At 67.5% G+C, this 49,134-nt stretch carries 57 protein-coding genes (1 of these 57 cut by a window edge); 22 read left to right on the top strand and 35 right to left on the bottom strand.

What is annotated here, in order from left to right; genetic code table 11:
* Positions 1-70: 70 nt before the first annotated feature.
* The 11 genes from VGR67_02745 to lepB all read left to right on the top strand — a co-directional run bounded on the left by VGR67_02745 (position 71) and on the right by lepB (position 7,459).
* Positions 71-505, top strand: a complete 435-nt coding sequence (locus VGR67_02745; GenBank protein ID HEV8335319.1) for a cytochrome c maturation protein CcmE — start codon at positions 71-73, stop codon at positions 503-505.
* 63 nt (positions 506-568) lie between these two features.
* Positions 569-2,557 (top strand): heme lyase CcmF/NrfE family subunit, encoded by a 1,989-nt coding sequence (locus tag VGR67_02740; protein ID HEV8335318.1) that lies wholly within the window; start codon positions 569-571, stop codon positions 2,555-2,557.
* Positions 2,550-3,050: a cytochrome c-type biogenesis protein CcmH gene (locus VGR67_02735; protein HEV8335317.1), complete on the top strand. Its 501-nt coding sequence runs from the start codon at positions 2,550-2,552 to the stop codon at positions 3,048-3,050. Before VGR67_02740 ends, VGR67_02735 begins: the two co-directional genes overlap by 8 nt.
* A 1-nt stretch (position 3,051) precedes the next feature.
* Positions 3,052-3,381 carry a hypothetical protein gene (locus VGR67_02730; protein HEV8335316.1) on the top strand — a complete coding sequence of 110 codons (330 nt, stop codon included), beginning with the start codon at positions 3,052-3,054 and terminating at the stop codon, positions 3,379-3,381.
* On the top strand, positions 3,378-4,109 hold the full coding sequence (ccmA, locus tag VGR67_02725) for a heme ABC exporter ATP-binding protein CcmA (GenBank protein HEV8335315.1): 732 nt from the start codon (positions 3,378-3,380) through the stop codon (positions 4,107-4,109). The genes VGR67_02730 and ccmA overlap by 4 nt, the downstream gene beginning before the upstream one ends.
* A 5-nt stretch (positions 4,110-4,114) precedes the next feature.
* Positions 4,115-4,795, top strand: coding sequence for a heme exporter protein CcmB (locus VGR67_02720; GenBank protein ID HEV8335314.1), 681 nt, complete (start codon positions 4,115-4,117; stop codon positions 4,793-4,795).
* Positions 4,796-4,818: 23 nt separating this feature from the next.
* Positions 4,819-5,514 (top strand): cytochrome c biogenesis protein CcsA, encoded by a 696-nt coding sequence (gene ccsA / locus VGR67_02715; protein ID HEV8335313.1) that lies wholly within the window; start codon positions 4,819-4,821, stop codon positions 5,512-5,514.
* Positions 5,515-5,517: 3 nt separating this feature from the next.
* Positions 5,518-5,661, top strand: a complete 144-nt coding sequence (locus VGR67_02710; protein ID HEV8335312.1) for a CcmD family protein — start codon at positions 5,518-5,520, stop codon at positions 5,659-5,661.
* An 80-nt stretch (positions 5,662-5,741) separates the two neighbouring features.
* Positions 5,742-6,086, top strand: coding sequence for a hypothetical protein (locus VGR67_02705; GenBank protein ID HEV8335311.1), 345 nt, complete (start codon positions 5,742-5,744; stop codon positions 6,084-6,086).
* A gap of 132 nt (positions 6,087-6,218) precedes the next feature.
* Positions 6,219-6,761 (top strand): LOG family protein, encoded by a 543-nt coding sequence (locus tag VGR67_02700; GenBank protein ID HEV8335310.1) that lies wholly within the window; start codon positions 6,219-6,221, stop codon positions 6,759-6,761.
* Complete coding sequence (gene lepB / locus VGR67_02695) at positions 6,758-7,459, top strand: signal peptidase I (GenBank protein ID HEV8335309.1); 702 nt, start codon at positions 6,758-6,760, stop codon at positions 7,457-7,459. Before VGR67_02700 ends, lepB begins: the two co-directional genes overlap by 4 nt.
* Here lepB and nadB read toward each other — a convergent pair.
* Positions 7,443-9,089: an L-aspartate oxidase gene (nadB, locus tag VGR67_02690; protein ID HEV8335308.1), complete on the bottom strand. Its 1,647-nt coding sequence runs from the start codon at positions 9,087-9,089 to the stop codon at positions 7,443-7,445. The genes lepB and nadB overlap by 17 nt on opposite strands.
* 157 nt (positions 9,090-9,246) lie before the next feature.
* On the opposite strand from nadB, the gene VGR67_02685 reads away from it, so the two are divergent.
* From VGR67_02685 to VGR67_02670, 4 genes are all read left to right on the top strand, one after another.
* Positions 9,247-11,013 (top strand): DUF4388 domain-containing protein, encoded by a 1,767-nt coding sequence (locus VGR67_02685; GenBank protein HEV8335307.1) that lies wholly within the window; start codon positions 9,247-9,249, stop codon positions 11,011-11,013.
* Between the two features lies 1 nt (position 11,014).
* The gene (locus tag VGR67_02680) at positions 11,015-12,487 is read left to right on the top strand and encodes a hypothetical protein (GenBank protein ID HEV8335306.1); all 1,473 of its coding nucleotides are present in this window, start codon (positions 11,015-11,017) and stop codon (positions 12,485-12,487) included.
* A gap of 1 nt (position 12,488) precedes the next feature.
* On the top strand, positions 12,489-14,012 hold the full coding sequence (locus tag VGR67_02675) for a DnaJ domain-containing protein (GenBank protein ID HEV8335305.1): 1,524 nt from the start codon (positions 12,489-12,491) through the stop codon (positions 14,010-14,012).
* A gap of 118 nt (positions 14,013-14,130) precedes the next feature.
* Positions 14,131-15,759, top strand: a complete 1,629-nt coding sequence (locus VGR67_02670) for a protein kinase (protein HEV8335304.1) — start codon at positions 14,131-14,133, stop codon at positions 15,757-15,759.
* A 44-nt stretch (positions 15,760-15,803) separates the two neighbouring features.
* On the opposite strand, the gene VGR67_02665 is transcribed toward VGR67_02670, so the two are convergent.
* The 6 genes from VGR67_02665 to VGR67_02640 are packed head-to-tail and all read right to left on the bottom strand — an operon-like array spanning position 15,804 to position 21,386.
* Positions 15,804-16,394, bottom strand: coding sequence for a CDP-alcohol phosphatidyltransferase family protein (locus tag VGR67_02665; protein ID HEV8335303.1), 591 nt, complete (start codon positions 16,392-16,394; stop codon positions 15,804-15,806).
* Positions 16,395-16,422: 28 nt separating this feature from the next.
* Positions 16,423-16,749 (bottom strand): RNA chaperone Hfq, encoded by a 327-nt coding sequence (hfq, locus tag VGR67_02660; protein HEV8335302.1) that lies wholly within the window; start codon positions 16,747-16,749, stop codon positions 16,423-16,425.
* 31 nt (positions 16,750-16,780) lie between these two features.
* Positions 16,781-17,749 carry a tRNA (adenosine(37)-N6)-dimethylallyltransferase MiaA gene (gene miaA, locus VGR67_02655; protein ID HEV8335301.1) on the bottom strand — a complete coding sequence of 323 codons (969 nt, stop codon included), beginning with the start codon at positions 17,747-17,749 and terminating at the stop codon, positions 16,781-16,783.
* Positions 17,746-18,054, bottom strand: a complete 309-nt coding sequence (locus tag VGR67_02650; protein HEV8335300.1) for a hypothetical protein — start codon at positions 18,052-18,054, stop codon at positions 17,746-17,748. Before VGR67_02650 ends, miaA begins: the two co-directional genes overlap by 4 nt.
* 7 nt (positions 18,055-18,061) lie before the next feature.
* The gene (locus VGR67_02645; GenBank protein HEV8335299.1) at positions 18,062-19,267 is read right to left on the bottom strand and encodes a DUF4388 domain-containing protein; all 1,206 of its coding nucleotides are present in this window, start codon (positions 19,265-19,267) and stop codon (positions 18,062-18,064) included.
* Between the two features lie 40 nt (positions 19,268-19,307).
* A complete protein-coding gene (locus tag VGR67_02640) occupies positions 19,308-21,386 on the bottom strand; it encodes a SpoIID/LytB domain-containing protein (protein HEV8335298.1) in 2,079 nt (692 codons plus the stop codon).
* A 206-nt stretch (positions 21,387-21,592) separates the two neighbouring features.
* Here VGR67_02640 and VGR67_02635 point away from each other — a divergent pair, with 206 nt between their 5' ends.
* The gene (locus VGR67_02635) at positions 21,593-22,267 is read left to right on the top strand and encodes an HAD family hydrolase (protein ID HEV8335297.1); all 675 of its coding nucleotides are present in this window, start codon (positions 21,593-21,595) and stop codon (positions 22,265-22,267) included.
* Here VGR67_02635 and folB read toward each other — a convergent pair.
* The 9 genes from folB to VGR67_02590 form a co-directional block, all read right to left on the bottom strand.
* Positions 22,264-22,629: a dihydroneopterin aldolase gene (gene folB, locus VGR67_02630; GenBank protein ID HEV8335296.1), complete on the bottom strand. Its 366-nt coding sequence runs from the start codon at positions 22,627-22,629 to the stop codon at positions 22,264-22,266. The two genes, VGR67_02635 and folB, sit on opposite strands and share 4 nt — an antisense overlap.
* A gap of 13 nt (positions 22,630-22,642) precedes the next feature.
* Positions 22,643-22,945, bottom strand: coding sequence for a hypothetical protein (locus VGR67_02625; GenBank protein ID HEV8335295.1), 303 nt, complete (start codon positions 22,943-22,945; stop codon positions 22,643-22,645).
* Between the two features lie 43 nt (positions 22,946-22,988).
* Positions 22,989-24,158, bottom strand: coding sequence for a threonine synthase (locus VGR67_02620; protein HEV8335294.1), 1,170 nt, complete (start codon positions 24,156-24,158; stop codon positions 22,989-22,991).
* A 22-nt stretch (positions 24,159-24,180) separates the two neighbouring features.
* A complete protein-coding gene (locus VGR67_02615; protein ID HEV8335293.1) occupies positions 24,181-25,263 on the bottom strand; it encodes a hypothetical protein in 1,083 nt (360 codons plus the stop codon).
* Positions 25,264-25,271: 8 nt separating this feature from the next.
* Positions 25,272-26,498, bottom strand: a complete 1,227-nt coding sequence (tyrS, locus tag VGR67_02610) for a tyrosine--tRNA ligase (protein HEV8335292.1) — start codon at positions 26,496-26,498, stop codon at positions 25,272-25,274.
* Positions 26,495-27,202 (bottom strand): DNA repair protein RadC, encoded by a 708-nt coding sequence (gene radC / locus VGR67_02605; protein ID HEV8335291.1) that lies wholly within the window; start codon positions 27,200-27,202, stop codon positions 26,495-26,497. The genes tyrS and radC overlap by 4 nt, the downstream gene beginning before the upstream one ends.
* Positions 27,203-27,339: 137 nt before the next feature.
* Positions 27,340-27,969 (bottom strand): phosphoribosylglycinamide formyltransferase, encoded by a 630-nt coding sequence (gene purN, locus VGR67_02600; GenBank protein ID HEV8335290.1) that lies wholly within the window; start codon positions 27,967-27,969, stop codon positions 27,340-27,342.
* Positions 27,966-29,060, bottom strand: coding sequence for a phosphoribosylformylglycinamidine cyclo-ligase (gene purM / locus VGR67_02595; protein HEV8335289.1), 1,095 nt, complete (start codon positions 29,058-29,060; stop codon positions 27,966-27,968). Before purM ends, purN begins: the two co-directional genes overlap by 4 nt.
* A 117-nt stretch (positions 29,061-29,177) precedes the next feature.
* A complete protein-coding gene (locus VGR67_02590) occupies positions 29,178-29,399 on the bottom strand; it encodes a hypothetical protein (protein HEV8335288.1) in 222 nt (73 codons plus the stop codon).
* 180 nt (positions 29,400-29,579) lie between these two features.
* Here VGR67_02590 and VGR67_02585 point away from each other — a divergent pair, with 180 nt between their 5' ends.
* Positions 29,580-30,704, top strand: coding sequence for a mechanosensitive ion channel family protein (locus tag VGR67_02585; protein ID HEV8335287.1), 1,125 nt, complete (start codon positions 29,580-29,582; stop codon positions 30,702-30,704).
* A 22-nt stretch (positions 30,705-30,726) separates the two neighbouring features.
* Here VGR67_02585 and VGR67_02580 read toward each other — a convergent pair whose 3' ends face one another.
* From VGR67_02580 to VGR67_02570, 3 genes are all read right to left on the bottom strand, one after another.
* Positions 30,727-31,908, bottom strand: a complete 1,182-nt coding sequence (locus VGR67_02580; GenBank protein ID HEV8335286.1) for an FAD-dependent oxidoreductase — start codon at positions 31,906-31,908, stop codon at positions 30,727-30,729.
* Positions 31,905-32,261 (bottom strand): hypothetical protein, encoded by a 357-nt coding sequence (locus VGR67_02575; protein HEV8335285.1) that lies wholly within the window; start codon positions 32,259-32,261, stop codon positions 31,905-31,907. Before VGR67_02575 ends, VGR67_02580 begins: the two co-directional genes overlap by 4 nt.
* A 99-nt stretch (positions 32,262-32,360) precedes the next feature.
* Complete coding sequence (locus VGR67_02570) at positions 32,361-33,230, bottom strand: fatty acid desaturase (protein HEV8335284.1); 870 nt, start codon at positions 33,228-33,230, stop codon at positions 32,361-32,363.
* Between the two features lie 199 nt (positions 33,231-33,429).
* Between VGR67_02570 and VGR67_02565 the strand changes: the two genes are divergently transcribed.
* From VGR67_02565 to VGR67_02555, 3 genes are read left to right on the top strand one after another with little or no spacing between them, the layout of a single operon-like run.
* Entirely contained in the window at positions 33,430-33,702 is a 273-nt protein-coding gene (locus VGR67_02565) for a hypothetical protein (protein ID HEV8335283.1), read from the top strand.
* 4 nt (positions 33,703-33,706) lie between these two features.
* A complete protein-coding gene (locus tag VGR67_02560; GenBank protein HEV8335282.1) occupies positions 33,707-34,126 on the top strand; it encodes a phage holin family protein in 420 nt (139 codons plus the stop codon).
* Complete coding sequence (locus VGR67_02555; GenBank protein HEV8335281.1) at positions 34,123-34,404, top strand: hypothetical protein; 282 nt, start codon at positions 34,123-34,125, stop codon at positions 34,402-34,404. Before VGR67_02560 ends, VGR67_02555 begins: the two co-directional genes overlap by 4 nt.
* Here the strand turns inward: VGR67_02555 and VGR67_02550 are convergent.
* From VGR67_02550 to VGR67_02495, 12 genes are all read right to left on the bottom strand, one after another.
* Positions 34,388-34,927, bottom strand: coding sequence for a TlpA disulfide reductase family protein (locus VGR67_02550; GenBank protein HEV8335280.1), 540 nt, complete (start codon positions 34,925-34,927; stop codon positions 34,388-34,390). The genes VGR67_02555 and VGR67_02550 overlap by 17 nt on opposite strands.
* Positions 34,928-34,935: 8 nt before the next feature.
* Entirely contained in the window at positions 34,936-35,931 is a 996-nt protein-coding gene (locus tag VGR67_02545) for a hypothetical protein (GenBank protein ID HEV8335279.1), read from the bottom strand.
* Positions 35,932-36,033: 102 nt separating this feature from the next.
* Positions 36,034-36,402 (bottom strand): hypothetical protein, encoded by a 369-nt coding sequence (locus VGR67_02540; protein ID HEV8335278.1) that lies wholly within the window; start codon positions 36,400-36,402, stop codon positions 36,034-36,036.
* An 8-nt stretch (positions 36,403-36,410) separates the two neighbouring features.
* The gene (gene purF, locus VGR67_02535; protein ID HEV8335277.1) at positions 36,411-37,835 is read right to left on the bottom strand and encodes an amidophosphoribosyltransferase; all 1,425 of its coding nucleotides are present in this window, start codon (positions 37,833-37,835) and stop codon (positions 36,411-36,413) included.
* An 8-nt stretch (positions 37,836-37,843) separates the two neighbouring features.
* The gene (purL, locus tag VGR67_02530) at positions 37,844-40,081 is read right to left on the bottom strand and encodes a phosphoribosylformylglycinamidine synthase subunit PurL (protein HEV8335276.1); all 2,238 of its coding nucleotides are present in this window, start codon (positions 40,079-40,081) and stop codon (positions 37,844-37,846) included.
* Complete coding sequence (locus VGR67_02525; GenBank protein ID HEV8335275.1) at positions 40,078-40,260, bottom strand: SEC-C metal-binding domain-containing protein; 183 nt, start codon at positions 40,258-40,260, stop codon at positions 40,078-40,080. The genes purL and VGR67_02525 overlap by 4 nt, the downstream gene beginning before the upstream one ends.
* Before the next feature lie 41 nt (positions 40,261-40,301).
* On the bottom strand, positions 40,302-41,000 hold the full coding sequence (gene purQ, locus VGR67_02520) for a phosphoribosylformylglycinamidine synthase subunit PurQ (GenBank protein HEV8335274.1): 699 nt from the start codon (positions 40,998-41,000) through the stop codon (positions 40,302-40,304).
* Between the two features lie 13 nt (positions 41,001-41,013).
* Positions 41,014-41,256, bottom strand: a complete 243-nt coding sequence (gene purS / locus VGR67_02515; GenBank protein HEV8335273.1) for a phosphoribosylformylglycinamidine synthase subunit PurS — start codon at positions 41,254-41,256, stop codon at positions 41,014-41,016.
* Positions 41,253-42,575: an adenylosuccinate lyase gene (gene purB / locus VGR67_02510; GenBank protein ID HEV8335272.1), complete on the bottom strand. Its 1,323-nt coding sequence runs from the start codon at positions 42,573-42,575 to the stop codon at positions 41,253-41,255. The genes purS and purB overlap by 4 nt, the downstream gene beginning before the upstream one ends.
* A 31-nt stretch (positions 42,576-42,606) precedes the next feature.
* Positions 42,607-43,374 (bottom strand): MBL fold metallo-hydrolase, encoded by a 768-nt coding sequence (locus VGR67_02505; GenBank protein HEV8335271.1) that lies wholly within the window; start codon positions 43,372-43,374, stop codon positions 42,607-42,609.
* A gap of 12 nt (positions 43,375-43,386) precedes the next feature.
* Complete coding sequence (gene dut, locus VGR67_02500; protein ID HEV8335270.1) at positions 43,387-43,863, bottom strand: dUTP diphosphatase; 477 nt, start codon at positions 43,861-43,863, stop codon at positions 43,387-43,389.
* Positions 43,864-43,914: 51 nt separating this feature from the next.
* Complete coding sequence (locus tag VGR67_02495) at positions 43,915-45,180, bottom strand: pitrilysin family protein (GenBank protein HEV8335269.1); 1,266 nt, start codon at positions 45,178-45,180, stop codon at positions 43,915-43,917.
* Positions 45,181-45,335: 155 nt separating this feature from the next.
* On the opposite strand from VGR67_02495, the gene VGR67_02490 reads away from it, so the two are divergent.
* Both VGR67_02490 and VGR67_02485 read left to right on the top strand, forming a co-directional pair.
* Entirely contained in the window at positions 45,336-45,473 is a 138-nt protein-coding gene (locus tag VGR67_02490) for a hypothetical protein (GenBank protein HEV8335268.1), read from the top strand.
* Between the two features lie 109 nt (positions 45,474-45,582).
* Positions 45,583-46,692 carry a hypothetical protein gene (locus VGR67_02485; GenBank protein ID HEV8335267.1) on the top strand — a complete coding sequence of 370 codons (1,110 nt, stop codon included), beginning with the start codon at positions 45,583-45,585 and terminating at the stop codon, positions 46,690-46,692.
* A 54-nt stretch (positions 46,693-46,746) separates the two neighbouring features.
* Here the strand turns inward: VGR67_02485 and VGR67_02480 are convergent, their stop codons facing one another.
* The 4 genes in view from VGR67_02480 to VGR67_02465 are tightly spaced (at most 31 nt apart) and all read right to left on the bottom strand, a layout consistent with a single transcriptional unit that may run on beyond the window.
* The gene (locus VGR67_02480; GenBank protein HEV8335266.1) at positions 46,747-47,613 is read right to left on the bottom strand and encodes a type II secretion system protein; all 867 of its coding nucleotides are present in this window, start codon (positions 47,611-47,613) and stop codon (positions 46,747-46,749) included.
* A gap of 14 nt (positions 47,614-47,627) precedes the next feature.
* Positions 47,628-48,458, bottom strand: a complete 831-nt coding sequence (locus VGR67_02475; GenBank protein HEV8335265.1) for a hypothetical protein — start codon at positions 48,456-48,458, stop codon at positions 47,628-47,630.
* 31 nt (positions 48,459-48,489) lie between these two features.
* Positions 48,490-48,921: a prepilin-type N-terminal cleavage/methylation domain-containing protein gene (locus VGR67_02470; GenBank protein ID HEV8335264.1), complete on the bottom strand. Its 432-nt coding sequence runs from the start codon at positions 48,919-48,921 to the stop codon at positions 48,490-48,492.
* A 4-nt stretch (positions 48,922-48,925) separates the two neighbouring features.
* Positions 48,926-49,134: the final stretch of a type II secretion system protein gene (locus tag VGR67_02465; protein ID HEV8335263.1), read on the bottom strand. It continues 259 nt past the right edge of the window; the window shows 209 of its 468 coding nt (coding positions 260-468); the start codon falls outside the window, past its right edge; the stop codon is at positions 48,926-48,928.

Below are 49,134 nucleotides of genomic sequence, written 5' to 3'. Positions count from 1 at the left end.
AAACGGTGCGGCATCAGGTATTTGACACGCGTCTATCTCGCGGGCTATCATGCTCTTCCATCAGGAATCCGTGAGGAAGCAAAACAGGATGCTCGCCCGGATCAACCCGAAAATCGCCCTCTGTGTCATCATTCTCCTGGTCGCCTTCTCGGTTCTCTTCGCCTTGAGCTTCCGCGGATCGATGGTTTACTACCTCACGGTGAGCGAGTATCTGGCTCACCCGCCGTCCGCCCTGGATGAGCACTTCCGTGTAAATGGAAAGGTGGCGGCCTCTTCCATCGTCAAACAGCCGGGAGTTCTCGGGGCCCGGTTCCTGGTGACCGACGGCAAAAGCTCGCTGCCGGTGATTTTCCGGAAGGAGCTCCCGGACACCTTCGTGGACAATGCGGAGGTGGTGGTGGAGGGAAGCATGAAGGATGGCCTCTTCGAGGCCCGGACGCTGTTCGCCAAATGCCCCTCCAAGTACGAGGGTGAGAAAAAGAGCGTCCGCGCCGGATCTTCGTAGGTTTCTTCCCCCAACATCCTCTTTCGGCGGTCTCGAGACGATCCGCCCCGCGAGGGGAGGTCGATGCCACAATTCGGCGATCTCTGTCTGATCCTGGCGGCCCTGGCGGCGGCCTGGGCGCTCGTCGCTTCCAGCCTCGGGGCGATGACCCGGTCGCGCTCCCTGATCGAGAGCGGGGAGCGCAGCGCCCTGTCCGTGACCGCCCTGCTCGGAATGGCTTCGTTCGCGCTCGCCTCGCTTTTCCTCAACGACCGTTTCGACGTGGAATACGTGGCGTCTTACTCCAGCCGCGCCATGCCGTGGCTCTACAAGCTGACCGCCTTCTGGGGGGGGCATTCCGGCTCGCTGCTCTTGTGGGTCATGGTCCTTTCGACCTTCTCCCTGCTCGTCATTCTCCAGAATCGCCGCCAGAATCGCGCCCTGATGCCCTACGTGGTCGCGACGCTCTCCGGGATCACCCTGTTCTTTCTTGGCCTCATGAATTTCACCAGCAATCCCTTCCAGCTCCTGGGATTCCTGCCCGCCGACGGAAAGGGGCTGAACCCTCAGCTCCAAACCCCGCTCATGGCGATCCATCCGCCGTGCCTCTACCTCGGATACGTCGGCGTCTCCGTTCCGTACGCTTTCGGGATGGCGGCCTTGATGTCCGGCCGGGTCGGAGACGTCTGGATTCGCACGACGCGTCGCTGGACGATCTTCGCCTGGCTGTTCCTCGGGATCGGGCTGCTTCTCGGCGGCTACTGGGCGTACATCGAGCTGGGGTGGGGAGGCTACTGGGCCTGGGACCCCGTCGAGAACGCCGCCTTGATGCCCTGGCTGACGGCCACCGCTTTTTTGCACTCCGTGATGATCCAGGAGAAGAAGAGGATGCTCAAGATCTGGAATATGAGCCTCATCCTCCTGACGTTTTGCCTGTCGATCTTCGGAACGTTCCTGACGCGCAGCGGCGTCATCTCGTCGGTCCACGCCTTCGCGAGATCAGGCGTGGGCCCCGTGCTGTCGGTGTTTCTCGGACTCGTGATCGCCTTCTCGGTCACCTTGCTGGTCTGGCGGCTGCCGCGCCTGCAGAGCGAAGGCCGTCTCGACTCGTTCGTGTCGCGGGAGAGCAGCTTCCTGTTCAACAACCTGCTGCTGGTGGGGATCACCTTCGCGGTGTTCTGGGGGACCGTCTTCCCGGTGGTCTCCGAGGCGGTGCGCGGGGTGAAGATCACCGTGGGGCCTCCTTTCTTCAACACCGTGAACTTCCCGCTGTCCGTTGCCCTGCTGCTGCTGACCGGCACCTGTCCGCTGATTGCCTGGCGGCGCGCCTCGGCTCGGAAACTGCTCCGGATCTTCCTCGTCCCCGCGGCCTTCGGGGTCGCCCTCCTGACGGTGCTCCTGGCGGCCGGCATGCGGCAGCTCTCGGCGCTCGTCGCCTTCCCTCTCTGCGCCTTCGTCCTGGCCACGATGGCTTACGAGTTCATCCGCGGATCGCTGGCGCGGCAGCGCTCCACCGGGGAGGCGTTTCCGGTGGCCTTTGCCGCGCTGGTGAACCGGAACCGCCGCCGGTACGGCGGTTACATCGTGCACATCGGCGTCGTCTTCATCTTCATCGGGATCGTCGGCTCCTCCTTCTTCCGCCAGGAGGCGACGTTCCGCCTGGGACGCGGGGAGAGCCTGAAGGCCGGACCCTACACCCTCCGCTTCGAGGACACGCTCTCCTCCAGCGACGCCCACGTGGATCAGTTCACGGCGGTGATGGGAATCCTGGAAAACGGACGGCCGGTGGGCGTCATCCGGCCCGGGAGGAACTTCTACAAGGCCTTCAACCAGCCCTCGACGGAAGTCGACATCTATTCGACGCTCAAGGAAGACCTCTATCTCATTCTCATCGATTTCGACCCGCAGACCGGCCAGGCCACGTTCAAGTACTACCTGAATCCGTTGATCAACTGGATCTGGATCGGCTGGATCGTGATCTTCCTCGGCGCGCACATCGCCGTCTGGCCGGATCGGCGGGAGCGGGCTCTGCTGGCGCACGCCCGGCTGATCGAGGAGCGGAGCCTTGGCTAGGGTCGCCCGGAGGATCGCGCGGATCCTCCTGCTCGCCGCTTGCCTGGCGCCCGCCGGCGCCGGCGCCGGCGTCGTGCCCTCCTCGAAGGATCTGGAGGCGGTGACCGGCCGGATCATCTGCGACTGCGGGTGCAGTAATCTGACGATCAAGGAGTGCACCTGTGGGAAGGCCGACCGCGTCCGGGCCGAAGTCGCCGCCCGCCTCGCCGGGGGACAGACCCCCGAACAGGTGCTGCAGGCGTACGTGGATGATTTTGGCGAGCAGATTCTGGCCGCGCCGAAGCCGGAAGGCTTCAATCTCGTCGGATGGCTCCTGCCCTTCGGAGCGGTCCTGCTGGGGGGCACGCTTCTCGTGCTGATTCTGCGGCGCTGGGCGAAGGTGCCGTGGAGCGAGGCCCCTCTGGTTCCTCCGCTGGGCGCCGGCGGCGCCCAGCCTCCCGATCCCTCGTTCCTGCGGAGGGTCCAGGAGGAGATGGACCGGACGGAGCCCTGAGATGGCCATTCTCGGCTTCCTGGCGCTGCTCTTCGGATTCGGCCTATGGATCGCCTTTCCCCTGATGCGCCCCGAGGATTTCCGGTCGGGAGAATACGCCCTGGCGGGGGAATTGAGCGATCTCCACGCGCTCCGCGAGGTGGCGTACGAGACCCTGCGGGACCTCGAGTTCGATTTCAGCATGGGGAAGATGGCCGAGAAGGATTATCACGATCTGAAGGTGCGCTATCAGGGCGAGGCCGCGGAGATTCTCCGCCAGATCGACGTCCTCGAGGAGCGCCTGGGAACCGAAGGGGCCTCGGCGTCACGGCCCCGGAAGACCCGTCGTTGATACCCGACCCTTTCCTGGAGGCCCGGGCGCTCGGCGTGAGCTTCGGCTCGCGGGCGGCCCTCCGATCGGTCGCGATCTCCATTCGCCGCGGAGAAAGCCTGGCGCTCTTCGGACCCAACGGCGCCGGCAAGACGACGCTGCTGCGGGTGTTCGCCACCCTTCTCCGGCCCACCACCGGGCTGGCGCTCTTCGAAGGGCAGGACCTCGCCGCGCGGCGGTCGCGGGGAAGCCTGCGGCGCCGCGTCGGCCTGCTCGCCCATCAGACGATGCTCTACGATCGGCTCACCGCTCTCGAGAACCTCCTGTTCTACGCCCGGATGTACCGCGTTCCCGAGCCGCCCGCGGCCTGCCGGCGCCTGCTGGAGCAAGTCGGGCTCGCGGGGCGCGAGGGCGACTTGTGCGGCGACTATTCGCGCGGCATGCAGCAGCGCCTGGCGATCGCCCGGGCGCTGGTGCACGATCCCGACCTGATTCTTCTGGACGAGCCGTTCACCGGTCTCGATCCGCAAGCCGCGCAGCTTCTCCACCGGATCCTCGAAGGTCTGGTGCGGCGGGGCAAGACGCTGGTCTTCTCGTCGCACGATTTCGCGACCGGACTCGGCCTCTGCCGGCGGGCGGCGATCCTGGCCCGCGGCTCCGTGGTCTTCGACGCCCCCCGCGAGGGGATCGATGCCGCGAGCTTTCCGAGAATCTACGAGGCGGCCGTGGCCTCGCGGATAGGACGCTAGGCGCCATGGCGGCTCCCGCGATGTTTCTCGTCTGCGGCAAGGATCTACGGCTGGAGTTGCGCACCCGGGAGAGCCTCACGGCGGCCTTCTTCTTCGCCGTCCTGGTGCAGCTGGTCTTCAGCTTCGCCTTCCAGTTCCAGGAGCTGAGCCTGCGGTTCGAGGACGTCGGGGCGGGGTTGATCTGGATCACCCTGACGTTCTCCGCCATCCTCAGCCTCCAGAATTCCTTTCTGATCGAGCGCGAGCGCGACTGCCTGCAGGCGCTCGCGCTGTGCCCGGCCGATCCGAGCGCCATCTTCCTGGGAAAGCTCACGGCCAACGTCGTCCTCATCCTGACGGTCCAGTCGATGATTCTCCCCCTTTCCGTCGTGCTGTTCGGCTATCATCTTTCCGCCGCGGCGCTGCCCGTCGCCGCCGTCGTCGTGGTCAATACCGTCGGCTTCTCGGCTCTGGGCACGTTGTTCGCGGCCGTCACGGTCCGAACGCGGCGCAGCGAGCTCCTGCTTCCGCTGCTCCTTTTTCCGGCCGCCACGCCGCTGGTGATCTGGGGCGTGAAGGCCACGCGGCTGTGCCTGGCGGAGCGGGGCCTGAGCTCCTACGGCTACCTGCTCACGCTCTCGGCCTGTTTCGATGCGATCTTCATCGTGGCCGGCATTCTCCTTTTCGACTACGTCCTCGAAGAGTGAGCCGGCCGCTCAAGGGGATTCCCATGGAAGGTCCGCTCCGCAGACTGGAAGCCGTGCTGTTTCCGGCCACGACGATTCTGATGGTCGTCTGCCTGTACCGCGTGTTCCTGGTCGTCCCCAACGAGGTCACGATGGGCGTGGTCCAGCGGATCTTCTACTTCCACGTCCCCTCGGCCTGGGTCTCCTTCCTCGCCTTCTTCGTGGTCTTCCTCGGGAGCATCCTCTTCCTGTGGACTCGCAAGGCCTTCTGGGACGTGCTGGCGCATGCCGCCGCCGAGCTGGGCGTCGTCTTTTGCGGCATCGTCCTCCTGACCGGGCCGATCTGGGCGCGCCCGGTGTGGGGAACCTGGTGGACGTGGGAGGCCCGCCTGACCACGACTCTCGTCCTGGAGCTGGTCTACGTCGCCTATCTGCTGCTTCGGGGCCAGGCTCAGAACCGCGCCCAGGAAGCCCGGCTCGCGGCCGTTCTGGGAATCGTCGGGTTCCTGGACGTGCCGATCATCTATTTTTCCGTCAAGCTCTGGCGGGGCCATCACCCCATCGTCTTCAAGACGGGCGGCGGGCAGGGGCTCGCGCCGGTCATGCTGGTCACTTTCATGCTCTGCATGCTGACGTTCACGCTGCTTTTCGTGCTGCTGCTGATTCAGCGCCTCCGTCTGGGAATGCTGCGCGACGAGCTGGCCGGACTTCGAGAGCGCGAACAACTGCTGGAGGGTTGAGAAATGAAGAACCTCGGCTATCTCTTCTGGGCCTACACGCTGATCTGGATCGTGTTGAGCGCCTACCTCGTGAGCCTTTCGGTCCGGCTGAGCGCCCTCTCCGCCCAGATCCGGCGGCTGAAATCGCGTCTGCCCGGCGCTGAGTGATGGCGCGGAACACTTCTCCTCGGAGATCCGTTATGCTCTGCGGCACTGGTTCGTTTCCCTGACAGCTCCGGAGGACTCGCATGAGCCGCCTGGCGAAATTCTTCGTCGTTTCCCTGGTCCTGGGTATCTTTCTGCTCTCCTACAGCCTCGACCTCGGCGCCGCCTGGCAGCAGCCTTTTCCGGCCGGCGAGGCGAGCCGGTTGAGGATCCGGTTCCAGGAGGCCGACGGAGTCGTCGCTTCCTTCAGCCTGCCGCTGGGCCTGGTGGCGGTGATCCTCGCCTCCGCTCCCGAGGGGGCCTGCCTCGAGATGGACGGCGTCTCGATGACCAAGGCGGAGCTCTGGCGGCGGCTCCGCGACGCGAACTCCCGGAGCCCGCTCGAATTCCAGGATGGCGGGGACAGGGTCCAGATTTGGCTTGAATGATGGCGGTCGGCGCCTCCCCGTTCCACCCGGCGCCCGCCCGCGCTCCGGCTCGAAACGATAACTAGCCCCCCGGCGGGCTCCGAATCCGCCTCGGGGCCCCGCCCGACAACCGTGATCCCGGAAGGAGAGGGAATGGATGCCCGGAAGCCGCGCGCCGTGGCGGTTTTCGGAAGCAGCGAGCCGCGGGAAGGCGATCCGCTCTACGAAGAGGCCCGGCGCGTCGGGGGCCTCCTGGCCCAGGCCGGGCTCGTCGTCGTCAACGGCGGATACGGCGGCGTGATGGAGGCGGCCAGCCGCGGGGCGCGGGAGTCCGGCGGCCGCGCCGTGGGAGTGACAACCCAGGCTTTCACCCGAGGCCGCGGGAACGCCTACCTGGACGAGGAGATTCGCGAGACCGATCTCTTCACCCGGACCCGTCGTTTGATCGACCTCGGCGACGCCTATATAATCCTTCCCGGCAAATCGGGAACCCTGGCGGAGCTGACTTTTCTCTGGGCCCTGAACCGCGGCGGCCTCCTCCCCCCGACCCGGGTCGTCCTCCTCGGCGAATGCTGGAAGGAGATCTTCCGAACCCTCGAGGATCGACGGATGATCGAAGCGGAACAGATCCGCATCACGCGGCTCGCTCGGACGCCCGAGGAGGCCGTGGAGATGGTGGCCTCCTTCCTCCGATGACGGAATCCCCACAGGAAGCGCTCCCGGCTTCCCCGCCCAAGGGGATCCTCCGGGATTATTTCGAGACGATCGTCACCTGCGTCATCTTCGTGATCTTCGCCCGGACTTTCGTCTTTCAACAGTCCAAGATCCCCACCGGCTCCATGATTCCGACGCTGCTCATCGGCGACTACATCATGGTGAACAAGCACGTCTACGCGCCGACGTCGTTCGCGTGGGAAAAGAAGATCCTTCCCATCCGGGAAGTACGGCGCGGCGACATCATCGTCTTCAAGTACCCCGAAGAGCCGGAAAAGGACTACATCAAGCGCATCGTCGGATTGCCGGGGGACGTACTCGAAGTGCGTCATCGCGATCTCTACCTGAACGGCATCCTCCAAAGGGAGCCCTACGTCCAGCACATCTATCCCCCGGGGACGAACCTCGACGCCGACGACTATCCGCCGACGAAGATTCCGCCGGAGCGCTACTTCGCCATGGGCGACAACCGCGACAACAGCCGCGACAGCCGGGCCTGGGGTTTCGTCCCGCGCGATTACATCAAGGGCCGCGCCTTCGTGGTCTTCTGGTCGTACGAGGAGGATCGGGACGCCTGGCTGCGCACCGGAATCGGGGACAGGGTCGCCGGCATCTGGTCGAAGATCACGCACCTGATCACCCGCACCCGCTGGGGCCGCTCGTTCAAATTGATCCGCTGAGATCCGCCGGGGATTCGACTCCCTCCACCCGGGGCAGATCGGCGGCGGCCGCCGCCTTCGATTCGAGGTGCCGGGACCATTCCTCCCGCCGCCCGGGGAAGTCGCTGCGGAAATGTGATCCCCGGCTCTCCCGCCGCTCCAGCGCCGCCCGGCAGACCAGCTCCCCGAGGACCGTCAGATTCCGGGCTTCGACGCTCCGGCGCGCGATCCGATGGGCGCCCGTCGCCGCTTCCATCCGCTCCAGCTCCCGGGACGCGGCGCTCAGACCCTCGGCGTCGCGCCGGATGCCGGCGTGCTTCCACATCAGGTCACCGATCCGCCTCTCCCATTCGGCGGCACGGCCGGGGGTCGGGGTGAGCACGGCAGGGACCCCCACCTCCTCCGACTCCAAGGCGGTACCACCAGGCTCGGCCCGGATGGCCGCCGCGGCGCGCGCCCCGAAGACCAGCCCTTCCAGGAGGGAGTTGCTGGCGAGACGGTTCGCCCCGTGGACCCCCGTGCAGGCGACCTCGCCCGCCGCGAAAAGCCCCGGCAGGCTGGTCCGGCCGGAAAGGTCGGTGCGGACCCCCCCCATGAAATAGTGCGCGCTGGGAAGGACGGGAATCCGATCGCGAGCCAGATCCAGGCCGAACAGAAGACAGGTCTCGTAGATTTTCGGGAACCGCTCTCTCAACGCCGCCGGATCGCGTCCCGTCAGATCCAGGAAAACACAGGGATCGCCGGTCCGCTCGATTTCCCTGACGATCGCGAGACAGACGGCGTCCCGGGGAGCGAGCTCCGCGTCGGGGTGGTAGCGCGGCATGAAGCGCTCGCCGGCCGCGTTCTTGAGGAGCGCTCCTTCCCCCCGCAGCGCCTCCGAAAGAAGGAACCGGGGGGCGTTCGGGACGAACAGCGCGGTGGGATGGAACTGGACGAACTCCAGATCCATGACGGCCGCGCCGGCGCGGTACCCCATCGCCACTCCGTCCCCGGTCGCCTGCGGAGGGTTCGTCGTCTCCCGATAGAGGCGCCCGGCTCCTCCCGTCGCGAGGAGCACGGCGGCGGATCCGAGCGCCCGGAGATTTCCTGATTCCTCGTCCAGGACGAGGAGTCCGACACAACGGCCGGCGCGGAGGATCAAGTCCACGGAGAAGGTCCGGCTGAGAAAAGCAAGCGTGGGGAAGGTTCGCGCCCGGGCCAGGAGCGCCCGCACCAGCTCCCTGCCGGTCGAGTCGCCGTGGGCATGCAGGACTCTCCGCCGGCTGTGAGCGCCTTCCCTTCCGAAGGCCAGACGGGTTCCCTCGCGATCGAACCGGGTGCCCCAGTCGATGAGCTCCTGGATGCGGGCCGGCCCCTCCTCCACGAGGATCCGCACCGCCTGCTCGTTGCACAGGCCGTCCCCGGCGCGCAACGTGTCCTGGAAATGGAACTCGACCTTGTCCTCCTCGGAGAGCGCGACGGCGATGCCCCCTTGCGCGTAGCCGGTGTTGCTGTCGGTGGGATCGTCCTTGGTCAGGACGGCGACTCGGGCGCCCGCCTCGGCGAGATCCACCGCCGCGCGCAGTCCGGCGATGCCGCTGCCGACGATGATCACGTCGTACCGGCTTTCGATCCGGGTCGTGCGCGGCGCCGTTTTCCGGGACGAAGACATATTAACAACCCCATGTCGGTCAAATAATTAGGCCTCATCCGCACCCTTTAAGGCGCGGTTGACACCCCCGGGGGCCGACACTATACTTCCATCGCTCGGTGATTTCCCCCACCACCCGCCTCGGGGGCCCGGGGTCCGCCCCGAGGATGGCATCTGAATGGAACCGGTGAGCAGCTCGGGAACATTCGCCGAAACTTCCTGCCCCAGGCTCCTCGTCCGCCTGCACCTCGAGGCATTCAGCGGCACTTTGCGAATCTCGGTCGGCGCCGTCCTGAAGCTCCTCTATTTTCAATCGGGCGAGATCGCCATGGCCTCCTCCAACGACCAGGCCGATCACCTGGCGCCGATTCTGATGCGGGCCGGCAAGCTCAAAACGGAACAGCTCGATCTGGCCCGCAAGCAGGCGAAGGCGGGAACCTCCCTGGCCCGAGTCCTCGTGCAGATGGGATTCCTCACCAGCGGGGAGCTCTTCGCGGGGGCCCGCCAGCAGCTCCGCCAGATCGTCGGGAGCGTCCTCGGCCTCGCGGAAGGCCGCTACGATGTCCAGGAGGGATACTTCCCCCGCGAAGTCACCTCGCTGAACGTCGACACGCGGGAGCTTCTCATCGATCTGATCAAGGAGCTGCCGGAGCGGAGCTTCGTGCTCCTGGAAGTCGGCGCTCCAGACACAGTCTACTCCCCTTCTTCCCCTCCGCCCGGGGAGGCGCAGGCGCCGCCCAAGCTTCCCCGGGCCTGGCAGGCGCATGCGGCGCGTTTCTCGGCGCCGATGACGATCCACGCCTTCGGACAGGGAGCGGGCCTCGACGATTTCTCAGCCAGCAAGGTGGTGTACGCGCTGCATCTCTTCGGATGGCTCGCCGCCGAGCCCGGGGAGCCGGAGCCTGAAGAGATCCTCCCGGAGGAGCTCCCTTCGCGCGCCGCCGCCGGGGGCGAGGAGGCGACGCCCTTGCCGCCGCTCGCCAGCCCCGCGGAGCCGGCACGCATCGAGGTCGCGGCCCCGCCGGAGGAGGAAGCTTCGGAGCCTCCGCCGCCGGAAGTCGACGCGCCGAGTCCGCCCCCGGCTCCGGCCGCGGCCGCGCCGGCGCAGCCGATCGCCGCTTCGCCCGCCCCGGCGGGAGAGATTTTTCGCTCGGCGGCGGCGCACGAGCCGGAAGAGCTCGTGGCTCGAGGAGGTCCGATTCGGCTGGAGTTCAAAGGGACCCTCCCCGCCTCGCGCGCTCGAGCCGCTTCGAGCCGGTGGGGAATTCTCTCGGTGATCACCGGGATCGCGCTCCTCGCCGCGGGCTTCGTCTGGTTCGTCTTCTTGCGCGGTTCGCCCGTTCCCGCTAGCCCGCAGGCGGCATCCGGGGAGGAGCGTGCCGCCCCGGAAGCAGCGACCCTTCCCGAGCCGGCGGCCGATTCGGCGAGCGCCGCGGCGCAGGCCCCGCCGGGAGAGCCGGAGAATCCGCCCACCGAATCGCCTTCTCCCCCGCCGCCGGCCGCGACCTCCTCTCCTGAATCCTCTTCCGCAGGGGATCAGGCGCCCGCGGCGGCTGCCGGGCAGGCCGAACCGAGCCAGGATTCGGCGACCGGCTCGCGCCGCGCGGCGCGCTCCCTTCTCGATGCCGGGAACGCCGAGGCCGCCGCGGCCGCCTGGCTCTCTGCCCTTACGAGCGAGGCTCCGGGCGGCTTCACGCTGCAATTGTCCATCGCCTGCCGCGAGGAGTCGGTGAGGAAAGCGGCCGAGCGGACCCGGAATTCGGCCGATTTTTTCATCGTCCCTTTCGCGCTCCAAGGAAAGGCGTGTTACCGGCTCTGCTGGGGGAACTATGGGACGCTCGCCGAAGCCGAGTCGGGCAAGGCCGCCGTCCCCGGGTTCTTCCTGGATGAAGGCGCGAAGCCCGTCGTGGTGAGCGTCGCGCGGCTCGACGCGGGAAAACGCTGAAATGCGGCGCACGGCGCTCGTCGCTTCGATCTTCCTCTTCGCTTCCTCCGGATCGGTCCGCGCCGACGTGGTCCACCTCAAGGATGGACGCAGCCTCGAAGTCGAAGGTTGGCGGGTCGAAGGAGATCAGATCCTTCTCGAGATCCCGGCCGGGAATCTCACCATCCCGCGCTCCCTGGTCGTGCGCATCGAGCCCTCCTCGCCGGCCGGGCAGAAAGTCGCCGGCGAGCCGCCCGCCCCGGCCGATTCGGCGCCGCACAAACCCTCTCCCCGGCCCGTCCGAGCGCTTCCCGGTTCCCCGAAGGGAAAGCCTCTCCCCGCTCCCCCTCCGCTTCCTCCGCCCCCGGCCGTCTCCTCGAAGATGTCCGATCAAGATCTCCGCGAGGCGATGGAGGCCCTGAAGCGCGATCTTCGGGACGAGCCGAGGCGGCGCGAGCCCGACTCCCGGGAGATCGCCCGCGGCCTTTGCGTGCTGGCGGCGCGCTCCGAGGAGCGGCATGAATTCGCGGCGGCCGAGGCGTCCTTCCGTGAAGCGCTCACCTACGATTCCCAGTGCCTTCCGGCGCACGTCGGACTTTCCAACCTCTTCCTCAAGCAGGGGAAGGATCTCTACGCCCGCGCCCAGATCCAGGAAGGGTTGCTGGCGTTCCCCCGGGACGCTTCGCTCCACTACCTTCTCGGCCTCGTCTACTACCGCCAGGAGAACCTCGCCGACGCCATCTCCGAATGGCAGCTCTCCCGGGCGCTGCGGGACGACGAGCGGGTCGCTTCGCTGATCGAGAAAGCGAAGCGCGAGCTGCGTGTCGAGCGTGATTACGCGCGGACCGAGGCCCTGCATTTCATCCTGCGCTATGAAGGCGGGGGACCGTCTATCTCGCCGATCGCCGCCGCCTTGCGCGACACGCTCGAAGAAAAATACCGCGAGCTGGCGGAGCGTTTTCAGTTCATCCCGCCCGCTCCGATCGTCGTGATCCTGTATCCGGCCGAGAAGTTCTATGACGCGACCCGGATGCCCGCCTCGGTGGCCGGCCTATTCGACGGCAAGGTCCGGATCCCGCTGGGCGGCGTGAAGGCGATGAACCCGGAGGTGCGGGCCGTCCTGACCCACGAGCTCACCCACGCCTTCGTCCACGGCAAGAGCGGAGGAAACTGCCCCCGATGGCTTCAGGAAGGCCTGGCCCAGCTCGTCGAGGGACGGCCGCTGCTGTTCTCCGAAGAGCGCAGCCTGGCCCGCGATCTCGCGGCCTCCGAGGGGCGGTCCTGGTACGCCGAATTCAGCTATCCCTCGTCGCTCTCCTTCACGCGCTATCTGGCCGGTAGGTTCGGATTCGATGCCCTGGTCGACACCCTGGACAGGATGCGCGCGGGGCTCTCCACGGAGGAGGCGCTGAAGGAGGTCGTCCGGGAGGACTTCGCCGATCTGCAGAAGGGGTGGATGGAAGATCTCTTGAAAAAATTCGCCGAGAGGAGCTGAGGTGTCCGCGTTCTCCGGAAAGCTCTCCGAGCAGCCCCTGCCGCGCGTCTTGTCGCGGATCCTCGAGGGCCGGCGCTCGGGAGGCCTGAAGCTCTCCTTCGGCTCGGTGACCCGGCAGCTCTTCATCGAGGAAGGGCGCGTCATCCGCTACGCGGCCTCCAACGTCCTCTCCGAGAGTCTGACCGAGCTGCTCAAGCAGCGCGGCCAGTTCCATGCCGACGAGATGCGCCAGGCCACCGCCGGCAAGCAGGCCAACGAGCTGCTCGGATCCGCCTTGCTGCGGCTCGGCTTCCTCTCCGCGGAGGATCACCGGACGCTCGTGATCGAGACGATCGAAAAGATCGTCCTCAGCGCGTCGAAGTGGACCGACGCGAGATTTGAGTTCCAGCAGGGAGAGCTCCCCTTCACGCAACCCGGGGACGCGGGGCTCCCCGTGCCGGTGGCGATCCTGGGCCTGGTCCGGAACGTCGCCGATCCCGCCATGGTGAGCGGCGTGCTCGGAGACCGCGCGGCGCGCGTCCGCCCGCACCCCGCTCCGCCGATGCCGTTGGAGGCGGTCCCGCTGGAGCCGGCGGAAGGGTTCCTCCTTTCCCGGGTGGACGGCACCCTCTCCTTGAGAGAGATCGCGCAGACCAGCCCGCTGGGCCCCGGCGAGACCGACTGCGCGCTGACCGCGCTCATCCTGGCGGGTTTCCTGCAGGTGGACACGGTGGAACCGGAGGCCGATGTTCCGACGACGCCCCGCGTCACCGCCCGGGACGCCGGGGGCGCCGCCCCGACCCGCCCGTCGCGGCCGCGTCCCGCGCCGGCCCGCGCTCCGCGCCCGCCCGCGGGTCCGGTGGAGGAGATGCTGAGCCGGCACTCGGCCCTCAAGGGCCAGAGTTTCTACGAAGTCCTCGGCCTCGCTTCCACGGCAAGCGAATCGGAGATCCGGCACAGCTATTATTCCCTGGCCAAGCGGCTTCATCCCGACAAGTTCTCCGAGGACGAGACGAAAGACCGGGCCGAGAAAGTCTTCGCGGCCATCACGGAAGCTTACGCGACGCTTTCCAAGAGCGGCAGCCGGGAAGAGTACGACAAGTCGCTGGCTCAGGCGACCGACAAGCAGGCGCCTGAGAAGACGGCGGCGAGCGCAGCCGAATTGGCCCGGCAGAATTTCCTGCACGGCAAGTCTCTGTTCGAGAGGCACGAATTCGTCAAGGCGCTCCCTTTCTTCGCGCACGCCGTCGAGCAGGATGAGACGCGCGAGGAGTATCACCGCTACCTGGCGCTCGTCCAGAGCCGCAATCCGCGCCTTCGCAAGGAGGCGGAACGGCATTTCCTCAGGGCCGTCGAGCTGAACCCCACCTTTGCCGAGAACTACGCCCAGCTCGGCATTCTCTACCGCAAGATAGGCCAGGAGGAGAAGAGCTTGCAGTACCTCCAGAGCGCGCTCTCCTGGGACGCCGCCAACGACACGGCCCGCCAGGCGCTCGCCTCCGAAGACGAGAAGAAAGGGCTGCTCAAGGGGCTGTTCCGCAAATAGCCCGCTTTCCCTCCCATTGACTTCCCTCCGGCGCGGAATAGATTCCCAAGGAGGTTCGGCCCGCCCCGAGAGGCCCTGGGTGCGGCCGCCGCGATTACAGGGATGTAATGGAGCCGGGATGTCGCCAGTGATCTGTCCTCATTGCGGAGAGCGCCAGGAGAGTGAAGCCCACCCTTCGGGCTCCGCCGGACACCGCGCCTGCGCCCGTTGCGGCGCCTCTCTGGCCTTCCAGGAGGGAGCCCGGGCGGGCGGCGGCACCCAGAAGCTGGGGGGTGAGACGGGCGCCTCCTCCCCGCCGGCCCCGCAGGGTTACCCGGAAGCGCGGCCGGTCCGCATGGGACCGTATGAAGTCCGCGACACTCTCGGCGCCGGAGGAATGGGGATCGTCTATCGTGGATGGGACGCGAGCCTCAGCCGCACCGTGGCGCTGAAGACGCTCCGCGCGGACCTGGCGCGCGATGCCGGCTATCGCGAGAGATTTCTTCGCGAAGCCCGCGCCGCGGCTTCTCTTTCCCATCCCAACGTGACGCAGATCTACACCATCGGCGAGGAGGCGGGACAGCCGTTTTTCGCCATGGAGTTCCTGGAAGGGAAATCGCTGGAGACGCTGGTGCGCGAGCGCGGCAAGCTTCCTGCCGCGGAGGCGGCCGACCTCATGCGGCAGGCGGCGCTGGGCCTGAAGGCCGCCGCGGCGCGGGGGATCGTCCACCGCGACATCAAGCCGAGCAACCTGATGCTCACGGGCGAGGGGATCCTCAAGGTCACCGACTTCGGGCTGGCCAAAATCGTCGTGGCCGATTCGGGACTCACCCTCGCGGGAGAGGTCCTCGGCTCGCCGAACTACATGGCGCCCGAGCAGGCCTGCGGCCAGCCCTCCGATCTCCGCAGCGACATCTACTCCCTGGGGGCGACACTCTACGAGCTGGTCACCGGGCGCCCCCCCTTCGACGGGCCGACCCCGGTCTCGATCATCCTCAAGCACGCGCGGGAGCCGGTGCGCAATCCCCGCCAGCTCACTCCCGGATTGCCTTATCCGCTGGTCAGCCTAATCCAGAAGATGCTCGCCAAGCGCATCGAGGATCGCCCGCAAAACTACGACCTGCTCCTGCGGGAGATCGATCGCTTCCGGTCCGGGGCCGAGACCGCGCGGCTCGCCGCGAGCCCGGCCGCCGCGCCGCGGATGGCGCCGCCCGCCGCCGACCGGCCCTCCTCCCGCTCCTCCGGGGCGTGGATCCTCGCTTCTCTGCTGCTCCTGATCCTGCTGGGGGCTTGGGGACTCGGCCGGCAACGGCCGCATCGCGACGCGACGCCACCGGAGCGGCCGCCGGGAGCCCCCGGGTCTCCCGCGTCGAATCCGGGCACCGACATCATCTCTTCGACCAGCGAGGTCTCGCCTCCCGGCCTCGGCTCGAGGCTGGTCCGGGGCGCCATCAGCCTTCCGCCACGGCTCGAGCGCATGAAGGAGGCAGCCCGCGCCAACCTGCAGTTTCTCAGCAACACGCACGAGATCACCTCCGACGGACGATTGCGGGTCATGGGCTCGGTCCTGAACACCGGGCTTGGACGGGCCACCGACGTCGAGATCCGCATCCTGCTCACCGATCCCGCGGGGAGGCTCCTGGGATCCACCACGGTTCCCCTTTCCCCGGCGCTGCTGGGTTCGCGCCAATCGGGCACGTTCGAAGCCTTCTTTCCCGATCCTCACGAGCCGATCAGCATCCGCACCGAGCTGAACTGGAATTCCTAGACACGGGCCGCAGCGGGAGAGGGCCCCAACCTCGGGCGGAGGTCCTACCGGCCGAGGTCGGGCGCCGATCCCGCCAGCCGCGCCCCGTGGACGATGTAATGGAAGCCCGAGAAGAGGGTGGCCGCCAGGGTGAGGTAGACCAGCCCCGGCACGATGGCGGTGGAACGAACCTCCAGCGAGTTGTACAGGAGGATGACACAGACGGTGACGACCTGGACCACGGTGGTGATTTTCCCGTAGAGGGTGGGAGGGAAGCGGCTCAGGCCCGTGGCGAGGTGGATCACCAGCGCGATCAGGACGATCAGCACGTCCCGGCTGATCGTGAGAATCGTCAGGAGAATCGGGAACCGGTTGAGCAGCGCGAAATGGGGGAAGGAGGCCGGATGATCGGGCAGGGAGAGAACCACCAGCGCGGCGGTCACCAACAGTTTGTCCGCAATCGGATCCAGAAAAACGCCCAGCTCGCTTCCCTGGCCGAAGCGGCGCGCGATGAAGCCGTCGACGGCGTCGCTGATCCCGGCCGCGGCGAAGACGCCGAGCGCCCATCCGGGATGGTTGGAGACGACGAGCATGATGAAGGCCGGGACCAGCACCATCCTCGCGATCGTCACCAGGTTCGCGAGCGTGAAACCCAAAGCGCCTCCGGGAGGCTTGGGAGGAATTTTACTCCGCCGCGTCCCCGCCCTCGTCCGCTTCGACTTCTCCGGCGCCGGCCGGCGGCGGCTCCGCCGCCTCCTTTCCCTTACCGGGAGAGGATTCGAAAGTCATGTAGTTTCCGAACGTCTTGGCGCTGACCACCGAGGCGATGGCGTGCTTGAAGATCATCTGTTCGCCCTGGCCGTTGTCCAGGAGCACCGTGAACTTGTCGAAGCTCTTGATGCGCCCCGTGAGCTTCCGGCCGCTGTTCAGGTAGACGACGACTCGCGCCTTCTCCTTCCGGATCTGGTTGAAAAAATCGTTCTGGATGTTGGGCGACGGGTCCTTCTCCATGGCGTCTCCTCCGGACGACGGGGCCGCGGGATCACTCCGCGCCGTCGAGCGACCGGCCCAGCTCCTCCTCAACGTGGTCCCCGATGGCGGAAACCGCGGATTCGGCCGGACCCGTCAGATCGAACCAACGAACACCGGGCTCCTTGCGGAACCAGGTCATTTGCCGCTTTGCGTATCGCAGCGTGTTCCTCACCGTCTCGCGCCGGGCCGTCTCGAGATCGCACCGCCCTTGCAGGTGATCGACCAGCTCCCGGTAGCCCAGCGCCTTGAAGGCGTTCGAGGAAGCGGGAACCCGCCGGAGAAGCTGGCGTGTCTCCTCCAGGAGGCCTCGCGCCAGGAACTGATCGAGCCGCTCCCGGATCCGGCGCTCCAGCTCCTCTCGGCTGCGCCGGATCCCCACCTTGACGCTCGGGAAGCGATCCGATCCGCGCCATTCCGCCCCGGGCTTGGCCAGCGAGTCGCGGAACCCGCCCTCGCCGAGCTCCAGAGCTCTCACGAGGCGCTGGAGATCCGCCGGCGAGATGCGCCGCGCGGACGGCGGATCCGCCTCCTCGAGGAGGCGGTGCAGCGTCCCGGGCCCCTCAATCCTCTCCCGTTCCAGCATCCGGCGGCGAAATGCCACGTCCCGCCTCGGGAGCGCGGCCACCCCTTTCAAGACGCCGCGCAGGTACAAGCCCGTTCCCGCGACCAGGATCGGAAGCGCCCGGCGGGAGCGCATCTCCGCCAGCGCCGCGTCGGCCGCCCGGATGAAGTCCCCCAGCGAGAAACCTTCCGCGGGATCCGCGAGATCGAGCCCCCGATGGGGGATCGCGCTCCGGACCTCGGGCGCCGGCTTGGACGTTCCGATGTCCAGGCCGCGGTAGACGGCCATCGAGTCGACGCTCAGAATCCAGCCGCCGAAGCGCCGCGCCAGGGCGCAGCCCATATCGCTCTTGCCGGACGCCGTCGGGCCCACGAGGACGACCGCCTTGCCGGCGGGCGCCGCGTCGCCCCCCTTCAACCCCCGTCGCCTTTCTGCCGCTGATGGTCGCGAAACTCGTTCACCGCCTCTTTCAGATGGTCGGAGCAGTAGATGTGGCCGTGCTGCACCGGTTTCCCGCAACGCCGGCACTTGCGGCCCGCCACCTTGGCGGAGACGCGTCCCATCATCGAAAGCACCACGGAAGCTCCCAGGAAGAGGACGCCGCCGACCAATAGCAAGCGGACCTGGGCTCCGCGGCCTTCGTGAAGCACCAGCTCCGCCACGACCATCCAGAGGAGCCCGCCGGCGATCGCCAGGAAGCCGAGCGTGCGAAGCAGCGTCACCAAGGCTTTACTCCTTTCGGGAGGACTCCATGGCGACCTCGGAATGGATCACGGGCTGCAATCCGAGCTCGCGAAGTCCCTGCACCGCCCTGCCTTCATGGCTGGCTCCGAGGGTGCGGCGCACGGCCAGCAGCTCGGCGTACAACAGCTCATTCAGGCCGTCCACGAGCTTCTCCATGCCGCCCCCCCCGTCGCCGGCGGCGCCGAGATTGCGCAGGAGAAGCCTCTCGTCCAGCGTGCCGTCCCGGCCGAGACGTCCGTCGGAGAGCAGGACGGGCTGCGCCTTCTGCTGGTCCTCGAAATAGCGGCCCATGACCGCCTCGCCGATCGGCCCGACCTCCTTCACCAGGTAGCGGTGCAGGAACGCGAACATCTCGTTGTACCGGCGGATGAGCGGCAGCGCCTCCGCGTCCCGGGACGGCTCGGGGGGAGCGTGAAAGACCTTCATCTTCAGGTAGCCGATCGAGAACAACAGGAAGATGACCCGCAGCGTTTCCGCCTCGCCGATCTCGCTCGCCTGCCCGACTTGGGCGAGCGTCCGGCGGGAGTCGATCAGGCCCAGCACGTAGCGCTCGTGAGGCTCCAGCGGAATCGACACCTTGCGCTCCAGCTCCGGAATGGCTTCGAAGATCGACGCTCCGGAAGGCATCCGCGCGCTGAACAACCGCGTCTCCCTCACCGAGCGGATCCCGTCGGCAATCAGCTCCAGGATGGGGAGGCCCACCTCCATCCCGAAACCCGTCTCCTCGCCCTCCCGGAACTGGAACTCTCCCTGCTCCCATTCGAACAGGCCGAGGGCCACGCTCCGGGCCTGCCTTCGCAGGGCGTCCCAGACTCCCTTCGGGCTCAGGACCCCCGCTTCGATGAGACTCCGGGCGACGCGCTCCCCGTTCTTCTCCCGCTCCTGCAGCGATTCGTACTGTCCCTGGGTGATCTGTCCCTCGCGGAAGAGAAAGCCTGCGAGACTTCCCTCCTCCCCCCGGCAGACGGCGCCCGAGAGCAGACCCTCCCGCACTTGCAAAGTGACCTGCCGCTCGCCGTGACGCAACGTCAGGCAGCCGCGCCGGTTCAGGACGCGCAGGAATTCGAGGACGTCGGAGATCGAAAGGGCCTTGAGCCGACCCGAAAAATCGCCTTCCCGAGCGCCGGTCGCCCGATGCATCGCGGGAGGGGCGCCGGAATTCTGCTCTCCGGAGTCGGAAGAACGGCTCATGGGCGAGCGATGATATCCCTCGAAACTTTCCATTGTCAATCTAATAGGCCCGGATCAGATCGATGCCGGAGTAATAGTGCTTCAGGATCCGATCGAATGTCTCGCCCCGGACCGCCATGCCGTACGCGCCGACCTGGCACAGCCCCACACCGTGCCCCCACCCCTTGCCGGCGATGGTGAAAGCCCGGACGCCGCCGCCGGGATCGAGCTGCCGCTCGATCGTGAAGAGGTTCTCCCGGATCCCCAGCGCCGTCCGAATCTTGAAGCCATTGAGGGTGAAGGCGCCGCGGCTCCCGGTGATCCTAAGCTGGATGACCCGGCCCGAAACGCCCCGCTTCGCGATCACCACGTCCGACAGCTTGCCCACGTCGACGCGCTTGCGAATCAGGTCCTCCATCTCCTGGCGCGAGTACCGGACCTCCCACGAATAGTACGTGCTGGATCGATCGTCGGCGGCGCCGCGGGAGGAGGCATCCAGCAGGACGGCGTCGATCTTCCCCTCGGCGTTGAGATGGAACGATATCGGGTCTCCCACGGCGAGCGCCAGGGTGGGCGCCGGGAAACTGCGCGACCGGGACGACTGGTACAGACAGAGCGACGGCGCCAGATCGAACGTCTCGCTCTCTCCCTTGTGCCCCACGCGGATCGACCGTCCTTCGAGCGCGTCGAAGATCCCGCGGCGCACGGCGAGGGCCTGGAAACGATCGGCGATCCGGTAGATCCAGGCGAGCTGAACGGCCCGCGTGGGGCGCTCGCGGATCCGCAGCGAGTTGTCGGGATGGGGAACGAGAATGCCGGAGCGCAGCAGGAAGGCCACCGCCAGCGCGTCGGCGGACGGAATCTCCGCCGCGTCCCGCGTCGAAAGAAGATAGGGAAGATCGCGCGCATCGAGGATCAGCCGGGAGCGCTCCTCCCAGCCAAACGCGGCGATCAGGAAGCGGCTCCATTCGAGAACGCTGCCGTCCTTGAACCGGAAGCCCGCGGGAACGCCGCCGGCGCCGATCAGGGAAAACGCCTTCCGCCACCAGCCAAGGGCCTCCGCCGGCTCCGCTTGCTCCTCGAGATATCTCTTCCTGAAGATCTCCTCGCCGACCACGCCCGAGACGTAGAGCAGGCCCGCCTCGGCGGCCAGGGACGTGCCGTCGCCGGCGTCGGCGGCGGGGAGATCGTTCCGTCCGACCAGGAAGGCGGGGGCCGCCGATTCGGGGTAGCAGTCCGTCCCTTTCAGGTAGGGGAGCTTCAGATCCTGGAAAATGTTCGCGCCGTCCTCCGTGTGGCCGCCGCACGTCGACGTGTAGAGCGCCTTGATCGGCGCGCCGTTGAAGCCCGCAATGATCCCCGCCGTCTCCTCGACCGCCTGGTTGGTCAGCGGATGCTCGGTGCCGAATCCCTTGTAGACCTGGCATCCGGGCGAATCGCAGATGTCGTAGCCCGAGTCGGAGAACTGTCCGCGGTTCGCCACGATGTAGGTCCTCGCCGCCACGGCCTGGGCCTTCAGCGCCTCGAGCTCCGGATAGACGCCGGGACCCATCTCGTTCGGCACCACGCCGCGGAGATAGTCCTCGATGCCGACCTGGTTGACGACCTTGAGACTGTCTCCGAGGATCCGGACCTCCATCCATCCCCGGTACGGCTGGCCGTCGACCTCGATCGTGCCTCCCGGCGTGGACGGGCGAATCACGATCGATTTCGCATCGGTGACTTGCGAGTAGTATCGCGAATCGACCAGGCGCAGGCGCGCCTTCCCCGAAGAGGGCGCCGCCTCTTCCGCCGTCCACAACTCCGAGAAGCCCTCCCCCAGCAGCCGGTCGGTCAGCGACGCGGCCTCCTCGCGCTTCTCGAATTGACCGATCCGCACCCGATAGGAGTTGCGCTCGGGATTGAACGAGACGAAGGCCGGATCGGGAACGAGATGCTCCAGACGATCCTTGACCGCCGCCGCCTCGGCTTCCGTGCCGAACGATCCGACCTGCACGCGAAAAACGGACCGCGGCACGACGCCGCGCGGCAGATCGAGCACGACCCAAAGCGGCTCCTCGAACCTCGGCTTCCATACCGGAGTGAGCTTCGTGGGGTGCAGGATCTGCAGGCCCGCCGTCCCGAAGAACTTCGCTTGCAACGGATCGGTCGTCAGCCCGATGCGCACCTCCGGGGAGGCGGACGCTGGCGACGCGGGCTTGGGCTCGGGAGAATCGGCGAGCAGGCAGGGCGGAAGACTTGCCAGGAGGATCAGCAGCGCAAGGCGGGCGGGATGAACGTCGACTCGGCGGATGATCCTGGCACCTCCAGCGACAGGCGGCGGAATCTTAGCATAGAATCGATCGCATGCCTTCTCCGGCGCCGCGACGCATCCGCGGGATCGTCTTCGATCTTTGGAACACGCTGGTCTACAACGAGCACCGCCCGAATCCGATCGTCGCAATCGGCCGCGCCTTCGGCTTGGCGGAGGCGCCCCGCTGGACCAAGGCGATCGAGCGGGGGATGATGCTGCGGCCGATGTCGGGGATCGAGGAGGGAATCGCGTCCCTGTCGCGCCAGTTCGGCGTGACCCTTCGCGGAGAGGTCCTGGAGGACCTGGTGCGCCTTTGGCGGGAGGCCTGCCTGCAGACCCGCATGTTTCCGGACGTCCCGGAGGCCTTTCGGCGCCTGGCGGTCCGTTTCCCCCTCGGGCTGCTCTCCAACACCCAGTCCTTCGACCTGAATTTTCTGGAGGACCCCCCTTTCCCGGCGGCCGCCGCGCGCCTCCTCTCCTGCCACGAGGGGCTTCTCAAGCCCGACCCCGCGCTCTTCGTGCGGATGGCGAAGCGGCTTGGCCTCGAGCCGCCGGAAATCCTGATGGTCGGAGACAACCTGCGCGACGACGTCCTCGGCGCGGAAGCGGCCGGCATGCAGGGAGTGCTGATTCGCCGCCACGAGGCTCCCCTCTCGTTCCAGGAGCGTCACCCCGATCGCACGCCGATTCCGTCGCTGGCGCCGCTGCTCGAAGACTTGGGAGTCTAGAGATCGGCGCGCCGGCGGCGCATCTCGACGCCGACCGATTGGACGATGCCGTCCAGGACCGGCGTCTCCTTGTGCAGGCGGATGAAGACCTCGTCGACCGGGAATTGCTGGAGGATCGTCGTGACGATCCGGCCGGCGAGCGCCTCGATGAGGCGGTAGGACTCCCCCCGGCCGATCTCCTGGATCACCTGGTGGACTTTGCGGTAATCGACGGTGTCGCCGATCCGGTCGGAGGCGAGGGCCCGCGAAATATCGTAGGTCATCTCCACGTCCACCGAGTAGCGGCCGCCGACCTCCCTCTCCATCCGGGTGAGGCCGTGGAAGCCGTGGAAGCGGACCCCGTGCAGAACGATTCGGTCCATGCTGCCGGTCCTCTCAGCGTCCCTTGACATGGCCTTGAAACGCCTCGCGGATCGCCTGGTCGAGCTTGCTCCCCGCGGTGGGAGTGCAGGCGCAGTGCCCGCCGCGGCTCACGGCGACGTGGCCGCGCCGCGAGCACGCCCCGTCGCAGCCGCCGCAGAGATGATCGGTGCATACCCAGCGCAGGACCTTGGGCGTCTCCAATCCGCGGCTGCGCGGCGCGGGCGGCGCGTTGCCGGGCGTTTGCGCCATCACCCCGGCGAGCGAAACGAGCGTCACGGCCATCAGCACGATGCCACAAAGACCCCGGGCGCGCATGAATGAGATCCTCCGTATCTCCGGGCGGGCTTGCACAGGCCGATCATGCTCCGCGATCGCCCGCGCCGGTGTCAAGATACTTCAATCCGGTACCGGTGTTGAAAAGGACGACCCGATCGTCGCGCCGGATCCGACCCGCCACGGCCATCTTCGCCAGGGCCGCCCACGTCGCGCCTCCCTCCGGGCAGGCGAGAATCCCTTCGAGCCTCGCCATCTTCTCCGCGCCGGCGGCGATCTCCTCTTCCGTGACGGACAGGGCGAGCCCGCCGGTCCGCCGGATCGCCTGCAGAATCAGAAAGTCTCCGAGCGGGGCCGGCACGCGCAATCCCCAGGCGGAAGTGCGCGGATCCTCCCAGGCTTCGGCCGTTTCCTCCCCGCGCTCGAAAGCCCGCACGATCGGAGCACATCCCGCCGCCTGGACCGCCGCCATCCGGGGCCGCGCCGCGCCGATCCAGCCGAGCGATTCCATCTCGTCGAACGCCTTCATCATCCCGATCAGCCCCGTTCCTCCGCCGGTGGGATACAGGATCCAATCGGGCAGCTTCCAGTCCAGCTGCTCCGCAATCTCGAAGCCCATCGTCTTCTTCCCTTCGAGGCGGTAAGGCTCCTTCAGCGTCGAGAGGTCGAACCAGCCCTCCGCCTCAAGGCGAGGGCGCATCGCCCGCGCGCAGTCCCGGATCGTCCCCGCGATCGGGTGCACCGCCGCGCCGTAGCCCGCCGCTTCCCGGAAGAAGAGAGGCGGCGTATCGCGGGGCAGGAAGACGTGGACCGGAATCCCGGCCGCCGCCCCGTAGGCGGCCAAGGCCGATCCGGCGTTTCCCGCGGAAGGCATCGCCAGCGCCCCGATCCCGAGCCGCCGGGCCGCGGCGACGGCGACGGCGAGCCCGCGCGCCTTGAAGGAGCCCGTCGCATTCAGCCCCTCCTCCTTGATCCAGACGCGGCGCAGCCCGAGGCTCTCCGCCAGCCGGGGCGCCGCGAGCAGGGGCGTCCCCCCTTCTCCCAGCGTGAGCGGCGGCGCGTCGGGAAGAAGCTCGCGATACTTCCACACGCCGCCGGCACGGCGCGCCACGGCGTCCCGGGAGACGGCGCCCGGGGACAGGCGATAGCGGACCAACAGCGGCGCGCCGCATGGGCACAGGCCGGCGGGCGCTTCCGCGGACGTCCTCCGGCGGCAGCGGGAGCATTCCAGGTGGTCGGCCAGTGAGGCGCTCATCGAGTTCCCGGGCCTCCGCGGCTCACAAGGGGGCGTGCGGCCGGGCGGGAAGGTCCGTCTGGCGGTACCACCGTCCGAGGACCTGCTCCGCCGGCTTCCCCTGCGGAGTGAAATTGTTGTCGCTCGCGCTGCGCGTCCGGTCGTAGAGGGGGAACCACTTCCAGATGAACGTTCCGCGGAACCAGAGCTTGCCCCACACCGAGCGGAACATCGCCTCGTAGCAGCGCGCCTGCTCCTCCAGATCGACGGGGTCTTCCGTCCTCCAGAGCCAGGGTTGGATCGAGGCCCGCTCCGAGCTCTTGTATCCCACCTCGGTGAAGACGATGGGGCGGCGGATCCTTCCCGCGACCCTCTCCAGCATCTCGACGTGCGGGCGCCACCCCGCGAGCAGCTCCAGCATCGACGGCCGCGCCCGATCGGTGAGGGGAAAGTAGGCCTGGACTCCCGCGAAATCGAGCGCGTCCCAGAACGGCAGACCCTCGAACTCGTGATCCCAGTTCGCCGTGTAGGTGAGGCGGCCCGAATAAACGCGGCGGACCCGGGCGATCAGCGCGCGCCATTCCTTCTCGTGCCCGAGCGTCGTCCCCTGGAGCTCCGTGCCCACGGCGAGAGCCTCGATCCGGTGCTTCTCCGCGAGCTCGGCGTAATGCAGGAGGAACGCGAGGTAGGAGTCGAACCATCGCTTCCAGTCGGCCTCGGTCTTCATCCGGATCTCCCCGCTCCAGGCCGCCTCGTGCCATCCGCCGATCCAGACGTGCGGCTTCAGGAGCGTGCGGATCCCGAACTTCTTCGCGAGGCGCGCCGTCTCGGCGATCCCTTCATCCGTCTCCCCCCAGTAGATGTCGCCGCGCGTCGCCAGATCGATCCGCGGAGAGTCGAGAGTGCTGGCGTAGCCGAACGGGGTCTGCGAGATCCATTCCACGTTGTTCTCCAACAGCGGAGCGAACGCCGCCTGGCCGATCGGCCCTCCGGCCACGAAGCATGCGCCCCGCATCCGGCCGTCGCGGGAGAAGAGATCGGTCACCTTGCCGGAAGGGAAGCCCGCCACGCCGGCCACCAGGACCACGGCGAGAGTCAAGAGCGCGCGGGGAGCGGCCGGCCTCACCGCCACGCCTAGCGGAAAAGGACCCGGACGAACCGGCGCTTCCCGACCTTGATGAGGTGCTCGGCGGGAGAGACGGCGCGCAGCTCGGTCGCGGAGGCTTCGACGCGGGCGCCGTCGAGGCTGACGCCTCCCTGCTGAATCAAGCGGGTCGCCTCGGCGTTCGACTTCGCCAGGTTCAAGGAGACGAGGAGCTTGGGAAGCCAGATCGGCTCCGGAGCGCACGGCAGGACCACTTCCTCCACGGCGTCCGGGGACTGACGTGCCACGAAGATCCTCTCGAATTCCGCCTCGGCGGCCTCCGCCTCGGGAGCCGAGTGGAAATCGGCGATGATCCGCTTGGCCAGATCCGCCTTGGCGCGCTTCGGGTGGACCGCCCCCGATTCGACCTGGCGCTTGAGGCGGGCGATGTCGGCGAGGGAGAAGTCGGTGCACAGCTCGTAGTAGCGCCACATGAGATCGTCGCTGACGGAAAGGATCTTCCCGAACATCTCGCGCGGCGGCTCGTCGATGCCGACGTAGTTTCCCAGGGACTTACTCATCTTCTCGACGCCGTCCAGCCCTTCCAGGAGCGGCATCGTGAGCACGACCTGCGGCTCCATCCCGAACTCGCGCATGATCTCCCGGCCGACGAGAAGGTTGAACTTCTGGTCGGTCCCACCCATCTCGACGTCGGCTTGGAGGGCCACCGAATCGTACGCCTGGGCGAGCGGGTAGAGGAACTCGTGAAGGCCGATCGGCTGATTCGCCTTGAACCGGCGCGTGAAGTCGTCCCGCTCGAGGATCCGGGCGACGGTGTACCTTGAGGCGAGGCGGACCCACTCCTCCGACTTCAGCGCCCCGAGCCAGCGGCTGTTGAAGTCGACGACGGTCTTCTCCGGATGGAGGATCTTGAAGACCTGCCGCCGGTAGGTCTCGGCATTGCGATCGATCTCCTCGCGGCTGAGGACGGGCCGGGTTTTCGAGACGCCCGTCGGATCGCCGATGAGGCCGGTGAAGTCCCCGATGAGGAACACGACCTCGTGTCCCAGCTCCTGGAAGTGCTTCATCTTCCGAATCACCACCGTGTGCCCGAGGTGGATGTCGGGAGCCGACGGATCGAATCCCACCTTGACGCGCAGCGGCTTTCCGTCGCGTCGCGAGCGCTCCAGCTTCGCCTTCAGCTCGTCCAGGCGGATGATCTCCGACGCCCCCTTGCGGAGGATTTCGAGCTGCTCGTCGGCGCCGGGGAAGCTCACAGGACGCCCCGCTCCTTGAGACTCACGAACCCTCGGGGGCTCACGATCAGGTGATCGGTCAGACCGACGCCGATGAGCTCGCCGGCGCGGGCGATGCTCCGCGTGAAATCGAGGTCGTCCCGGCTGGGCTCCAGGGATCCGCTCGGATGGTTGTGGACCAGGACGAACGCCAGGGCCGAATGGAGGATCGCCGGCTGGAGAATCTCGCGCGGGTGGGTCCGCGTCGTGTTCAGGGCGCCGATCGAGATCGTCTCGCGCAAGATCAGGTGGTTCTGCGCGTCGAGGTAAAGGGCCACGAGGTGCTCCTTGCGGGCGCGCTTGAGGTCCCGCACCAGGTCGTAGGCCTCGCGCGGGGAGGAGACGCGAAACTCCGCCTCGGGCCTCACGAGGATCCTCCGGGCGAGCTCGAACGCCGCGGTCATCTGGCAGGCCTTCACGACGCCGACGCCCCGGCTGCGGCGCCACCCCTGCAGATCGAGGCCCGGAAGCGCCTCGGCGCCGTGACGCCGCATGAGATCTTCGGCGACGCGCAGCACGTTCTCGCCTTCGACGCCGTTTCCGAGGACCACGGCCAGCAGCTCGGTGTTGGTCAGCGCCCGCGGGCCGTACTTGAGCATCTTTTCACGCGGCCGGGCGATGGGCGGTCCGATGTCCTGGAGGCGGGTCGGTCGAGGCGGGACGGCGGCGGGCTGGAGCGGATCCATGGCGTACCTCCGAAGGCCCTCCGCCCGGTCCCTGGCGGGCGAGCAATTCGCGTGCCCCGGCACGGCCCCTGACCTCCTTCCGCGATGTCACGCTGCCGCACGATCCTCCGTCCGGCCGTCCGCCCCCAGACGCAGGCTCATGCCGGCGGCGCGGGGGGGAGGATGCGCACTTTGCGCCCCTCCAGGCGGAGCCGGTCCTGGAAAAACAGGCGCACCGCCTCCGGATAGATCCGATGCTCCTCCTTCAAGATCCTCTCGGAGAGGATCTCGGGAGTGTCTTCGGGCTCGACGGGGACGGCGGCCTGCAGCACGATCGGGCCGGTGTCGACGCCGGCGTCGACGAAGTGGACGGTCGCCCCGGTGAGCCGGACGCCGTGCTCCAGCGCCCGCCTCTGGGCGTCGAGCCCCGGGAACGACGGAAGCAAGGCGGGATGCACGTTCAGGATGCGGCCGGCGTAGGCCCTCAAGAGGACCGGCGTGAGGAGCCTCATGTAGCCGGCCAGGCAGACGAGATCCACGCGGCGCTCTTCCAGCGCCGCGACGATCCGCCGGTCGTGCTCCTCGCGGCTTCCCGCCTCGCGATGATCCAGCACGATCACCTCCACACCGCGCGATCGCGCCGCGGAGATTCCGGGGGCGTCCGGCTCGTTGCTGATCACGATCGCGACGACCGCGGGAATCCGGCGCTCCTCCGCCGCCCGCAGAATCGACAGCATGTTGGAGCCGCGGCCCGAGATCAGGACGCCAATCCGGCCGTCGGGCTTCACGAAGTCTCCCCTTCGTAGACCACTCTCCGGCTGCCGCGGACGATGCGGCCCAGCGCCACGACGCGCTCTCCTTTCGCGGCGAGCCGCCGCCGCACCGCCTCCGACTTCCCTTTCGCGGTCACCAGCACCATGCCGACGCCGAGATTGAAGGTGCGGCGCATCTCCGCCGCCGGGATCCGGCCGCCTTCCCGAATCATCCGAAAGATCGCCGGGGGGGTCCAGGCCCCCAGGTCGACCACCGCGTCGCAAGAATGCGGCAGGATCCGGGGAAGATTGTCGGTGAAGCCTCCCCCCGTGATGTGGGCCATCGCCTTGATCGCTCCGCCGCGCAGCAGGGGCTTGAGCAGGGCGAGATAGGAGCGGTGGGGCTCCAGAAGCTCCTCGCCCAGCGGACGCCCCAGCTCCGGAACGTAGGCATCGACGCCGAGACCCATCGTCTCGAACAGCACCTTGCGGGCCAGCGAAAAACCGTTGGTGTGCAGCCCCGAGGAGGCCAGGCCCAGGAGCGCGTCCCCCGGACGAATCCGGGAACCGTCCAGGATGGCGTCCCGCTCGACGATTCCGACGATGCATCCCGCCAGATCGTATTCCCCGTCCGCGTAGAATCCCGGCATCTCCGCGGTCTCGCCGCCGATGAGGGCGCAGCCGTTGTCCCTGCAGGCGGCGGCGATGCCGGCGACCACCGACTCGAGCACCTCGCCTTCGACCTTCCCGGTCGCCAGGTAGTCGAGAAAGAAGAGGGGCGCGGCACCCTGCACGAGGATGTCGTTGACGCAGTGGTTCACCAGGTCCCGCCCGACGGTGCCGTGCCGCCCGGTCAGGAAAGCGATCCGGAGCTTCGTTCCCACGCCGTCGATGCTGCTGACCAGGACCGGGCGGCGCGCCCGCTCGGCGGCGAGGTCGTAAAGACCGCCGAACGATCCGATCTCGTTGAGCACGGCCCGGGAGAAAGTCGTCCGGGCCAGGGTGGAGAAGCGGGAGATGGCCGACATCTTGGCGTCGATGTCGACGCCCGCGTCGCGATACGAGAGGCCCCGGCGGGGCGGCGGCCTTTTGGTCCGCGGCGTGGAACGGCTGGAAGCTCCGGGCACGGGATTCCTGTCCAGGAGGGCGCTTGGCGCGCCCGGGGGCGCTGGAAAGGCGGGATTATGGCACAGCGATTTCCGCTCTGTCAAAACTATCCGCTTGCAGGAACAAGGGATAGGGACCTACGCGACGAATGACGCCGGGGCCCGCATCCGCGACGCGGCGCCCCCCGCCTGGCGGAGCTGCGGATCGACCGCGGGCGCGGGCGGAATCTGGATCTCGAGGAGGGCCAGGATTCTTTCTCCCCTTTCTTCGGCCGCCTCGGCCGGAGGCCGCCGCCCGGCTTCTCCCGCGCGGCGTCCCTCCGCCCGGGGAGGCACGCACGCGGTGTCATGGATCGACATCAGCTTTCCCTTTCCACCTGGTCCGCGCCCGCCGCTCGACGGCCGGGAGGAGAAGCTCGGGAACGGACCTCACTGTTCCCTACGGATCCTACCTCCGTAAGTTCCGGCGGGCGAGACCCTCGCGCTGCGGCAGCACCGCGTGGTGGCTTCACCGCCGCCACTTCGATAGACTGAGCGGCCATGAATCTCCTCCTGAGTCTCCCGGCCCACGAGCTGCTGCTCTCTCCGTGGTTCCTCGGCCCGGCGGTCTTCGTCCTCTGGATGTTTCTCTTCTACCTGTTCAAGGTGATCGTCCTGCGCGGCCTGCAGCGCATGGCCGCGCGAACGCCCTGGAGCTGGGACGTCGTCGTGATCGCCGCGCTCTCCACGCCGCTTCTCGTCGCCGTCGCGGCGGGCGGGCTGGTCGTCCTCGGAAGGATCCTGCCCCTGCCGCCGGAAGGAGATCGCGCGTTCGACGTGATGTTCGACGCCGCCCTGGCCGTGGCGCTCGTCCTCTTCGTGGATCGCCTGTGCCGGGGAGCCTTGGATCGGCTCGCGTCGAGGACGCCGGTTTTTCAGGGGACGAGGGATCTCGTCCAGGGAATCGTCCGCGGGATCATCGTCGCGCTCGGGCTCTTGATTTTTCTGGACAGCATCGGGATCTCGATCACTCCCCTGCTCGCCTCGCTGGGGATCGGCAGCCTGGCCGTGGCCCTGGCGCTCAAGGACACGCTGGCGAACCTCTTCGCCGGGATCCACATGATCGTCGACAAGCCGATCGAGCCGGGTCACTTCGTGCGGCTCGAAGGAGGGCAGGAAGGGCGCGTCGAGCGGGTCAGCTGGCGAAGCACGCGGATTCGCCAGCCGCAGAACGATCTGGTGGTCGTCCCGAACTCGCGCCTGGCGGAGAGCGTGATCACGAACCTCAGCCTGCCGCGGCCCGAAATCGAGATTCCCGTGACGCTGGCGGTCCATTACGACAGCGATCTGGCGGCGGTCGAGCGCCTGACTCTGGAGGTCGCGCGGGAGACCCTCCGATCGGTCGACGGAGGCGCGCGGGAGAAGGATCCGAGAATCCGCTACGACGCCTTCGGCGAGTCGGGCGTGGCCCTGCGCGTCGTCCTCACGGCATCGAGCTTCGAAGCCGGTCCGCTGCTCCGGCATGAATTCATCAAGCGGCTGCATCGCCGCTATCGGGAGGAAGGGATCGTGATCCCTTACCCGACGCGGACCATCGACCTCGTTCCGGATCGCCCCGAGGAGGCGTCGAGGCCGCCGGGACGGGGCCACGGCGCCGGTGCGGACGGAGCTGCGGAGGAGGCTTGAGGAACCGGCCGGCGGGCCAGGCTCAGCCGTGCCAGCGCGACTCTTCCTGGCCCCGCGTCACCGAGAGCTCGGGACGCCACCGGAAGCGCCGCAGGTTCGGCGAGGGCTTCTCCTCCACGACGTCGGCGATGATCCGCCCCAGCACCGGGGCGAACTTGAAGGCGTGGCCGCTGTCGCCCGAGGCGACCACCAGGCCCGGCCGCATGGGATCGCCGTCGATCCAGAAATGCTCGTCCCGCGTGTCGCAGTAGAAGCACAGCCGCTTCTCGATGATCGGCAGCGGCGCCAGCGTCGGGAAGGTCTCGTCCAGGAACCGGCGCACCGCGGACTCCTCCTCCGCGCTCACGTCCCGCGAGCCGTTTGGGTCCAGGACGCGGCCCGGATCGTGGCGGGCGATCTTGACGAGCCCGTCCCGGTTCAACGGAAAGCCGTACCAGCCGGTGCGCGAGATATCGGCGGTGAAGACCGGGAAGAGCCGAGGATCGTAGAGCCGCGTGTTGGGCGGCTTGAAATGGAAAATGGGGTGCGCCGACGGGCGCAGGTGGCCGGCCAGGCCGGGGATCAGGTCGGCCGTCCAAGCCCCGGCTGCGACGATCACTCGGTCGGCGGTGAGTCGCTCGCCCTCTCCGGTCACCACTCCCGTCACCCGTCCTCCCGCCTCCAGGAGGCCGGCGCAGCGAATCTCCGGCCGGACCTCCACTCCCTCGAGGCGCCCCCATTGGAGGATTTTCTCCATCACTCTGCCGCTTTCGGCGTAACCTCCTTCGGGATGGTAGAAGCCGTCCACGTAGGGCTGCGCCCTCCAGCCGGGAAAGCGGCGGCGCAGGTCGGCCTGAGTCACTCGCAGAGGGCGCCTTCCCCGCTTCTCCAGGATCCGGAAGCTCTCGAGCTCGAATTCACCCGGAAGCATCGGGGTGCGCGTCATCATCAGGACCCCGGTCTCGTGAAAGAGCGGCTCGGGCCACCGGCCGTTCCACTCCCTCCAGATCGGAATCGCCTCCTCCATCAGCTCCGTGTAGAACTCGTCGGCGCCGTAAGCCAGCCGGACCACCTTGCTGATGTCGGTCGAGGCGGCGCGCGGATGCGGCAGCGGTCCCGGATCGAGCAGCAGCGTCTGCCAGCCGCGCCGGCACAGCTCCAGGGCGGCGGTGGCGCCGAAGACGCCCGCTCCCACGACGATCGCCTTGCCGCGTTTCGAGCTCATCCCCGGCATCCTCGATCGGGCGAGCCGAGCGACGAGGCGATGAACACGTCCATTTTGACTTGATAGGCCTTCGGACTGATCCGGAAGAGATCGGTGTGCCCCGCTCTCTGAGCCACCCATAGCGTCGCGGGATAGAAAGCTTCGCGGAACAGGCCCTCCACCTGACCCGGACTCAGGTAGGGATCCCTTCCTCCGAATCCGAGCAGGACGGGACCGCGGGCTTGGCGGATGGCTTCCACGGGCGCGAGATCCTCCGGATGAGCGTCGAGACGAAGCGGGATCGGCGTCCTTCTATTCTGGTTCAGGGCGATGGTGGTCGCAAGCCACACGCCGACCGCCGCCAGAAACGGCACGAGGGCGGCCGCGGCGGCGATCCGCGAGGAATTCCGGCGCGAGCGCGCCGGACCCCGGCGTGGAGGTTCGTCCGCCGGAAAAGGCCCGGCCCTCGGGCGTCAGGAGCGGGGGGATCCCTCGTCGGAGTAGACGTGCGAGACGAGGCCGAGACTCCGCAGCAGGCAGATGGTGTACCAGCCCATGTCGATCTGGTACCAGGCCCGGCCGAACCGCGCGGTCCGGGGGAGCGAGTGGTGGTTCTTGTGCCAGTTCTCGCCCCAGGCCGTCAGCTGGAAGGGCCCCAGCCACCAGATGTTCTGACTGGAATCCTCGCCCTCGACGTTGCGCTTCGGAGAAAGGTGCAGCAGGCTGTTCACGAAGCACTGCATGTGCAGGGAATAGACGAGACGGATGGGGCCGATCCAGAAGAGGCCCGCGCCGCCCAGGAGGGCCCCTCCGAACAGGCTCACCAGGAGCACGGGAAGCTGGAGGTAGTTCCAAATCCAGTAGCGCTTCTTGTCGAGGTCCTTGCACCATCGCTCCACGTCGCCGGCGGGCCACTGGTACAGCCAGCGCAGGTGCGCCCACCAGAACCCGCCGTAGCGCGGGCTGCTCACGTCCTCCACCGTGTCGGCAGTCGAGTGATGGGCCCGGTGATTCGCGGACCACGAAAGCGGCGCTCCGGAGCCGTTGGCCACGGCGAAGAAGATCAAGATCTGCTCGAGGATCGGATTCATGCGCAGGGTCTTGTGGGCGAGATACCGGTGATAGCAGACGGTGACCCCGGCCCCGCCGAGCAGGACGGCACCCAGCGCGACGAGAAATACCTTCCACCCTGGGATGGGGAACAGAATCAATCCCGCAAGGGCTAGAGCGTGGATCGTCACCAGGTGGATCAGCACCCCGAGATTACCCTTGCAGGGCTTCCACCAACCCCGTTCCCAGGGACGAACCTCGGAGATCCGTTTGCGGGCGGGGACAAGATTCACGCTTGCTCCTTCACTGGGTTCTTGCGGTTCATGACCTGTCGGGGCCGACGAATGCCACGGGGCCGGATCGGGGACTTGGAGCATCGCCTTTCGACCGGACGGAAAGGCCAGTCATTTTACCACGCCCTTGGGTCCCCGGACCTCTCCCGCCCTGATCTATAATTTGGTCGCCATCGCCAGCCGGCGCAAGGAGGAAGCCATGTCCGATGCAGAAAACGCGGGGGGGAGCCGGTCCGCTTCGACCGGGGGACGGAGCGCCGCAGATCGATTTTCGACGATCGAAGGCGCCGCCGGAGAGAAGCTTCGCGAGATCGTGGATTCTTCGCGCGACAAGCTCGAGGCTCTCAAGAGGAAGAGTCTCGAGGACGTCTATCACGACGCCCGGGCGTACATCCGGGAGAATCCCGGAAAGACGCTCCTGGGCGCCCTGGCCGCCGGATTCCTGCTCGGGAAGATCCTGCGGCGGAGGTAGCGTCTTGCCCGAGGCCGACGCCGGAAAACTGCCGCCCCCGCCGCCGCCCGAAGCGCAGCGGCTCTCCGTCTTCTCCCGTCTCCTCGAGAGCCTGTCTTCGCTGCTCTCCGGGAAGCTGCGGCTCGCCCAGATGGAGATGGCGCGGGATTTGGCGGAGCTTCGGGTGGCCGCGATCCTCCTGGCCGGCCTGGCGGTCGCCTTGCTTCTGGCCTTGATCTTCACCGGCGCCGGTGCGGCGCTGTTCCTCGGCCGTCTTCTCGACTCCCCCGCCGCCGGCTTCCTCCTGGTGGCGGGATTCTGCCTCGTCGCCGGGCTTCTTCTCCTGGGCGCCGGGTGGAGGCGGCTGCGCCGGCTGCGCGATTTCCTGGCGGAGACGCGGGCCGATCTCAAGCGGGATGCCGAGTGGCTCGAGCGGCTGCGATGAGCGATCCGGAGATCGAGGCCTGTCTCTCCGGGATCGCGCGGGCCCGGGAGGATCTCGAGCAAGCGCTCCAGGAACTGAAATCGGGCGGCAGCCTCCCTTCGCTGGATTGGCGTGTCTGGTTCGAGCGGCATCCCCTGGGCTGCACGGCGGCGGCCCTGGCGATCGGATTCCTGCTCTCCCAGCCGTCCCGGAAGGAAGGCCGGCCGACGCTCCTGGACGATCTCGGCCGCGCCGGAATCGAAGCTGCCCTGCCGGCGCTCCTCAAGTTCCTGGTTTGATCGGCCCGCCTCCCGGTGCCACTCTTTCGAGCAGGGGTTTCAGAGTTCGGCGGAATTCCTCGCGATCGAGGCTGCCCATCGAAATCTCCCTCACGATCCTGCCCGAGGCGTCCACGATCACCGTCGAAGGCAGCCCCGCCACTCCGTAGGCTCTCGCCACCTTGCCCCGCGCATCGAGGAGCACGTCAAGGCTGAGTTGCCGCGAGCGCAGGTAGCGCGAGACTTTTCTCGCCGGCTCGCCGAGATTGACGGCCAGGACCGTCACGCGCCGCGGATCACTCTCGCGGGCCAGCTGCGAGAGAAGCGGCATCTCCTCGACACAGTGGGGGCACCAGGTCGCCCAGAAATGGAGGACCACGATCCGACCTCGCAGCGAGGAGAGCCGGGTGGCCGCTCCCTGGGGGCTCTTGAGCTCGAAATCGGGGGCGAGGCTGCCCGGCTGCGGCCCCACGCCGGCGATCGCAAGGAACGAGGCCGCCAGGAGCGCCGCGCCGATCCCCGTCAGCCTCCGGCCGATTCTCATGACGCCTCCTAGAACGTCCCCGTCAGTCCGACGGCCAGCGCCGTGCGGGGCACGAGTTGCGACTCGTTGACTTTCTGGTAGACCGGCACCGCCACGTGGGCGTAGAAGCCGATTCCGGAGGAGCCGAAAATCGTGATTCCCGGAGTCAACGCAATCTGCCTCGAGCCCGTGCCGTCCACGACCTGGCCCCGGTAGGAATCGTGGGGCGCCCCCTGTCCGTTGAGCTGGAGGCTGAGGACCAGGCGCGATCCCGGGCTGAAGCGGACCCCGGCATTGGCCAGAGTCTGGCTTCCGAAACGATAGTCGAGGGAGTTCTCGCCGCGGAGCTGGTACGTTCCCGACAGGAAATACTCCCACCGATTCGGAATCCACTGGTGGACATAGTGCAGCGTCCCAAGGTAGTCGGTCGCCCCCGAGCCGGGCTGGATGCCGGGCTCGTTGATGCTCCCCTCCCCGTCGCGAAGCTTGTACGCTCCGGTGGGGACCTTGATCCCGGCTCCCGCGATCAGCAGGTTTTGCGTCCCCGCAATCAGGGCGTAGCGCCCCAGGACCCGCACGTCTCCGAAACCGCTGGTTCCGTCGGCATTGGTGAAGTGCTCCTCAGGCGTCCCGACTTCGTCGAAGTGCTCGTGCCGCTTCTCGACGTAGAGCGGCAGGACCACCGACACGGTGGAGCGTTTCGTCACGCCGACGTTCAGCCCGGCTTCGCCGAGAAGGTTGAGGGTCGAAATTTCGCGATGGTGATCCGGCTCGATGGTCCGGTTCTCAAAATCGATCTTCGGGACCAGGACTTCGTCCACGCTTCGGCTGCCGCGCAGCATGCGGTCCTGGGGAAGGTATTTGAACGACAGGTCGAGTGTCACCTGCCCGGGGGAGTTGAGCCCCTCCTGGGTCCCGGTGACGAGAAAGCAGTTGGCCGAGCCGCAGCTTGCCTCGCAGGGCGAGACAGCGGCCGACACGAGCGCCGCCGCGACGGCGGCGCAGAGAATCCGCCGGAGGTTCATGTCTGGCTCCTTCCTGAGCTTCTCGTGGAATTGAGGCGGCCAACGACCGTCCTGCCGGGACCTCTTCGCTCGCCGGCGGAATCGATCGGATGGCGCGGCGCTTCAGACCAGGAGATCGCGGGGAGGAGGCGTGGCCGGAGGCTTCGCCGGAGGAGTGGCGTCGCTCGGCCCCGGCGCGGCCGCGAGCCTGCCGGAGAGGCCCGGATCGGGGCACGCCGGCGCCGGCGCGAGCCGCGCCGGCCGTATCTCAGGAAGGGTCGAGTCGCGGCTTTCGGCCGCGCACGAGGAGATCCGGCATCCGGCCTCGGCCGGCCGCGCGGACCCGGCGGCCATCCGCGGACAGCAGCGCGCTTGCCCCCCGGCCCGGCAGCAGGCGCGCGCCGCGCAGCCCCGGCAGAAGGAGCCGGCGCCGGCGGGCAGCATCTGCAGCCCGAGGGCGGCGAGCAGCAGCAGGGAGACTCGGAGCTTCATCGGGGAGGCTACCGGGCCGGTTTTCCGGCGGCCTTCAGGGACGGCTTCGCCTCGCGCGGAATGGGGACGGGGTAGTTCCCCGTGTAGCAGGCGTCGCAAAAATCGGCCTTCAGATCGCCGACCGCGCGGTACATCCCGTCCCGGCTGAGATAGCCGAGGGAGTCCGCCTGGATGAACTTGCCGATCTCCTCGACCGAGTGGCTCGAGGCGATCAGCTCCGAGCGCCGGGGCGTGTCGATCCCGTAATGGCAGGGGCCGGTCGTCGGCGGGCAGGAGATCCGGACGTGGATCTCCTTGGCCCCCGCCGCCCGGACCATCGCGACGATCTTCCGGCTCGTCGTGCCCCGCACGATGCTGTCGTCGACCAGCACCACGCGCCGGCCGGCGATGATGTTCCGGACGGTGTTGAGCTTCAGCTTGACGCCGAAATGGCGGATCGACTGGCGGGGCTCGATGAAGGTCCGTCCCACGTAATGGTTGCGCACCAGGCCGAATTCGAACGGCAGCCCCGACTCCTCCGCGTATCCGAGCGCCGCCGACACTCCCGAGTCGGGCACCGGCACGACGAGATCCGCGGCCGCGGGCTGCTCGCGGGCCAGCTCACGGCCCAGGCGCTTGCGCACCACGTTGACGCTGCGCCCGTAGAGCAGGCTGTCGGGCCGCGCGAAATAGACGTATTCGAAAATGCACGGCGACGGCGCCACCGCCGGAAAAGGATGATAGGAGGCGGTCCCGTCTTCCGTGACCACCAGCATTTCGCCCGGCTGGAGATCCCGGACGAACTCGGCGTCGATCAGGTCCAGGGCGCACGACTCGGAGGTGACGAGCGTCGCGGAGCCGAGCCGCCCCAGCGACAGCGGGCGGAATCCGCGCGGATCCCGTACGGCGACCATCTTCCCGGGAAACAGGAAGACGAGCGAGTAGGCCCCTTCCACCTGCTGCAGGGCGTCGACGATCGCCTCCTCGAGGTTCTCACGGGGGGAGCGCGCGATCAGATGGAGGATGATCTCGGTGTCGGAGGTCGTCTGGAAGATGGAGCCCGATTTTTCCAGGTCGGAGCGCATACGCGCGGCGTTGACGAGGTTGCCGTTGTGGCCGATGGCCATCTCGCCGCGCCCGCCCTCGATCCGGAGAGGCTGTGCGTTGACGAGCTTGCTCTCCCCCGCGGTCGAATAGCGGACGTGGCCGATCGCCATGGTCCCGGCCAGGCGCTCGAGGTTCGACTTGGAGAAGACCTTGCCGACGTGGCCCATGCCCCGCTCGGCGAACAGGCGCGCTCCGTCGGAGGAGACGATGCCCGCCGACTCCTGCCCGCGGTGTTGCAGCGCGTGGAGCCCGAGGTAGGTGAGGTGGGCGGCCTCCGGATGCCCGAACACGCCGAACACGCCGCATTGATCGTGATAACGGTCGTCGTCGAACCAGACTTTTTTCATCCCGGTCATTATAGCATCCACCCCGGAAGGGCCTCGTTCCACGGTTTCAGCAGATCCGCCACGGCGACCTGGAGCAACGTCTCCTTGCCCGCCGTGATCTTCAGCCGGCTTCCTCCGACGCTTCCCAGGATGCTGTAAGGCACCTCGCGCTCGGCGAAGATCTTCTCGGCGCGCCCCAGGCCGGTTCGCGGCAGGGAGAGGAGTATCCGGGACTGGGTCTCGCCGAACAGCAGCGCGTCGGCGCGCCCGGGCGCCGGCAGGGCCACCTCGGCGCCGAAGCCCCCGGCCGGATGGAAGCAGCATTCCGCCAGCGCCACCGCCAGCCCTCCCTCGGCGCAGTCGTGGGCCGAGGTCGCCAGCCCCTCGCCGATCGTCTCGATGCAGGCCAATTGGACCGCCTCCTCGCGGGCCAGATCCAGCTTCGGCGGAACCCCGGCCTCGATCTGATGGATCTGGGACAGATACTCGGATCCCCCCAGCTCCTCTCCGTGCTCTCCGAGGAGCACGATCAGATCCCCTTCCCTCTGGAAGAACGACTGGGTGGTCACGCGCACGTCGTCGATGACGCCCACCATGCCGATCGTCGGCGTCGGGGGGATCCCCTTCCCGTCGGTCTCGTTGTAGAACGAGACGTTGCCGCTCACCACCGGAATGTCCAACGTGCGGCAGGCCTCGGCGATCCCGTCCACCGCTTCGGAGAACTGCCACATCACCTCGGGGCGCTCGGGGTTGCCGAAGTTCAGGCAGTCGGTGAGCGCCTGGGGCACGGCGCCTGAGCAGGCGAGATTCCGGGCGGCTTCGGCCACCGCGATCCGCGCCCCGGCGCGGGGATCGAGATAGCAATACCGGCTGTTGCAATCGGTGGTCAGGGCCAGGGCGTGATGCGACCCCTTGATGCGGATGACGGCCGCGTCCGACCCGGGGCGCACGACGGTGTTGGTGCGGACCATGTGGTCGTACTGGCGGTAGACCCACTCCCGGCTGCAGAGATTCAACGATCCCATCATCGTCTTCAGCGCCTTGGCCGGGTTGGCGACGTCCTTGATCCGGGAGAGATCGAGGTGGGCGGCCGAATCCTGCCAGGAAGGGCGCTCCTGCGGCCGCCGCAGGACCGGGGCGCCGTCCGCGATCGGCTTCACGGGGAGGTCCGCGGCGACCTTCCCCTGCGACAGAACGCGCAGCCTGCCGCTCCCGGTCACCTCGCCCACCGGCACTCCCTCCAGATCCCATTTCCGGAAGATCTCGCGGACCTTCTCCTCGGTTCCCCGGCGCGCCACCAGCAGCATCCGCTCCTGGGACTCGGAGAGCATCAGCTCGTAGGGGCTCATCCCCGCCTCGCGGCGCGGCACCCGATCCAGGTTCAGGTCGATTCCGGTGCCGCCCCGGCCCGCCATCTCCACGGAGGAGGAGGTCAGGCCGGCGGCGCCCATGTCCTGGATTCCGATGATGTAGTCGGTCTTCATCAGCTCCAGGCAGGCTTCGAGCAGGAGCTTCTCGGAGAAGGGGTCGCCGACCTGGACCGTCGGGCGCTTCGATTCCGAGCCGGCCTCGAAGGCGGCCGATGCCAGGAGGCTGGCGCCGTGAATCCCGTCGCGGCCGGTCCGCGAGCCGACGTAGAAGACGGCGTTTCCGGGGCCGCGGGCCTGGCCGCGGAAGATGCGGCTCGCATGGGCGATCCCGAGATTCATCACGTTGACCAGGATGTTCCCGTTGTAGCCGGGGTGAAACGCGAGCTCCCCTCCCACCGTCGGGACGCCGATGCAGTTCCCGTAACCCGCGATCCCCGCCACCACTCCGCCGAGGAGGTGCCTGGTCCGCGGATGGTCCGGGGCGCCGAAGCGCAGCGAGTTCAGGGAGGCGGTGGGCCGGGCCCCCATCGTGAAGATGTCGCGGAGGATCCCGCCGACGCCGGTCGCCGCCCCCTGATACGGCTCGACGTAGGAGGGGTGATTGTGGCTCTCCATCTTGAAGACCGCCGCCAGCCCTCCGCCGATGTCGATGACCCCGGCGTTCTCCCCGGGCCCCTGCAGGACCTGCTCTCCGGAGGTGGGCAAGCGGCGCAGGTGGAACCGGGACGACTTGTACGAACAGTGCTCCGACCACATCACGGAAAAGATCCCGAGCTCGGTGTAGCTCGGGGCCCGCCCCAGGATCGACCGCACCTTTTGGTACTCCTCGGAGGTGAGGCCGTGGGCGGCGGCCAGCTCCGGCGTGACTTCGGGCTCCGGCGCCGGGAAGTCGATCATTTCGGATTCTTGAGCTGGCGGGCGAATCCCGCCTCGCGCCGGCGGGACATCTCCCGATCGTAATGGCAGCTCTTGAACTTCTTGCCGCTGCCGCAAGGGCACGGGTCGTTGCGGCCGGCCTCCGAGAAATCGGTCCGCGGCTTGGCCGCGAGCATCTTCTTGATCGTCTTGATGACCAACCTTCCTCCCCAGCCCGGCGGCGTCAGGCCGCCGGGCTCACTCAGAAGCGCCGCGGCCCCGCGGCGATCATCGATTCGAACAGCTTCCGGCCGTCGTCGTTCCCCAGGATCTTCTCGGCGCACCGATCCGGGTGAGGCATCAACCCCAGGACGTTGCCCTTTTCGTTCAGGACCCCGGCAATCGCCTGAAGCGATCCGTTGGGGTTCGATTCCTCGCCTAAGGCGCCCTTGGGATCGCAGTAGCGGAAGGCGATCCGCCCCTCGGCTTCGAGGCGCTTGAGCACCGAAGGCGTAGCGTAGTAGCATCCCTCCCCGTGGCCCACCGGCATGCGCAGCACCTGGCCGGGCTGGAAGATCCGGGTGAACGGAGATTCGCGGGACTCCACCCTCAGGTGGAGATCGGCGCAGAGGTACTGCAGACTCCGGTTTCTCACCAGCGCTCCCGGCAGGAGTCCCGCTTCCGTGAGAATCTGGAAGCCGTTGCAGATCCCGAGCACCGGCCCTCCTTCGCGCGCGAAGCGCCCCACCGCCTCCATGATGGGCGAGAGCTTCGCCATGGCGCCGCAGCGCAGGTAGTCGCCATGCGCGAACCCCCCCGGCAGGATCACGCAGTCGCTTCCCGAGAGCGTCTTGTCCTTGTGCCACAGGAAGCTCGCGTCCTGGCGGAGCACGTGCTTCACCACGTGATAGCAGTCGTGCTCGCAATTCGATCCCGGAAAGACGACGATGCCGAACTTCACAGCGAAACTCCGTTCATTCCGCCGTCTCGAACCGGAAGTCCTCGATGACGGGGTTGGCCAGCAGCTCCTCGCACATCGCTTTCATCTTCTTCTCGAGCTGCCCCTTCGGCAGCTTCGGGAGGCTCAGCTCGAGCACTTTGCCCGCCCGGACGTCGGTGACCTCCGTGTGGCCGAGACGGTGAAGCGCCCCGAGGATCGCCTTCCCCTGGGGATCCAGGACGCCGCTCTTGTACATCACGGTGACTTTGACCTTCATCCCGATGTCCCCTTTTCCAAGGCCTGCTCGCCGAACACGCGCCGGAAGATCCGGTCCACGTGCCGCAGCTGACGGTTCAAGTCGAAGCAGCTCTCCAGAGCGGCCGCCGGAAGGTGCGTCCGGATCCCTTCCTGCGACGCGAGGTTGGCGCGGAAGCTCCCCTGTCCCTCGCGGGAGCGCCGGGCGGCCTCCTGGACCCAGAGGTAAGCCTCCTCGCGCGCCACTCCGGCGCGCGCCAGGGCGAGCAGAACCTCCTGGGAATAGATCAGGCCGCCGGTGGCCTCCAGGTTGCGGGCCATCGCCTCGGGATGGACCGCCATCCCTTCCAGGATGCCGCCGAGGCGGTGCAGCATGTAATCGGCCAGGATCGTCGCGTCGGGCAGGATCACCCGCTCGGCGGAGGAATGACTGATGTCGCGCTCGTGCCACAAGGCGACGTTGTCCAGCGCCACGAGCGCATGGCCCTTGATCACCCGCGCCAGGCCGCAGACCTGCTCGCATCCGACCGGGTTGCGCTTGTGAGGCATCGCGGACGAGCCTTTTTGGCGGCCGCCGAAAGGCTCCTCGACCTCCGCCACCTCGGTGCGCTGCAGATGGCGTATCTCGGTGGCCGCCTTCTCCATCGAGGCCGCGAGAATGGCCAGGGCGGCGAGATACTCCGCGATCCGGTCGCGCTGGATCACCTGGTTCGAGATGGGCGCCGGGCGGAGGCCCAGGGCGGCGCAGACCCTCTCCTCGATGTCGGGATCGAGGTGCGCGAACGTCCCGACGGCCCCCGAGATCTTGCCGACGGAGATCGCCTCGCGCGCCCGGACCACCCTCTCCCGCGCGCGGGAGAACTCCGCGTGGAAGAGAGCCAGCTTCAATCCGAACGTGGTGGGCTCGGCATGCATCCCGTGCGTCCTGCCGATGCAGGGCGTCCGCCGGTGCTCCAACGCGCGCCGTTTCAGGATTCCGAGGAGCCGGTCGATCCCGCCGAGGATCCGATCCGCCGCCTCCCGCATCAGCAGGGCGTTCGCGGTGTCCACCACGTCGGACGACGTGAGGCCCAGGTGGATGAACCGGGAATCGGGTCCCACGTGCTCCGCGACGCTCGTGAGGAAGGCGATTACGTCGTGCTGGACGCTCTGCTCGATCTCCAGCACCCGCTCCACGTCGAACGCCGCCTTCGCACGGATCGTCGCGGCCGCCTCCCTCGGGATCTCGCCGGCCTCCGCGAGGGCGTCGCAGACCGCCAACTCCACCTCCAGCCATTTCGCCAGGCGATGGGCGTCGCTCCAGATTTCCCCCATCTCCCGGCGCGTGTAGCGTGGGATCAACGGCGTCTCCTCCCGGGGTCGCCCCCGCCGCTCAGGACTCGATCCATCTTGCCGCCGGATAGGGGTCGGCCACCACCAGGCGCGCCGCCGAGCCCCTGGCGCGCAAAGCCGACTGCGCCGCGGCGTGCGCCAGATGCGGCCGGTTGTTCGTGCGGCTCAGATGGGCCAGGACGACCGTCCGGGTCGATCCTCCCGCCACCTCCCCGAGCAGGTCCGCCGCCTCGCCATTCGAAAGGTGTCCGTGCGGGCCTCGGAGCCTGGTCTTGAGCTCGCGCGGGTAGGGTCCCTGTTCCAGCATCTCCGTGTCGTGGTTCGCTTCCAGGATGAGCGTCTGACAGCCCGCCAGAAGATCGCGAATCGCCTCGGTCGACCTGCCGAGATCGAGGGCGAAGCCGATGCGCTCCGCTCCGGCCTCCACGCGGAAACCGACGGGATCGGCGGCATCGTGCGAGACGCGTGCGGTCGCCACTCGAAAGCTCCCCATGCGGAAGGGCTCGCCGGGCTCGAAAGCGAGCAGCCGGCAGGTGTCGCTCCGCAGTCCGGCGCTCCGCAGCGTCGCCTTCGTCCCCGCGACGATCGTCCGGAAGCGCCCGGCGAACCGCGCCGCTCCCCGGGAATGGTCCCCATGCTCGTGGCTGAGCAGGATCGCGTCGATGCGCGCCGGGTCGACGCCGAGCGCCGTGAGGCGGGCCTCCAGGTCCCGGCAGGAGAAGCCCGCGTCGAGGAGGATCTTCGTCCCCGACGCCTCCAGATAGACCGCGTTCCCTTCGCTTCCGCTTCCCAGGACCGCCAGGCGCATGCGCGCGACTCCTCAGTCGCTTCCCGTGTGCCCGAAGCCTCCCGCGTCGCGCCGGGTGACCGGAAGCTCTCCCACCTCGAGAAGCCTCGCCGGCGCGGTTCTCGCCACGACCATCTGCGCGATTCGATCCCCGCGGCGGATCGTGAACGGCGCCTCGCCGAGATTCACGACCACGACGCGGATTTCTCCCCGGTAATCGCTGTCCACCGTCCCCGGGCTGTTCAGCAGGGTGATTCCGTGCTTCGCCGCGAGCCCGCTGCGCGGGCGGATCTGCGCCTCCGTCCCGGCGGGCAAGGCGATGGCGACGCCCGTCCCGATCAGGGCGCGACCCCCCGGAGGGAGGACGACGGGATCGGAGATGCTGGCACGGAGGTCGAGGCCCGAGGACCCTTCGGTGGCGCGGGCGGGCAGCGGAAGATCGGAGCCGGGATCGATCCGGCGGATCAGGACCTGCACGGGGGAAAGGTCATCGTTTACGGGATGTCCCATCCGAGAGTTCGCCGTCCGGAGTTGGAACGTCTCGGACCCGCCAGGGTCCGCTCAGAATGAAAGATCGTCCTCGGTCAGGCGGAACCGGGAGGTGTTCCCCAGAACCGCCATGGCGCACGCCGAGCGGTCGAACATCATCTCGGCGAGCGCGCGCACCTCCTCCGCCCGCACCCGGTCGATCCCCTCGAGGATCTCGTTCAGGGTGAAGGGACGGTGGAAATAGACTTCCTGCCGCGCCAGGTTCGACATCCGGCTGGAGCTGCTCTCGAGACTGAGCATCAGGCTCCCTTTGAGGTGATCGCGCGCCATCTTCATCTCCCGCTCGGAGGGAGCTTTCTCCTTGAGGACCTTGAACTCCTCCTGGATCAGCCGCACGACCTGCTCCGCCGATTCGGGGGACGTGGCGGCGTAGACCATCAGATAGCCGGTGTCCATGAAGGAGTTCACCGAAGAGAAGACGTTGTAGGCGAGACCCCGCTCCTCGCGGATGTCTTGGAAGAGGCGGCTCGACATCGTCCCCCCCAGCAGGGTGTTGAGGACGTACTCCTGGAACCGGGCCTCGTGGGCCAGCGGCAGGCTTCTCACCCCCAGGCAGACGTGCACCTGACCCAGCTCCTTCTTCTCCTTCACCAGAATGCCCGGCTGCAGTCTCGGCGGGGTCGACACCGGCGGCGGCGCGCCGTTCGCCAGCGGCTCGAAGGCCCGGCGGATCTCGCCCACCAGAGTTTCATGCTCGAGGTTTCCCGTCGCGGTGATGAGCAGGTTCCCCGGCTGGTAGCTTTCCTTGAAGTAGCGCCCGATGATCCCGGGAGTCATCGCCGTGACCGATTCGATCGTACCCTGGATCGGGCGTCCGAGCGGGTGGTCGGGCCACAGGTGCTGGTTGAAGAGATCGTAGACGAGCTCGTCCGGGGTGTCGTCCACCATCCGGATCTCCTCGAAGATGACTTTGCGCTCCTTTTCGATCTCGGCGGGATCGAAGTTGGGGTGGAGCACGATGTCGGAGAGGAGATCGAGCGCCACGGGAAGATGCTCGTCCAGGACCTTCGAGTAAAAGCAGGTGTATTCCTTGGCCGTGAAGGCGTCGATCTGCCCGCCGATCGAGTCGATCGTCAGGGCGATCTCCTGGGCGCTCCGGTTGGCTGTGCCCTTAAATAGAAGGTGCTCAATGAAATGGGAAATGCCGTTCTCGGCGGCCGATTCGTGCCGCGAGCCCTTCTTGAGCCAGACTCCCAGCGAAATCGAGCGAAGATTCGGCATCTTCTCGGTCACGACCGTGAGACCGTTGCCAAGTACTTTCTTTTGAATCAATTCCATTAGTCTTTAGTCTTTCCGGGCGCGGATGTGAGAGGCTGTACGAGGGTTCCCGCGCCGAGGCCCCGGGAACGGAGCCGAAGTATAGCACATCGTCTCCGCTCCCTCTCGGCGGCGCCGAGCCGCTATAATCCTCGACCTCGAAGAAGGAGAGAGCGATGCCCCGTAAGCTCCCGATCGCTATCCTGCCGGTGGCGATCGCGGCGCTTTTTCCCGGCGAATGCCTTCTCGCCGCCCCGGGCGGGGAGCGCGGAGCGCGTCGATGCCGCCGCGACGGGCTCCGTCCGGGCGGATGAATCTCGCGATCCGATCGCGCTGCTGTCGGAGCTCGCCTCCGGGACTTCCCTGAATCCTTCCTCCGGTGCCCCCCATCACGCCACGGCGGGGCGCGGGAGGTGGATGCCGATGCTGCACGGCGCGGCCTTCCTGACCGGGATCGTGCAGAGTGGCCCCCGGGGAGCGGATCGGCTCGTCTCCGCCAACTGGGGAATGCTCTCCGCCGCGCGCCGCGCCGGCGAGGGGGCCTTCATGCTGCGCGGCATGCTGAGCCTCGATCCCCTGACGATCCGCCGCGGTTTCTATCCGCTCCTCTTTCAGACGGGGGAGGAGCACGACGGCGTGCCGATCGTGGACGGCCAGCACCCGCACGATTCCTTCATGGAGCTCGCCGCCGCCTATGCGCGAAGGGTGACGGCGCGAACTTCGCTGCTGCTCTATGCGGCGCTCGTCGGGGATCCGGCGCTCGGCCCCGCCGCCTTTCCCCATCGCTCGAGCAGCGCCGAGAATCCGACGGCGGTCCTAGGCCACCACCTGCAAGACTCGACGCACATCGCCGCCGACGTCCTGACCGCCGGCTGGGATGCGGGCCGCTGGCGGCTGGAAGGGAGCGGCTTCCATGGCCAGGAGCCCGACGATCACCGCTGGGACATCGAGCAGGGGTCGATCGATTCGTGGTCGGGGCGCCTCAGCTTCCGCCCGACGCGCGACTGGGTGGCTCAGGTCTCACGCGGCAGGCTGAAGGATCCCGAGGCGCACGCGCCTGGCGACGTCACCCGCACCACGGCCTCCCTCATTTTCGGAAGGCCGATCGAAGGCGGCGGCCTGGACCTTGGCTTCGTCTGGGGAAGAAACGACCGGCAAGGGGGCTTGCGGCTGAATTCCTACCTGGAGGAAGGGACCTGGAAGTTCCGGGACCGCCATTTTCTCTTCGGCCGGCTCGAGCGCCTGGATCGCGACGAGCTGTTCGCCGACGACCCAGCCCAGGAAGCCGCCTTCGCCTCGGCGGGGATCGAGTCGTTCACGATCGACGCCCTGACGGCTGGATATACGCGGAATCTCGGGGCGCTTCGCAGCCTGGAGGTGGGGCTCGGGGCGGATGCGACGATCTATCGATTCCCCTCGGAGCTCGATCCCTTCTACGGCGGAAGCCCCAAGGCGTTCCACCTCTTTGTGCGCCTGCGGGGTCACGCTTCCCCGTCGGCCGCCTCGATGCCCGGTCACGAGGGGCATCACTGACCGGGATCGGATGTGGCGGGCGCGCCGGCCGGGCGCCGCCAGACGGAAAGGGGCTTACTTCTTGGGTTTCCCGGGAAATCCGATGTTGGGGGCGCTCCCGCCGACCGGCCCGCCTGCTCCTCCGAGGATGGTCTGGGATCCTCCCGGGCCGATGCCGCTCCCCGGCGTCGCCACGGGGGCCAGGGGTTGTTGCTGCGTGTTCTGCCCGTCGCCCGTCTCGAAGATGTTGAAAGCCCATTCGCCGTAGCTTTCGTGGTCCCTCCAGATTCGAAAGCTGCTGGAGAAATCCGCGAGGCTGACGACGCCGACGATCGGTCCGACCGGCTGGCCGGGCGCCGTGACCGATTTGTCCGACAAGTCGGAATCCTGGGAATCGCGGGCGGGCCCCGCCGTAAAGGCCGACCCGCCCGACTCGTAGGCAAATCTCTTCTCCTTCGCCGTGTTCTGGATCGAAGAAGTGTGCAGCGCCTTGTCGAGCTTGCTCGGGCTCAGCCCCTTGCCCAGATCCTCCAGCCCCTCCACCCCCTCCTCCGGGGGCGGCGGAGCATTCGGATTGATATAGCCCTTCCCGGAGGGATCGGCGAGGAGGATTCCCCACTTCCCCTCCGGAGGGCTCATCGGATCGCGGAACAACTTCCGGATGTAGCGGAGTCCGCGCGGGCCCGGCTCGGCCAGGCTCTCGAGCGAGGTGGGGAGCGCACCCCCGTGCTCCTTCTGGTAGAGCCGGATCGCCTTGACGTATTGATTGCCCCGGAAGATCAGCTCCTTCTCGTTCTCCCGCCTCTGGACGGTGCTCCACTGCTGGACGGCCGCCGCCAGCATGATCGCCATGACGGTCAGTCCCATCATGACGATCAGAAGCAGGTGGCCCGACTCTCCGGAGTTCCGCCCTGGGGGTCCCGTGGTGTTCTTGAAAAACATTTCCGCCCTTCTCCTCACTGAATTGCGATCGTGAAGGTCAGCGGTGAGCTTTCGGCGCCTCCCGTCGTGAAGGCGACGACCTGGACTCCATCGCACTTGAAATTCGTGCACTTGGTTGAACAATCATTGAGGTTGGCGGTGAGCGTCGTGCGCGCGATGCCGTCGGGATCATCGGTGACGGGCTGGGAGGGCTGGAAAGCGCCGGTGAAAGAGTTCGTGCCGGTGGCGTTCTGCAGTCTGAATTGGATCGAAAGGTTCGGAATTCCCTGGCCATGATCGTCCAAGACAGTGGCCAGCAGGCAGATGTGATCGTCGCAATTGTTGATCTCGAGCGGAGTCGTCGAGCACTCCGGGTCATCGCCGCTCGTGTCCTGTTCCAAGGTAATTAGGCTGATGTTGGCCGCCGTGACCTGAAGACTCAGGCTTCCTAGGGCCTTCCCGGACCGGGCATTCACCGTGCTCGACGCACCGCTGATGAGCCTGACATGGGCGTTCCCGAAGTCGTCGGTTCGGATGGGGATGTTCGCGGCGGGCTGAGGATTATCCGTCGTTCCAGTGAACAGCAGACCGGCTGTATTGGTGAAGCGCACGTCCTGGTCGGCCATCGGCACCCCCACGGCGCTGCTCACCGTCGCTACGATATCGGAGGTCCCGCACTTGGAGACGCTCAGGAGTGCAAGGCACACGGGGCTATCGCTGGTGACGATGGTGGATGGTGTCGCCGCCAAGTCGATCGTGGCTCCTTCGGGGGCGACCTGATCACCCCGATTGCAATTGGCCAGCGCCAGGAAACCCGCGGCCAGAGCGGCCAAGAACAACGATGTGCGGTGCTTCATGAGACCCATCCCCCTTTCCCGACCCTTCTGAGACATTATCTCACCATTCTGAATAAGTGGTTCCATCCAGCGCCGTGCTGGTCGAGCCGCTGTGGACGTCGTAGACCCCCCCCGCCTCCTCGCTGCCCTCCTCGCCCGAGTCGGCCATCTCGATCTGCCAGGTGTCGGACGACTCGGTGAAGGGATCCACCGGGATCTTGCGTAGGTAGCCTTCCTCCACCAGCGTCTCGAGCGTTGCGGGGTATCTCCCTTTGTCTGAAAAGTACTGATCGATGACGTCCCGGAGCGTGTACAGGTCCTCCTTGAGGACCGCTTCCTTGGCCTTGGTGGGGGTCTTCGTGAAAGTCGGGACCACGATGGCCGTGAGGATCCCGATGAGCGCCACGACGATCAGCAGCTCCAGGAGCGTGAAGCCCCCTTCCCCTGAATCCGCCGCCCGCGGCCGATTCCTCGCGCCACCTATGGACTTCACGACTTCACCAATCCTCGTATTCGGTGCCGTCCAGCGCCTTGCCGGAATGCAGCGTGTAGACGTCGTAGACGTTTTGCCTTCCCCAGGAATGAGAGTCGGGCTCGTCCTGGTACGAGCGGAGCCCCCATTCCGCCTTGTGCGTGAAGGGATCGACCGGAATCCGGCGAAGGAACTTGAACTTCTTCGTGGTTCCCACCTGGGGCACGCCCTTCA

The organism is Candidatus Polarisedimenticolia bacterium, from assembly GCA_036004685.1.
Lineage (GTDB): Bacteria > Acidobacteriota > Polarisedimenticolia > Gp22-AA2 > AA152 > DASYRE01.
Note: the sequence above shows the minus strand (reverse complement) of the source record. Positions and strands in the feature narration are given on the sequence as shown.

Excerpts from the sequence above, each read along its gene's own strand:
- hfq (HEV8335302.1), bottom strand. The coding sequence starts at position 16,749 with ATGGAGAAGGACCCGTCGCCCAACATCCAGAACGATTTTTTCAACCAG.
- VGR67_02540 (HEV8335278.1), bottom strand. The coding sequence starts at position 36,402 with ATGAAGCTCCGAGTCTCCCTGCTGCTGCTCGCCGCCCTCGGGCTGCAG.
- VGR67_02505 (HEV8335271.1), bottom strand. The coding sequence starts at position 43,374 with ATGCGCCTGGCGGTCCTGGGAAGCGGAAGCGAAGGGAACGCGGTCTAT.
- VGR67_02710 (HEV8335312.1), top strand. The coding sequence starts at position 5,518 with ATGAAGAACCTCGGCTATCTCTTCTGGGCCTACACGCTGATCTGGATC.
- VGR67_02620 (HEV8335294.1), bottom strand. The coding sequence starts at position 24,158 with ATGAGCGCCTCACTGGCCGACCACCTGGAATGCTCCCGCTGCCGCCGG.
- VGR67_02580 (HEV8335286.1), bottom strand. The coding sequence starts at position 31,908 with ATGAGCTCGAAACGCGGCAAGGCGATCGTCGTGGGAGCGGGCGTCTTC.
- VGR67_02495 (HEV8335269.1), bottom strand. The coding sequence starts at position 45,180 with ATGGAATTGATTCAAAAGAAAGTACTTGGCAACGGTCTCACGGTCGTG.
- VGR67_02625 (HEV8335295.1), bottom strand. The coding sequence starts at position 22,945 with ATGCGCGCCCGGGGTCTTTGTGGCATCGTGCTGATGGCCGTGACGCTC.
- VGR67_02670 (HEV8335304.1), top strand. The coding sequence starts at position 14,131 with ATGTCGCCAGTGATCTGTCCTCATTGCGGAGAGCGCCAGGAGAGTGAA.
- VGR67_02705 (HEV8335311.1), top strand. The coding sequence starts at position 5,742 with ATGAGCCGCCTGGCGAAATTCTTCGTCGTTTCCCTGGTCCTGGGTATC.
- ccsA (HEV8335313.1), top strand. The coding sequence starts at position 4,819 with ATGGAAGGTCCGCTCCGCAGACTGGAAGCCGTGCTGTTTCCGGCCACG.
- purF (HEV8335277.1), bottom strand. The coding sequence starts at position 37,835 with ATGAAAAAAGTCTGGTTCGACGACGACCGTTATCACGATCAATGCGGC.
- dut (HEV8335270.1), bottom strand. The coding sequence starts at position 43,863 with ATGGGACATCCCGTAAACGATGACCTTTCCCCCGTGCAGGTCCTGATC.
- VGR67_02590 (HEV8335288.1), bottom strand. The coding sequence starts at position 29,399 with ATGTCGATCCATGACACCGCGTGCGTGCCTCCCCGGGCGGAGGGACGC.
- VGR67_02685 (HEV8335307.1), top strand. The coding sequence starts at position 9,247 with ATGGAACCGGTGAGCAGCTCGGGAACATTCGCCGAAACTTCCTGCCCC.
- VGR67_02730 (HEV8335316.1), top strand. The coding sequence starts at position 3,052 with ATGGCCATTCTCGGCTTCCTGGCGCTGCTCTTCGGATTCGGCCTATGG.
- VGR67_02700 (HEV8335310.1), top strand. The coding sequence starts at position 6,219 with ATGGATGCCCGGAAGCCGCGCGCCGTGGCGGTTTTCGGAAGCAGCGAG.
- folB (HEV8335296.1), bottom strand. The coding sequence starts at position 22,629 with ATGGACCGAATCGTTCTGCACGGGGTCCGCTTCCACGGCTTCCACGGC.
- VGR67_02475 (HEV8335265.1), bottom strand. The coding sequence starts at position 48,458 with ATGGGTCTCATGAAGCACCGCACATCGTTGTTCTTGGCCGCTCTGGCC.
- purS (HEV8335273.1), bottom strand. The coding sequence starts at position 41,256 with ATGAAGGTCAAAGTCACCGTGATGTACAAGAGCGGCGTCCTGGATCCC.
- VGR67_02565 (HEV8335283.1), top strand. The coding sequence starts at position 33,430 with ATGTCCGATGCAGAAAACGCGGGGGGGAGCCGGTCCGCTTCGACCGGG.
- VGR67_02740 (HEV8335318.1), top strand. The coding sequence starts at position 569 with ATGCCACAATTCGGCGATCTCTGTCTGATCCTGGCGGCCCTGGCGGCG.
- purL (HEV8335276.1), bottom strand. The coding sequence starts at position 40,081 with ATGATCGACTTCCCGGCGCCGGAGCCCGAAGTCACGCCGGAGCTGGCC.
- VGR67_02680 (HEV8335306.1), top strand. The coding sequence starts at position 11,015 with ATGCGGCGCACGGCGCTCGTCGCTTCGATCTTCCTCTTCGCTTCCTCC.
- VGR67_02645 (HEV8335299.1), bottom strand. The coding sequence starts at position 19,267 with ATGAGCCGTTCTTCCGACTCCGGAGAGCAGAATTCCGGCGCCCCTCCC.
- VGR67_02485 (HEV8335267.1), top strand. The coding sequence starts at position 45,583 with ATGCTGCACGGCGCGGCCTTCCTGACCGGGATCGTGCAGAGTGGCCCC.
- VGR67_02480 (HEV8335266.1), bottom strand. The coding sequence starts at position 47,613 with ATGTTTTTCAAGAACACCACGGGACCCCCAGGGCGGAACTCCGGAGAG.
- VGR67_02635 (HEV8335297.1), top strand. The coding sequence starts at position 21,593 with ATGCCTTCTCCGGCGCCGCGACGCATCCGCGGGATCGTCTTCGATCTT.
- VGR67_02585 (HEV8335287.1), top strand. The coding sequence starts at position 29,580 with ATGAATCTCCTCCTGAGTCTCCCGGCCCACGAGCTGCTGCTCTCTCCG.
- VGR67_02555 (HEV8335281.1), top strand. The coding sequence starts at position 34,123 with ATGAGCGATCCGGAGATCGAGGCCTGTCTCTCCGGGATCGCGCGGGCC.
- VGR67_02550 (HEV8335280.1), bottom strand. The coding sequence starts at position 34,927 with ATGAGAATCGGCCGGAGGCTGACGGGGATCGGCGCGGCGCTCCTGGCG.
- nadB (HEV8335308.1), bottom strand. The coding sequence starts at position 9,089 with ATGTCTTCGTCCCGGAAAACGGCGCCGCGCACGACCCGGATCGAAAGC.
- radC (HEV8335291.1), bottom strand. The coding sequence starts at position 27,202 with ATGGATCCGCTCCAGCCCGCCGCCGTCCCGCCTCGACCGACCCGCCTC.
- VGR67_02545 (HEV8335279.1), bottom strand. The coding sequence starts at position 35,931 with ATGAACCTCCGGCGGATTCTCTGCGCCGCCGTCGCGGCGGCGCTCGTG.
- VGR67_02490 (HEV8335268.1), top strand. The coding sequence starts at position 45,336 with ATGCCCCGTAAGCTCCCGATCGCTATCCTGCCGGTGGCGATCGCGGCG.
- lepB (HEV8335309.1), top strand. The coding sequence starts at position 6,758 with ATGACGGAATCCCCACAGGAAGCGCTCCCGGCTTCCCCGCCCAAGGGG.
- VGR67_02720 (HEV8335314.1), top strand. The coding sequence starts at position 4,115 with ATGGCGGCTCCCGCGATGTTTCTCGTCTGCGGCAAGGATCTACGGCTG.